We start from the raw sequence: 54,705 nt of genomic DNA, 5'->3' as shown, positions 1-54,705 counted from the left end.
GTAGCCACGCCGCTGCCGGGACGGAGCGACCCGCATCCGGTGGAGTTCGGCCGCGCCGGGCACAGTCCGCTCGTCGGCGTGGCCGACCTCGTTCGGGAGGAACCCCCCCATCGCGGCGAGGCCGCCGTCGAACGTCTCCGGCAGTTCGTCGTCGACGGCGGGAACGACACCGACGAGAAACGCGCCGCCGGTGTCGAAATACCGCGTTTCGATGTGTCTCAGGTCTGACGTCCCGGGGATGTCGCTGGGGTCGTTGCCGGTCGCACGGATCGCCCGCTCGTGGAGACGCCAGACGGCGGCGGCGTCTCGGTCGTCGTAGGACCGAAACTGAATCTGGTCGGTCATCGAATACGCTCTGGACGACTCATTGTCGAAGTGAGGCTTTAATTCTACCTTATCAGCGTATGGTTCTATTATAGCCGCCTGAATTTATCCGGAACGTTCAGTATTCCGGCTCTGGTACAGGGGGTATGAGAAAATCCGGTGGCACGTGCTGGGTGCAACCCCCCGTTTGCGGACGCGATACGTCGATACCATTGCGATCAAGGGGGCATGTGAGTCGACAATGACGGCCCCAGCAACCAACAACGTGGTGTTGGTCACGATTGATTCGCTGCGGGCGGACGCACTGGGTGGCGCTGACAGCGTCTCCCCTGTCATGGACTCGCTCGCCGAATCTGGCGTCGTCTTCGAAAACGCCGCCGCACAGGGAAACTGGACGCCGTTCTCGTTTCCCAGCATCCACGGGTCACGGCCAGTGTTCGCGGAGAGCGAGGACATCGGTCTGGCGTCGACGCCGACGCTGGCCGAGCAGGTGTCCGATGCCGGCATCGAGACCGCAGGCTTCAACGCCGCAAACGGCTTTCTCACCGATCACTGGGGGTACGACCGCGGGTTCGACGAGTTCGAGCCGTTCGTCGACAGCGGCGGCTACAGCAAGTACCTGGCGGCCCACCCGACGATTCAGGCCTGGGTCCAGCTGGGAACCTCGCCGTTCCGACGCGCTGCGACCGTTCTCAGCGGCGGGTCCGACGAACGCCCCTTCGCTGACGTGTCCCGGATGGGAGACCTCGAAGACCACGCGACTGAGTTCCTGAAGACGACCGATGGGCCGTTCTTCCTGTGGGTCCATTACATGGACACGCACACGCCGTACGTGCCGGCACCGCGGCATATTCGCGAAGTGTCGGACAACCACTTCGGCGTTCTCCGGATGCTCACGTCCCACCTCCGAACCGGGCTGGGCTGGGAAGTCGACGACCGGACGCTGGAGACACTTCGGACCCTGTACGAGGCGACAGTCCGGCAGGTCGACGCCAGCGTCGGTCGGCTACTCGACACCCTCGAAACCGAGGGCCACCGCGACGATACGGCCATCATCGTCGCCGGCGACCACGGTGAGGAGTTCCTCGAACACGGCCATCTCGCCCACTACCCCAAGCTCTATCGAGAACTCATCGACGTTCCCTACATCGTCTCGACGCCGGACAGCGAGGACCAGTCGGTCGAGACGCCGGTCGGCCTCGATACAATCGCGCCGACAGTGTGTGACCTGCTGTCGCTCACGCCCGCGGCGGAGTGGGACGGGGAGTCTGTCGCTCCGGCGGTCCACGGCGCGGCTATCGAGGACCGCGGCCCCATCGTCTCCGCAGCGGTCCGGGGCGAGAGCGTGACCAGCCAACCGATTCCACGGAGCCGCGCGGACGGGGAACTCCTCCTCAGCGCACGTGACGAGCGCTACACGTACATCGAGTTCACAGAGTCGGGCCGTCAAGAACTGTACGACCGGACGAACGACCCCGAGGAGCAGGTCGACCTGTGTTCGGACTCGACGGACGCCGACCCGCCCGCGACCGTTCTCGACCGGCTTTCGGATGCTGTCGCTGAGCACCTCGCCACACTCGACAGCGACGGGAACGGAGCTGGAACCACTGAAGCGTCCGACGAAATAACAGCACGGTTAAAGGCGCTCGGTTATCAGTAAGGCTGTATGGCGTCTGCTGTCGTCACACCGGCCCGGCGACAGCAACTCGTCCGGTTTTTCCTCGTCGGCGTGGTCGCGGCATCCGCCCAGACGGTGTTGCTGTGGTCGTTCGTCGATGTCGGCGGTCTAAACTACATCCTCGGGGCGGCGCTCGCTATCGAACTCACGATACTGTTTCAGTACGTCCTCAACAACGCCTGGACGTTTCACCGCTCGCAACACTCGACGCTCAAAGAGTACATGCTGGGGATGGGGAAGACGAACCTCGTCCGGGGAACGGCAATTCCGCTCCAGCTGGGCCTCCTCTATGCGTTCGTCACCTGGGGCGGCGTGACGTACCTCATAGGGAACGGCGGCGCAATCGTCATTACTGGCGTGTACCGGTACGCGCTGGACGCCCACTGGACGTGGGGTTAGACCGTCGGAACGGGGACCTCGTCGAGCACGCTCTGGATGACCGTTCCCTTGTCCACCTGCTCGACGCGGGCATCAGGGGTTAACACCAGTCTGTGTGCCAGCACCGGCTGTGCGACCCGCTTGATGTCGTCCGGCGCAACGTACTCCCGGCCCGCGATTGTCGCCATCGCTCGCGTCGCCTCGAACAGCCGCTGGGTCCCACGTGGTGAGACTCCAACATCCACGCGGTAGTCGTCCCTGGTCGCCCGGACGAGGTCAGCCATGTACTGCAGCAGGTCGTCGTCGACGGTGACCGTCTCCGGGACACTCCGGAGTTCCGTGACCGATGCCGCGTCGAGTATCGGTTCCACGGTCGGGCTCTGTGTCGTCCGGCCGGCACGCCGCCGGAGGAGCTCGACCTCGCCTTCGTCGTCGGGGTAGCCGAGTGACGTCTTTGCCAGGAATCTGTCGACCTGTGCCTCCGGCAACTCGAAGGTCCCCTCCATATCGACCGGGTTCTGCGTGGCGATGACGAAGAACGGCTCGGGCAGGTCGTACGTGTCTCCGTCGACGGTGACCTGTCCTTCCTCCATCGCTTCGAGCAGCGCGGACTGTGTCTTGGGCGGTGCGCGGTTGATTTCGTCGGCCAGTACGACGTTGGCGAACACTGGCCCTTCAGTGAATTCGAAGCTCCGGGTCTCCTCGTTGAAGATGTGTGTTCCCGTGATATCGGCCGGCAGGAGGTCCGGCGTGAACTGGATGCGGGAGAAAGACAGTCCCAGCGCGGTCGCGACGCTGCGGGCGGTCAGCGTCTTCCCTGTGCCGGGCACGTCTTCGAGGAGGACGTGGCCCTTCGCGACAACACCCAGCAGCACCGTCTCGAAGAAACCGCGGTCAGCGATGACGGCACTCCCGATCTCGTCGAGGATCTGACTCGACACCTCGCTTGCCTCGGTAGCGTCCATAGTCTGTCATGTTACGGGTCCGATAAAGGGGTGTCGAGTCCGAAATCGAAACCCCTAAAGAGCAAACGGCGGTACTGATGGATGAGCCGAGGTAGCCTAGCCTGGCCAAGGCGGTTGCTTCGAGAGCAACTGTCCTCACGGACTCAGGAGTTCAAATCTCCTCCTCGGCGTTCTCTGTACCAGAACCGGTGAGCGTCGCGAGTCTGAATGCTGTAGCAGACAGTAGAAACCCGGATGAGGAGCCGCGGTACGATGCTGTGACCACCGCCCGTGGTTCGCCTCCGCTCCCCGGGCTCTCTGACTGAACACCGGGCGATAGCACTGGGGCCGAGCGGGCCGTTTCCGGTCGACTGCCAGTCAGGTCAGCAAGAAAATCAGCACGCTGATCGTCATGACGATGAGAATAAACGCCGCGGCAAGCGCACCGCCCATCGACACCATCGCGTTGGCGGTCGAAGCCAGCGTCTCGGTTCGGTCGTTGCCAAACACCGTCACGGTCACCTGTTCGCTCGCCATCCCGGCCTCGACGGGTTCAAGATCGGCGACGGCTCTGTCGACGAGGTCCCCGATGAGCGCAACGATTTCCTTCTCGGGGATGGCCTGCCCGACCTGATTCTCGGCCTCGACAGTATTGACGATGTGGGTGTCGCTGGTCATCACCTCCATCATATCCACGCCTTCGGCGGCGTCGATGATGCGCTGACGGAGGCCCGGCTCCATGTTGTTGCCGTCGATGAGTACGTACGCCGTCCGCTGGTCGTTGACCTCGAAGACACAGACCCGGATACCGAGCGGGCCGATGCCCTCCGCAGGCTCCCAGGGCGTTGCGTCCCAGGCGACCCCACAGCGGAGTTGGCCAGTTTCGGCGTCTGTGAGCAGGCTCCCGAGCTGGCCAGCTCCGTGGAGCATATCGAAGGACCGCTGACTGCCGGGCACGACGTGGCCGAGGTCGTCGCCTTCGAGTCCGTCGTTGCAGTTGTGCGCGTCGACCAGCAGCACGTCTTCCAGCCCGTCGGCCCGTGCTTCCGACATCGCTGAGAGTCCGACGGCGTACTCCACGTCGTCGGCACAGCCTGGCGCATACGTGTTCACGACGAGCGCGTCGGAGCCAAATGCCTGTCCCGTCAGCGTGGCCTCGCCCTCGGTGACTCGGTGGCCTGCCGTCGCATGGCTGTCGTATTCGATGTGCTGGTACGCTGTCTCGGCCGTCGACAGAATCTTGTCGACTTCCCGCTCTGTGACGAGGTTGAAGTCGTGGCCGGCAGTCGCGTGGGGCGGGAATGCGAGGCCGTCAGCCGACTCGGCGACGCGTCTGGGGAGGTTCCCCCCGCCGATCTCACCCATCGGACCGGGGTGAATCATCGGCAGGACGAACCGGGCTTTCTCCTCACCGTCCGGCCGACGGACCGACAGCAAGGTGACCGGAACGACGGCCTCTTCGCCGATATCCTCGAAGAACTCCTCCAGTTCACGCGTGCCCTCGGCGATGTGGCCGATGAAGCCCCGGAGGAAATCTAGCGCGGAAACACCCAGCGAGGAGCGCCACGGTTGGTCGATGACGACGAGGAACAGCCAGACCGCCAGCGCGTAGATGACACAGATAACCGCGAGAATGATGAAGTCTTCCGGGATGAACCCCTGGACCTGTGGCGGGACCTCTTCGGGGCGAGAAAGGTACTCCCGGAGCATCGGGTCTTCGAGGATGAACGCGGTCGCCCCGCTGTATATCGCCAGCAACACGGCGGCAGTGACTGTCTGGACGCTCGCCGGAATCGTCGCTTTCAGCAGTGAGTGCCGCGAGACGGCCATCAGTATCAGCAGCCGGAAGGCGAATATCGACGCCAGCGCGACTAGCAACACGTCGAAGACGAAGTTCTGCCCGAGGCGGACAGTAAAGATGGCGATGAGGCCGGCAACGGTCAGCATCGCGATGGTGATGAGCTCACAGATGACTGCAAGCAAAGTGGCCCGGTTTGGGGTGAGTTGCCCGCCCAACTGGCGGTCGACCCACGGCGTCACGGCACTGGCGATTGAAGTCGGCAGGCCGATGAGAAACACGCCCTGCCAGGCGTCGTCAAGGATGAACCGTGAGTCGAACGCAACGATGCCAGTCATCGCGGCGATGATCAGCGCGAAGGCGAGGCTCGTATACCAGGTCGGAGCCCTGAAAATAAATCGAGAAAGGCTAGCAAGATTTCCCTGTGTCGCCGTCATTTTTGTATCACACCCTACGAGCGAATATAAAACCAGTTACATTCTTCCCCGGCGGTTACTGGCGGGCGACAGACTGCTGATCACACACCGACAGGAAGTTCTCGAACACTTCTTCGCCCTCTTCGGTGTGAGCGACCTCCGGATGCCACTGGACGCCGTATATCGCCTCGTCCGTGTTGCTCATGGCCTCGACGCCACAGACATCGGAAGTCGCGGTTCGCTCGAATCCGGGTGGGACCTCCTTCACTTCGTCAGCGTGGCTGGCCCACACACGCGTGTCGGGATACAGCGAACCGAGGAGCGGGTCGTCCTCGTCGAGAATGTCGACCGTCACGTCCGCGTAGCCACCGTACTCGCCGCTGCCGACCCGGCCGCCGAGTTCGTCGGCGATGAGTTGCATGCCCAGGCAGATGCCGAGCACGGGAACGTCGAGGTCGAGGTACTCGGGACAGTTCCCGATATCGTCCATATCCGGGCCGCCCGAGAGGACGATGCCGTCGGCGTCAATCTCTTCGGGTGGGGTCGTGTTGTCCCTGAGCGAAACGTCGACGCCCATGTCACGGAGCGCGCGTTGCTCCAGATGTGTGAACTGTCCGTGATTGTCGATAACGTCGATTCGGGTCATTACTGACGCGAAGGCCGCGAAGGCGTATATATCTCCTGATGCGGTCGACGGGTCCCCTCGCGTCCGGTTTCAGGGCCACTCTCGAAGGGTCTGGCGAATCTCGTCGAGGACCGTCGGGCCGCACAGTTCCAGCGTCACGACATTGCCGTCGTCCGAGGTTGTGAGGTGTACGGCCCCGCCGTAACTTTCGACGATCCACGTCGTCAGCCACAGTCCGACTCCTTTCGAGTGGTGCAGTTGCGTCTCCTCTCCGCTGTCGAGGACCTCCCGTTCGTGCTGTGGAATCGACGGACAGTTATCGCCGATGTGGACGAACACGGTTCGGCCGTGTTCTTCGACCGAAATATACAGTGTCGGGGTCTCCTCGCAGTGGACGACTGCGTTCTCGACAACATTCCGGAACACGATGTCGAGCATCCAGTCGGCGTACACCTGCGACTGTTCAGGGAGGTCGAGTTCGACGGTGGCCTCCGGGTGTGACTGCGTGATCTGTTTCGCCTGTTCTCTGATACACGGTACGAGGTCAATCGGCTCCTGTGCGCGGCGGTCCGCATCGAACGCGAACTCTATCTGTCTCGCCTTCTCTGTGGTGTCGATGATGCCATCGATGGTCCCGCTCAGCTGCTCGACGTGTGCACGCGACTTCGGGCTGCCGCGTTCTGCCGTCTCCCGCTGCAGTTCGCCGAGGTGTCCGAGTGCCACGTTGAGATTGTTCCGGAGGTCGTGCCTGAGCACTCGAAACAACACTTCGTTGCTCTGTGCGAGTCGGCGTCTGGACCGCCGGAGTTCGAGCAGCCATCCGAACAAAATCCCGCCGAACCCGCCGACTGCGACCCCGCTTGCGAGTATCGACGGGATCATCGAGGACTGCGGCATCGGGGCGAGCAGTACGACGATTTTGATGAGCGTAAACAGCGCGATGCCCAGCCCGCACCACTCCGCAGCAGTCCATATCTGGTCGCCGGACAGTCCGCTCACCGGAAGCCAGTAGTTCGCCGCTACTAGAGCTAGCGCCGGTGTCAGCCCCACGCTGAGGATGACCATGTCAATCAGGGACGGGCGGACGGTAGAGATGCCGTGGGCGAGCAGTGCGCCGGTAATCACAACACCGGTTGCGACGACATATCCCGTCCCCAGCGACTGCTTCGTGAGCGCCGGAGAGGTCACTATACTACTCAGTTACTGTGATCCTACTTATCGGTCTGCCACCAGATATCAAATTTGATATTAAGATGGAGTTACGAGTCGTCGTAGCGGTCGGCTGCCGATTCAAACCCCAGTTCGGATTGCTCCTTAGAGCGGCGCTGTTCCCGTTGTGCGATGGCTTCGGGGTCTGGATTCACGTCGTCGTCGAGCCGCGCCCAGGACTGGTGGATTTTGGCGTGACACCACCGGCAGAGAAACACCGTTATTTCGTGCGATAGCTCGTCGCCGTCGCCGCGGTACGAGAGGTGGTGTTCCTCCAGTAGCGGCCGCTCGTCGGAGTGGGCCATACGCCGCTCTTCGAGTCCGCAGCGAACACACTCCCGGTCGTGATTCCGGGAGCGGAAATGCGGGCAGTCGGCCCAGTCCCATTCCGGCTCTGTGTCTGCATCTGCGTCGTCGGGCGCGATTGCTGCCGGACAGCGAAAGTCGTCAGCGCTCCGTGTGTTGGCGAATTCGGGGTCGTGGCGGCCGTGTTCGCGCGCCCAGCGGCACTTCCCCTCGCTGGTAACGAAGTCACACCGCGTCACGTGGTCATACGGGTCGTCAACGCCGACGGATGTCCCCCCGGGAGCCTTCTCCATGTCATATAGTCCGTGGCCATGCCCCCTCAAACCCTCCGTTCCGACAGAAGACTTTTTGACTGCGTACGACTTCCGCGGTGGTATGCGGCTCGTCCACGACCCCGACGGCGCGGCTCGCCCTCTCGCGACGGAAGTGGAATACGCCGAATCGATACTCGAACAGAGCCGGGGGCTGATGTTCCGGTCATCGATTCCCGACGACTACGCGCTTGTCTTCCCCTTCAACCGCGCCAGCCGACAGTTTATCCACATGCTGTTCGTCCGGTTCCCGCTGGACGTACTCTGGCTCGTCGACGAGGAGGTCCAAGCCGTCGAAACCATGCAACCTTGGCGCTCGGTCGGCTACGCGAACGCGGACACTGTCATCGAACTACCCGGTGGCGCGGCATCAGACGTCTCTGTGGGTGACATGGTCCGCTTAGAATCCTGAACACGACCGGTATGAAGTGTGGTCGTCGGTTCCGTCACCTTTTAGACCGTGAGGATTAGAGTAGTCACCACTATGTCGGAACACCCGACGGAGGATAGAGGAAGTCGCCGCGAGGCGGCTGGCCGCGAAATTCGTGGCGCGTGATGGAGCATCTTCTGTGAGTCAGAACACACTGTTCGAGGGGCACCCAGCGATGCGTGCGCTCTCAGATGTCGGTGAGGTACAGTTTCTCGACACGACACTGCGCGACGGTGAGCAGGCCCCCGGCGTCTCGCTGACGCCGGACGACAAGGCCGACATCGCCCGCTCGCTCGATGCGGCGCGTATCGATGTCATCGAAGCCGGGAGCGCCTGTACTGGCCCCGGCGAACGCGAGACGATTTCCCGCGTCGCGGGACTTGACCTCGACAGTACTGTCACCAGCTTCTGTCGTGGGATCCAGAACGATATCGACCTCGCGCTCGACTGTGGTGTCGACGGCATCAACCTCGTCGTTCCGGCCAGCGACAAGCACGTAGAACAGAAGGTCGGCACCTCGAAGACCGAGAACGTCGACAACACCGTCGAACTGGTGGAGTACGCTGTCGATCACGGGCTCTGGGTTGAGGTCATCGGCGAGGACGGCTCGCGGGCCGACCTAGACTACCTCGAAGAACTGCTCGGAGCGGCCACCGAGGCCGGTGCGGACCGCATCTGCTGGGCCGACACCGTCGGCCACGCGACGCCGGACCGCGCGCTTGAATGCGTCTCTCGGCTCTCGGATCTGGGTCCGGTCAGCACCCACACCCACGATGACCTGGGGCTGGCGGTGACCAACGCCTTGGTGTCTATCGCGGCGGGCGCGGACCTCGTCCATGGGACGATAAACGGCATTGGCGAGCGTGCCGGCAACGTCGCCCTCGAAGAGGTCGCCATCGCGCTCGACCACGGCTACGGCGTCGAGTCGATGGACCTCACCGAGGTGTACGACCTCGCCCAGCTCATCGCCAACCGGACCGGCATCCCGCTGGCTCCGAACAAGGCGGTCGTCGGCGAGAACGCCTTCACCCACGAGTCCGGCATCCACACCGACGGCACGCTCAAGGACGACTCGATGTACGAGCCGTACCCACCCGAGAAGGTGGGGCGCGAGCGCCGCCTCGCGCTCGGCAAGCACGCGGGCCGGGCCGGTGTCGAGGCGGCCCTCGACGAACACGATGTCGAGGTCACCGAAGACCAGCTCTCGGAGATCGTCAGTCGCGTCAAGGAAATCGGCGACCGCGGCAAGCGAGTCACCGACGCCGACCTGCTGACCATCGCCGACGAGGTGACCGGCGACGCACGCGACCGCCGGGTCGAACTGCTCGGCCTGACCGCCGTCTCCGGCTCCGATACGCCGACCGCAAGCGTCCGACTGTCGGTCGACGGCGAGGAACGCAAGGAGGCAGCGGTCGGCTCTGGACCGGTCGACGCCGCGATGAACGCCGCCGAAGTGGCGTTGTCCCACACTGCCGACGCGACACTCGAAGACTATCACGTCGACGCTATCACGGGCGGGACAGACGCACTCGTCACTGTCGAAATCGAGATGTCACGCGGTGACGATCACGTTGTCGTCTCTGCCAGCGACTCGGACATCACCCGGGCGTCCGTGCGCGCGATGGTGGACGCGATGGACCGCCTCGTCGCCGACGACGAAGAAACGCTCGTCGCCGACGACTGAGTAACTGATTTACGCAGAACGGGTCCCCTCCCGGGACCACGACACGAACGGTCGTTACTTGTGTCCGCGGCTGGCCTCGTGGTACTGGAACACTGTTTCCATGCCCCGAACCAGCGCATCGAGGTCCACGCTCTCGGTGTCGAACTCGCGGTCGCGAACGGACTGGTAGATGTCGGCCCACCGGTCCCGGAACCGGGCCTCGAACTGTTCGGCTTTGATTTTGTCGATGAGTTCGGCTTTCCCGTCAGGGTTTTCGAGTTCCTCGGGCGTGACGAATCCCTCCTGAAGGGCCAACACGACGATTCCCGCAGTGTAGTCCCCTTCTTTGACCTCTCGTTCCCATGTCGTGAGCCAGTTGCCGATTCGGGCCATCTCCTGTAGGTCCCAGATGAGGTCCCGAACGGTGCCGTAGTCAGCGAGTTCGAAATCCGGCGAATACATGAGGTCAACAGCCGCGTAGGGGAACATTACCATGTTATGTGCCCCATAAGTTTCTGCCCCGCTGAGGTTCGCAATCCGGGGGTTCTCGTTGACGACTGCGCTGTAGTCCATCGCGTTCAGCGTCTGTCGCATATCGTACGTGAACACGTCGTAGAACTCGTTGACGCGCGGCGCGTCGGTCAGTCCCCCCTCGAACTCCCGCCAGACGCGCTCGATAAAGGAGAAATAGTCTTCACTTACTGCCGCACGGCTCGGGTCAACGGCTGACGGGTCCTGAACAAGCCGTCGGGCCTCTTCGAAGGTGTCTCGGTCTCCGTCGTTCTCGACGATATCGTCCAGAATCGTGACGTACATCGTGAGAATCGTCTTCTGTGTCCGGACGTGGTCTGCGTGGGCCGGATGGACAGAGGAGAGGGTAAACTCGGGGAACAGCGAGTAGATCCACTGCCAGAGGAACCGATCACGCTCGCCACAGACCCGCTCGTACTCGTCTGCCAGTTCTGCAACCCGGTCCGGGAGGCTGGTCGTCCGAACCTCTTCGAGAAGGCTCTGTGCATCAACCGACGGAGACTCAACGCTCATCGTGACTGCCCTCCAACGCTTGCAGCCTCTATTCCGGCACAGTCGGTGGAATAATGTCTGATTAACTGAGGTTTTGCTGTCTCTACTGCCTCGGATTGAACGGTCACTGCCTTGGCGTTCTTACCCGACTGCGAGCCGGTTTCGATCAGTTGGTGTCCGACGTCCATACATCCGAAAGGCGAAGTTGAGCCTATAGTGGTACTGACGCCTAGCCTGCTGGTAGTATACTATTAACAAAGTATTTGACCGATTTTACTCCAGGTTACGTACCAGTTTTTCAATTGCTACCGGAAAAGAAATATCTACTTACTGAAACGTAGCGGCGATATACAACTCAGAGAGGAAAATAAGGTAATAATAACCCACCTGTCGGCGGGACCACTCACGATAGAGAGTGTCAGGAGAACAGCCGTGGGGTCAAGTTACGCTTCGAGTCCGGTTGCGGCCGAAACGTCACGGGACGGTGTCACCAGCACTGAGCGGTTCCCCTCAACTTCGATGCGGCAGTTGGCCATACTGAACACGACCAGGCCGTCAGGACTCGGTGCCCCATCCGTGTCTGGGCGGAACAGCCGGTCCAGCGCATCTGGATCGATACAGTCACTGATTCGATCATCGAGGTCGACGGGGTCGACACCCAGCGTGTCAGCCACGGCGTGGACGATGGTTTCGCTCAGCGGTTCGTTGGGTGTCGGTCTGTAGACCAGTTTTGCCTGGGACATTGTTCGTCGCTGTTTGTGGTTTGATGAGTGATTGAAAAGGTGATTGTGGCTATACAGATACAGCTCGGTTGACTGACCACTAATAGTATAGCGACGGCGTCAGCTATCGCCGAACACGAGTTCGAGCAGCTTTCGCTCGCTGACGCGGAGGTGCCGGTTGACCGTCGGCTGTGACACGTCCAGACTGGCCGCGATTTCCTGCCCGGTCGTCTCTCGGGGCCAGTCGAAAAAGCCACTCAGGTACGCCGTCTGGAGGACTTCAAACTGTCTGTCTGTGAGTTGCTCTTCCAGCGCCGACCGGACTGTCCCGTCCTGTTGACTGTCAGACTCTGCGCCGTCACGGCGCGCAATCAGCGCGACGTTGGCGTAGCGCTCGTCGAACTGTTCGACAAACTGCCGGATGTCAGTCTCACCCGAAACGACAACTGTCACCGTGAGTCCGCCCGTCGACGTTCGGATCGATTTCAACCGCCCGCCCTGCTCCAGTAGCGTCCCTGCGACGGTCTGGCCAGTCACGACAACCTCGTAAAGCCCGTCCAGCTGGTCGGTAGAGATCGCTCGCGCGGTGTCGACACGAGCCATCGATAGCAGCTGTTCCTCGACAACAACCGGGTCACAGTCCGAGACAGCGAGGAAGAGACGGAGTGCACCGTCGCCTCGCTGTACGGCGCCTTCGCAGACGACAGAGACGCCGAGCCGGTCCGCGAGCTGGGTCAGGAACGACTGCGGAGCAGACAGCGATAGTTCGAGTTCGACAGTGCCGTCGCCGGCCCGTCGCTGCCGGGATTCGATCTCCCGTATCGCATTCGCGATTGTCTCACCGAGTTCGGCGAACACCTCTTGGAGCATCTCATCGAACCCGTCTTCCTGGTCGGCGTACACCGTCAGGACGCCGTAGACGAAGTCGTCGTACTCAAGCGGGATACTGAGCGCCGACTGGAATTCGCGAGAGAGCGCCTCAGTCCGCCAGTGGTCGCCCCGGAGGTTGTCGGCCACTGACGGGACAACAGTCATCGTTTCGGACTGTGCGGTCTGAACGGCCGGCGGTCCGCCGCCGCGTTCGAGTGACAGCGAGATGGCGTCCAGATAGCTCGCGGTGTCGCCCGCCCACGCCCGGGGGACGAGTTCCGTCGCATCCTGCCGGCCGAGCCAGGCGAAAGAGAACCACTGTGAGTCGGCCAACTGGTCACACACGGCTTGTTCGATCTCCTCGGTGGTCTCCGCTTCGACGAGTACCTGATCGATCCGTCGAATGATCGCGTTGACCTGCTTGAGCCGCCGCAGTTCGCGGTTCTGTTCGCGGCGTTCAGCCTCGCGTTCTCGGAGCGTCGTCTCGCGGTCGACGCGTGCGAGTGCGGCTTCCGCGCTGGCGGCGAGCAGGTCTACCATCTCGCGCGTTCTGGCGTCGCTGTGTTGCTCACCCAGTTCGATGTAAAACACGCCGTGGTCTTCGAGCGGGAGACAGAGTCGCTTCGCGTCCGCCGTTACTGGTCCCGCCCCGAGGTCGATGGAGTCGCCGGGGGCGACTTCGACTGGGCTGTCTTGTACGAACACGTCCCACACCGTGCTCTCGCCCGGTCCGACAGACGCGCTTCGATCCGTCTCGACGTCGCCGACGCTTCGGAGGGTGTTGTCACTCCGGTCGAACAGGTAGATCTCTACGTCGGGCAACTCCAACACGTCGACGGCGGTGTCGAGTATCTGTTCGGCCACAGCCGTCTTCGTTTCCGTGTGTAGCAACTTCCGGGTCGACTCATGTAGCGCTGCGAGCGTCTCCTCGAACCGCTTCCGGTCCGATATGTCGCGGACGACACCGACCTGCCGGTAGCTCCCGTCCTTGCGGTCGTATGTGGTGAACTTGGTCTCTATCGGGAGCGTCTCGCCGTCGGCGGTCCGGAGGTCCGTCGTCAGCGTCCCCACGTCGCGTTCGCCCTCGATGAACTGTCGCGACATCTCCGCGGCCTCCTCGATGACGGATTCGTCCGCCAGCAGCGTCGCGTTTGACCCGACCAGCGTGTCCTTGTCGTAGCCAGTCATCGATTCGACGGCGCTGTTGACCGTCTGCATCGTGAACCCCTCGTCGAGCGTGTAGATGCCGTCCTCGATGGTCTCGACGATGCGCTCGTACTGCTCGAGCATCTCCGTCCGCTCGTGGCGCTCGGTGACATCGTGAACAATACCCAGATACAGTTCCTCGCCGTCCCACTGCTGGGGCTCGAAGGCGATTTCGACCCACCGTTCCGTGTCGCCGGCAGTACACGACGACGTCAGCGGTGTTCCCGGTGACTCACTGCAGTGGGTCCCGAGGTCAGCGTCACGCAGAGCTGGGAAGAACGCAGCTATCTGGCTTCCAAACACGTCCGACGGGTCGGAGTCAAGGAGCGCACAGAGGTGATCGTTCCCGGTCCGTATCTCCCCGTCCGCGGCGACGACGACCACTGGCTCGGGCATTCGCGCGGCGAGCGTCTCCAACAGCACAGGGGGGGACTGCTGTGCCGGTGTGTCAGGTGCCGCTTGTTCGTCTTCATCCGTTCCACCGACCGGCTTCTCCATACCGTTTCACGGCACTTGCCATGGGAAAGGTTGCTTTCAGTATACGTACCAGAATGCGGCGACTGTGTATCTGTTGGGTCCGGATACGGCTCAGTCGCTCCCGCTACGTCGACCGGCGATTCGAACTACGTCTTCGAGGCCGGACACATCGTAGTCTGGGGTCACGTCGAATTGCGTGTCGACCCTATGGGGTCGACGGATGAACGCCGAGTCGATGCCGGCCCGGTGTGCCGCCTCGATGTCGGATGCGTTGTCGCCGACGAACAGGGCGTCACTGACATCGAGGTCCGCCATCGCCCGCTCGATGTAGTACGGCCGGGGTTTCTTCCGCCGAAGGCTCTCGACTGTCGGCTCGCGCGCCCAGACGGTGTCGAAATAGTGGCCGATATCGAAATGCTCGAAGGCGAAGGCGACGGTCTCGCGCTGGTTCGAGGAAACCACACCCAGCGGGCAGTCAAGTCGGTCAAGCTCGGCTACGTCGGCGTAGGGCTGTTTCTCGCCGGCCCGGATAAGCGCCTGCTGCACCGCGGTCAGGGCCTCGTCACGAGCCCGGAAGAACCGCTCGGGGTCGATATCGTACTCCGTACAGATGTCAGTGAGTTCAGAAACTGTCACGCCGATGCTCATCGCTTCGACGTGGGCTGTCGACGGCGAGACCACCCCCAGTTCCTCGAAGGCCTGCCGCGCGCCGACGTAGTGTGCATCCATGTCCGTCAGCGTCAGCAACACGCCGTCGTTGTCGAAGATGACCGATTCGTACCCCATCACGCATTTTTAGGACGGACAGGCGCAGAAAGGTTTCGCGTCCTCACAGGCCGAGATCCTCACTGTCGCTTCCGCCCTGATCGAACTGCTCCGGCGGTCGCCCGGCCTCGTCGATAACGTCATCGGTTACTACGACTGGGCAATCTACTCGCAGGGAAATTGCGATAGCGTCCGATGGGCGGGCGTCGAACACCATGTCCTTCCGCCGGTCGTCGGTGTATTGCTCCGCGTCGATTTTCCCGTAGAACGTCCCGTCGGCCAAGTCGTCGATACGGACGCGGTCGATGGCAGCCCCGAATTCCGTCACCATCTCGACCAGCAGATCGTGGGTGAGCGGGCGCTCGAAGGGCTCGCCGGCCATCGCCAGCTGCATCGACTGGGCCTGGTCCTTGCTGACGAAGATTGGGACGATCTCCTCACGCGCCCGGAGCAGCACGACCGGCGTGCCGCCCCCCTCCTCGCTGACGCCGACGCCGACCCCTTCGACCGTGGCATCGTGTTCCATGGACCAGTGTTGGGCTCGCGGGTATGAAAAGCTACCCCGCCGGTGGTTTCAGGAGCTGTTCCGTGTACGATTCGCTCGCCGTCTGGACCGGCAGCACGGCGCGCATGCCAGCCATCTCATCCGGCAGTCCGGCTACAGTGTGACTGAGCTGTGAACGGGCGTCGAATCGGAATTAAACCGAATTAAAACGGACGTTAGAGAACCCAATTCGGATAAATTCGGCTTAATCCGCGTTTTCCGCTTCCCTCCTTCATATGCTACTGGGCCAGAGAGCCAAGCGGAGGCAACGACCACAATGAAACTCACTACGATTGCCGGCGGCCTACTCGCCGTGCTCGTTATCACGGGCTCGGCGGCGGCACTGCCCGGCGCAGCAGGTGCACAGGCCGATGCCCACGCGGACAACGCAGAGGCGAACACCGCGACGGAGCAGGCAGCGAACGAAACAACGACCGCAAACGAGAACGAATCGGGCGGCGCTGCCGAGGCGGCTGACCGACGCGGCCCGCCCGCTGACGCCGGCCAGGCAGCCGACCAGCGCGGCCCGCCATCGGCTCTTCCCGAACAGGTCCCTGACTTCGTCAGCGAGATTCACACGCTCATCGACCAGAAGCAGGCCGGTGAACTCACAGGGAATCTGGGCGAACAGATCAGCGACTTGACTCCCAGTGAGGAGAGCGATGCGACTGCGAACGAAAGCGGTGACGTGGACGACGCTGATGAGGAGCCGACTGGCGAGACGGATTCGGACGGCGACCAGTGAACTGACGACGACAGTGACGCGTACCTCCCCCTGACTCGCCGGCTCTCCACCGACGACTGACCAAGCGCGGTTTTTTTGCTTGCTGACCTCTGAGTGGTGTGTATGGATGACACCGCCGAGTCCAGCGTCCACGCCGACGACGGAACTGGTGACCGCACGACAGCGGACCTCCTTGCGGGTGACGAGGACTCGTCGGCGTCAGAATCGTCGAGCGAGATGAACCGGAAGCGGGCCCTTCTGTTTGTCTCGCCGTTTCTCGCTATCGGGCTGTTCGACCTGGCCCTGTTGCTCGGCTGGGGGCTGGACCCGCTGTGGGGGTTCATGATTCTCCCGCCGATACTGTTCGTCTCAGTGCTCGGCTGGATCGCGTTTCGGACCGGATTCGCGAGCGACCGGACCGGAGACCCAGCCCTCGATGGCCACGACTGACGGTTCTCGGCGTCGGTAGAACACCGAGTGACTGCCCGCGCCGGTGCGGGTGCCTATTCTTCGAACAGGTCGTCGACGGCAGCCCGGGCGGCGAGGGCGGCGTCGTCCGCGACCCGTGCCTCGTCCTGACGACTGTCGGGCGCGTTGACGTACACGTCGACGTCCAGCACGCTGTCTTCGAAGGTGACAGTCACGTCGAGGTCCTCGACTGCGCCGACGTCGTACCGAGAGAAGACAACGTCTTCGGCGGCGGCCGAGGCCGTCTCGACGACCTCATCGTCTGTCGGCATCGCCTTATGCGCCGCCAGCGCCGGGGCCGCCGGCCGGACCCGCGCCGCCCGCGCCGCCGAGCATCTGCTGGAGCTCGCTCTGGAGGTCTTCGAACTGCTCTTGCACACGCTCTTCCTGCTTTTCGAGCGTTTCCACGCGGACTTCGAGGCTGTTAACCTTCTCTTCGAGGTCGTCCTGTGCCTCGTCGAACTCGGTCTTCACGAGGAGTTCGCCGACCTCGCGGTACATGGTCGCGTCCTCGTCGATGTCGTCGAGCTCGTCGAGCGCCGTCTGGGACTCCTGGAGCTCTGTCTCGGCCTGCTGTTTCTGTGCAGCGACCTGCTGTGCTGTCTGCTGAAGGTCCTGCAGTTCCTCGAGCTTCTCCTGTGCTTCAGGCGGAAGATTACCCTGCATACCTTCAGAGTTGGGAGCCGGAGTGTTAAACCCATGCATCTAGCTCCGAACATAGGTGTCGAAACCGCGGCAGGCTCAGGGTCCGAATCGTCCGATATCGGCGTAAAACGTCCGAACTGGGGGCAGAGTCAGCCCAACGCACCGACAGTAGAACGACACGGGACCACAGGGATAGACGAAGTCCTGAGAGCATGGCATCATGACGGTGTCTGAACAAAGCACCGAGAGGGTCAGCGTAACACGTTTGCGTCTCACAGCCCTGACTACGGTATGTCCCACCCGTCACCGGAGACAGCCGCTGACCCGGATGAACTGGTCGCTGCACTGCCGGACCCGCTGGAACCGTGGCAGCGGACTGATGCCAACGGTGGTATCGTCGAGTATCGGATTCCGGACGACGACGGCGTCTGTGCCGCGGCCAAACTCGTCGTTCGACCCGAGCTTTTCGACGCCAGCGCGGTCCGGGTCGATAGAAAACAGGGGTGCAAAGACGTCGGAACGGGTCGATATCCAGATATCGAGAGCGCTGTCGATGCCGTTACCACGGAACTGGCCGCCGCGGCCGGCGAGTAGTTGTCGCGGCTAGCTACGCTGGCCCGTCGGCTAGGCCGGCGACTGTGACGTACAGTCCGAACGTCGAGATGACCGTTCCGGCGAGCTGTGTTCCCGCAGTGGCGAGAAAGCCGACATCCGTGTACAACAGCGGGGCGAGCATGAACCAGCCGCCAAAAATCGTCGTCAGGACAGCCGGTGGTAAACTCGGCTCGCCGGTCACGCGGAGCAGTTGGAGGTTTCGGACGGTGAAAACGAGTCCGAGAAGCCCGCTCGAAGTCACGCTGCCGGTAAACGCGGCTGATGACCCGACAACAACCGGGAGCAGTGCTCCGACGAGACAGCCCAGCACGCAGACGGCGGCCGAGGCCACGAGAAACTGAGGCGCGGGTTGTTCTGACACGGCAAGGAGTACGGACCGTGTTTATTAGTCCCTTACCCCAGCACAGATGGGCTAACGCCGGCGCGTGTTCAATTGGCGCTATGCGACCTCGCCGACGGCCCGTTCCCGCAACTCCCCAGTCAAATGCATCCCGTGCTGGTCGATTCGCCTGACGATTCGCTTTGCCTGGGACGGTTTGAGGTACTTGTCCTCGATAGCGGCCCGGACTACGACGCCGAAACTGCTCGTTACTTCCGCGCCGAGGCCCTGCGCCATCCGGCGGACGGTGCGATCCTCAGAGACGACAGCCACGGCGGAGCGGTCGTCGCTGGTACGGTGAGCTAACACGCCAGCGAGCACTGTCACAGCGGCTCCGAGTTCGGAATCGCCGAGCAGAGACCTGGCTTGGTCGATGTGGTCCTCGTCGACGCCGGTGTCGATATCGTTCTCGCGGTATTCGGTCAGGTTCGTCGCGGTCGGTTCGACCTGTACCTCGCCGATGACTGGCTCTGGGATGACGATGTCGCCGTCAAAGGCGTCAAGCAGCGACAGCTCCCCAACCTGCCCCAGCGAGTACAGCGACGTCGGCCCGACGTAGATGCGAGTCATAGCTCCGCGGCTGTGTCGGCATCGAGTTCCAGATCGGAGAGTTCGAGCTGTGTCGTCAGGTTCCGCTCGCGGGCCACGTCGAGCCACTCCGCGATGGAGAGGTCCGCAAGCTGTGCGGCTTCGGCCGCCGACACGTCGCCGGACTGGTACTGCTCGACAGCGACGCGGAGTCGGAGCGTCTCCAGTCCCTCCCGGAGGGCCTTTCGAATCGTGGTCGACCGGTCCTCGGAGAGCAACTCGGCGACATCGTCCAGTTCGGCTTTCTCTTCGCTCGGGAGTCGCGCGCTTATCGTCGGCATGTTTGCACAGTCATCCGCCGTAAACGCACATCAAACTACGGGTCGGAGAACTGCCTGTCGGCTGGCCTGAACGTCCGGACGGGGCAGACGAGGCGACCACCAACCCTTAACGCCGCCGGAACCCACGGGGAGGCAATGAGCGACGAAGCACACGCGTTCGTGCCCGGCCACATCACGGGCTTTTTTACCGTCGACCGGGGCGACGATCCGATCGAGACCGGCTCTCGCGGCGGGGGGCTAACCCTGTCTGATGGCGTTTCTGTTACTGTCAGCCGCGAGGCTGAAACCGAGATAACGCTGAACGGCGAGCCGATTGCGGTGGAGGCTGTCGAGCGAGTGCTTGACGCCCTGCGAACAACGGCGACTGTCACCGCCGAAACGCCGCTTCCGCTCGGGTCCGGCTTCGGCGTCTCTGGCGGACTGGCGCTCGGCACTGCGCTAGCGGCCAACGCTGCCTTCGGCCACGGCCTGTCGTACAACGAACTGGTGACCATCGCCCACGGCGCGGAAGTCCAGTCCGGCTCGGGCCTCGGCGACGTTGTCGCGCAGGCCCGGGGCGGCGTGCCGCTTCGCCTCGAACCCGGCGGGCCGCAGTTCAACTACCTCGACGCCATCCCGGCCCGCAGCCGCGTCGAATATCTCACGCTCGGCGAGCTATCGACGGCGGACGTGGTCGGTGGTGACACGGAGCCGCTGACGGCTGCCGGCGAGCGCGCGCTCTCTACCGTCGTCAAAGAGCCGAAACTATCGGCGTTCATGCAGGCCGCTCGGCAGTTTTCCCGCGAGGCGGACCTGTTGACGCCGGAGGTCAAGTCGGTCATCGACGACGTGGCCGAAGCCGGCGGTGACGCCGCCATGGCGATGCTCGGCGAGACGGTGTTCGCGCTCGGTACCGGGCTCTCCGACGCCGGCTACGACGCGACCGTTACGACGGTCTACCCGCCCGGGGCGACCATCGAAGACGAGGGCTGACGCAGCGCCTCGGGAAACTGCCGAACCGTCCCCCTTATCAGCGCGGACCCGTAGCCACAGCTATGGACTGTCGGCAGTGTGCCACGCCGCTCGACCGACCGGGCGATTACTGCCTGGTCTGTCACACTGCCAACACGGACGCCGTCGTCCTCGAACTCGACCGCGAGCGGGCGACGGTGACAGCGCTGCTTGACGGGGCTGTCGTCGGCCAGCGGACGGTGACGACGACGCCGGAGGGCGAGGGCAGCGACGAGGCCGTCGTCGTCGAACTGCGGAACTTCGCCGGCCTCGTCGCGGACGAAGTCCGGCGCAAGCGGCCCGAGGAGGTGTACGTCACGGGCGACCGCGACGTCATCGCCGCCGTCCGCCCGCAGTTGCACTACGAGTTCTTCCGCGTCGAGGGTGAGGACCCGGTCCAGCGGGTCATCGACCGCCAGGGCGAACCCGCGCTGGAGGTGGTCGACGCCGCGCCGGCGGAGAAACTCGGCGGGAGCCACTCGACGCTCATCGGCGGCCGGTCGGGCCAGCGGGTCATCCAGACCGTCGCCGGCCACCCCCACGTCAAGAAGGTCATCCCCGGTCCCATCGACGCCGGCGGCGCGAGTTCGCCGACGGGCGTCCGGGCGAAGGCGACCCGCGCCGACGACAACGGCAACGTCCGGGTGCTCATCCGCGACGGCTCTAGCGTTCAGGAGAACCGTGTCGTCACGACGGCCGGCGACCGTGAACTCGGCGAACACGTCCGGGCCGACCTGAACGAAGCACTCAGAGAAGCCGAATTGCAGGAGTAGTACCCGCAGCACCTGTGGTCACGCCACCACGACGCCCGCAACAAGCACTGCGGCCACCGCGACACCGACGACACTAGTCCGGTGAGCAGCCGGTAACGCCGTTCGGACGTCGAGAAGCATCGGGAGCGCATGGAGCGCGGCGAGCGCCAGGTAGCCGGCCGAGGAGACAAGCGGGAACGCGACCGCCCCGATGGCCAACAGACCGAGTCCGACAACGCCGGCACCGAGGTACCCGCGGCCGCGCACGGGCTGTCCGGCTCCTTCGAGGACGCCGCCGGTCCAGCAGTAGCCAACGGCTGTCGCACCGACCCACGCGTGCCAGAACGCCAGTTGTCCGGGGACGACACTGAAGAGGCCAGCGACGGTCAGCGCCATCGCAGTGCTGTTGACTGCTCCCCAGGCGAACATCGCGTCGGAGAAGCGGATGGAGTCCGGTGCGTGAAGCACGGTCAGGCCGACGAAGCCGCCGATCAGGACGGCCCACAGCACCGTGACGAGCAGCGCGCCGGTAGCGTGGTCCGACCACGCAACCGCCTGCGTACCACCCCAGCCGACCAGCCCGGCCGCTGCACCCGAGAGCAAGAACTCCGATGCTGTAAGCCGCCCGCTCGTGGCTGGCGCGACCCGCTGGATGCGACTGCGGAGTTCGTTGGCTGCCATCGACCGATGGTTTGCTCGCCTCCCTCTTGAGTGCTCTAGGCTAGCTCCGCGGCCAGCAGGAGGACGCTGGGGGCAATGAGGAGGACCAGACCGACGAGTAGCAGCACTGCTGGCACGACGAGCAGTCCCATGTCGGTGAACAGCCACAGACCGAGGCCGCCCAGCAGCGCGACGAGCCCGACGATTCGCACGAGCCACGTGACGATACCCTCGAATCCGGAGTCCGCGACGAGGTCGACGACGTCGAGTATCTCGTCCATGTCGGTCGGGCGTTGCTGGCCGAGCGTGTTAATCCCTGTGGCCGTCGGCCGACTGGACCGCATCTCGAAGGCCTTATGTGGCCGCTCGGCGGACAACAGACCACTATGGCTAGCAAGAGCGGAAAGACCGGTAGCTCGGGCCGTTTCGGCGCTCGCTACGGTCGCGTGTCTCGACGCCGCGTCGCGGAGATTGAATCGGAGATGAACGAGGACCACGCCTGTCCGAACTGCGGCGAGGACCGCGTCGACCGTCAGGGGACGGGCATCTGGCAGTGCGGGTACTGTGATTACAAATTCACCGGCGGCAGCTACAAGCCGGAGACGCCCGGCGGCAAGACCGTTCGACGCTCCATTCGGGCTGCACTGTCCGAAGACGAGGAGTAAAGGACCTCCGCTCCTATCTCTCAACTATGAGCTACAAGTGTTCACGCTGTAAGCGCGACGTGACGCTGGACGAGTACGGCGGCGTTCGCTGCCCGTACTGCGGACACCGCGTCCTGCTGAAGGAGCGGTCGCCAGACGTCAAAGAGATCAACGTCAACTGAGGCGGTCGGTTCGCGGCCGACAGCCGACGGTCGACTGCGCCACGTTACATGCGGCTTTTCTGGGGCAGTCCTGCGACCGATTCGATACCCACCAACAGTATGACTGCACCACATCAGACCCACCTCACCGTCGAGTACGACAGCGCTGCCAGGGCTCGCGCTATCGAGCGGAGCATTCGTCCCGAAATCGACGATATCGAGGGCGACCGGACGACAGCGCGGCTCGGCCGGGATGGACAGCGAGTCGAACTCACGGTCGAGGCGACTGACCTCGTCGCACTGCGGGCGGGTATCAACACGTGGTTGACGCTACGCGGCGTTGCCGAAGACGCTCTCGTGGGACGGCAGAGAGAAGCAGCGCCGAAATAACGGAGGCATCACGGAAATCAGGAAGCGGCGCGGCAGGCGAGCGCTATTGCCGGTAGCGGTCCGGGACGTGGGCCGCAATCGATTCGGGAACGTTGCCGAACACAACCGGTGCCAGGGCTGCCAGTCGACGGCGCAGGAGGCCATAGGTCACGCCGGTGAGGAGGGCCACGGCGACGACCCAGCGGAACGGTCCGTCTAGAACGACGAACAGCGGCGCGCCAACGAGTACCATCAGCCCCACGTCTGCAGGTGCCCCGTCGTACAGTATCCATCGCTTCGGCGACCGCCATCGGCCGCGGACGTGGTCGTACACGGCGCGCTCGGACGTAGCTTCCCACGGACGGAGTTCGAGGCCGCCGCCGTACCGGTCCATCCGGCAGTGGAGGGCAGCGGCCAGCAGGACGAAAGTGACCGCGACGAGGAGTGGCGTCTGGAGAATAGCGGCGAAACCGGCACTCGGGAGCGCCGCGAGCGTGTACCCGCTGGGGTAATGCAGCGTCCGCCGATGGCCCGAGTACAGGTCGAGATCGGGCAGAACGCCACCGACGAGACCGCCTGCGAGCGCGACCGCGGCGTGGTCCGGCGCAAGGACGAGCAGCGGTGTCGCAATGGCGAGCCCCGCTATCGCGTGCGTCGGCAGCATCATATACCTGTATAAGCGTCTGTCGGCGGTATAAACACGTCGCTGGGTTTATTCGCTGTCGTACCCCACGTGGACGCAATGACGGATGGGTCCGAGCGTCCCGACGGTACCCTCGGGAACATCGACCTCGACGACACGCTCGAGATGCTCTTCCGCGATGGGCGAACAAACGCACTCATCGCGTGGCTGCTCGTCGCTATTCTCACGGCTGTGTTCATCGAAAGCGCCCTTGATGTCGACTACCAGTGGATACTACTCGTCGGTTTCGTCGGCTTCGTCGTCCTCGTGCCGCCGGTGGCGTTCCGCGAGTGGCGCGTCATGCTGCCGTGGGAACTACTCTTTCTCGCCTGTCTGCCGATCCTGGTCCGGGGCCTCGTCGGCGGCACGGTCGGAACCTTTGCGACGTATCTCTCGCTGGCAGCGCTGTCGTTGCTCGTTATCGCGGAACTGCACATGTTCACTGAGATGGAGGTCACACACTGGTTCGCTGTCTGTCTCGTCGTCCTGACAACACTCGCCGCCGTGGCGGCCTGGACGGTGTTCCGGTGGAACGCCGACCGGTTTCTCGGAACGACGTATCTCACGACCAACGAAGCGCTGATGACCGAGTGGCTGTACGTCACCCTCGCTGGCCTCGTCGCGGGTGTGTTGTTCGATGGCTACTTCAGACGGCGGGACCGCCGCCTCTGGCGCGTCATCCGACGGATGGTGCGACGATGAGGCTGCCCCGACCGTCGATTCGGAATCAGCGGCGGATCACCCATGCAATGCAACTCGTCTTGCTTGCGCTGGTCGCCTACGGCATCGTCGCCGGTCGGCCAAAGCCGATTACGAACGGTAGTGTCGGTCTGCTGGTGACGTTTCTCCCTGCAGTGATGCGGCGGAACTACAACCTCGCGCTTGACCCGTGGCTCGCCCTCTGGATCACGACCGCGGTGTTTCTGCATACGCTCGGCTCGGCCGGACTCTACGGTCAGATCGGCTGGTGGGACCACCTCACCCACGCGATGTCGGCCTCGCTCATCGCCGCATTCGGGTACACGACGGCCCGGACCATCGACCTCCACAGCGATTCGATACACATCCCAAAGCGCGTCTTTTTCGTGTACATCTTCGTCGTCGTCCTTTCGTTCGGAGTTATCTGGGAACTGTTCGAGTTCGCGCTCGATATCGTCGCCACCGAAACAGGTGTCACGATGCCGCTGGCGCAACACGGTCTCGACGACACGGTCCGGGATACGATGTTCAATTCGCTCGGGGCGCTGCTGGTCGCGGCGTTCGGACAGGCCCACCTCACCGATGTCGCCGAAACCATTCGAGAACGACTGTTCGGTGTCAACTGATACTGTGTCGCCGGATTTGGTAGCCGAAATGCTAGCTACGGTGGCTGTGGTGGCCGAACACAGTACACCATTGACCCGAACGATGTCTGTTCGATAGGCCACAACGGAAGCCGCGTGCGATCCCCAGCCGTTCAATTACCGTGGCCACCATCCAGTTGGGTAGCTGTCATGTGAAACCTGTCGCCGCCGAACAGTTATTATCCCTCAGTAAAGTGGTTGAACAGCATACCAGGGTGATGATTGGAAACGACCTCGACGACGTCGCGGTTGCGGGAGCGAGACAGGCCGACGCTGCCAGTCGAGACATCGAAGTTGTGTATCTCGACTCCGACGCAACGGCACGAGAGCAGATACGCGAGGGACTGGCGGACCACCACGCTGATATAACGGTGACGAGCGTGGCAACGACAGATGCCGCGTTAGAAGCCGCCGTGTCGACGGATGTCTCCTGTCTCGTCTTGGACCCGACTGGACTGGGCGATATCCCGGCCGCACTGGTGTCGAATGACCGCTACCCGGTCGTCCTCTACACCGACGCCACTGCGACGAATAGCGCCGCGGCTGTCGTCGACGATGCGGCGACAGTCGTCTCGAAACAGGGGGACGGACAGCCGCTGCTGCTGGCGGAGAAGATTATCAGCGTCGTGTCGGCGTCAGCCGACCGGACCGAGTCCGCGTTCCGAGATGCGCTGTCCGAAATCGAATCGCGTGCTGAAGCGAACGAAATCGCTGTCCTGCTGGCAGATGACGGAACGGTACACTGGTCGAGCGAATCGGTGTCGGTGTTCGTTGACTCTCTCGACGACACTCGCCAGGTCGAACGCTTCTACGACGCCATGCAGACAGCACTCCCCGATACGTCCAGTGGCCGTCGGCAGTTACAGCGGCTCCAGAGCACCTCGACTGAACCGGTTGCCATCCGGGTTTCGGGTAGCGACCGCGATCAGTACCTCCTCCGACGCGGGCACGAACTACCGGCCGCTGCGGGCGGACTTACGCTCGTCCTGCTGCGAGATATCACTGACACTGCCCGGCGTGATGCCCGCACAGCGCTGCTGGATCTCATGGTCGAGCGGGCACAGGACGGGCTCTACACGCTCGACGAACGCGGTGTCATCGACTTCTGTAACGAGTCGTTTGCGTCGAACCTCGGGTACGAGCCGACCGAACTGTGCGGTGAACACGCCACGACAGTGCTTGCCCCCGGTGAACTCTCGACGGGGCAGGCGACTGTCGAAACACTGCTTGAAGCGCCTGAACGGGAGAGCGCAACTGCTGATCTGACGTTTCGTCGGAAAGACGGTACTGAACGGAAGGTATCAATCAACCACACGCTGATTCACGACGAAAACGGCAACTACAGTGGGCTGCTCGGCGTCGCTCGGGACATCACGGAACGCTGTGACCGCGAGCGCGAGTATCAGGAGATGACGGAGCGATTGAACTTCGCGCTCGAGGGCGCGGAACTCGGCGTCTGGGACTGGAACCCCAAAACCAACGCTGTCACCTTCGACGAACGATGGACCGGAATGCTCGGTTACACGACAGACGAACTGGAGCCACACTACGAGACGTGGGCCGACCTCGTCCATCCAGACGACCTCGACCGAGCGGAACAGGCGCTTGAGGAGCTGAAGGCCGGGGAGACCGATCTGTATCAGTGCGAGTTCCGAATGCAGACCAAAGACGGGGACTGGCGGTGGATCCGGGACATCGGCAAGGTGTTCCAGTGGAACGACGACGGCGAGGCGATCAGAGCAGTCGGAATCCATCAGGACATCACCGACGAACGGAAACGTCAGAACGCAATCGAACGCCAGCGCGACGAACTGGCGACACTCAACGGGGTCAACATGGTCATACAGGACCTCATTCACGCGCTAGGTGGTGCCGCGACCCGCCGCGAAACCGCGAAGACGGTGTGTGAGCGCGTCGTTGAATCCGACCTCTGTGAGCTAGCGTGGATCGCCGAGCGAGCGGGCGCGAACGACAGTCTCGTCCCGAAAACGGTAGCCGGCGACGATGGCGTTTGTGTCGACGACCTCATCGGTGGTAACGGGACCAACCGAGCGCTGTGTGAAACGGCCCTCGTGACAGGCGCCGTCCAGACGATACAGGACTGTGGTGACCCGACCGAATTCAAGCGGTGTGGGGCCGCCGCTCGTGAACAGGGATTCAAATCTGCCGCAGCGATTCCACTGGTTCAGGGGAACACCGTCCACGGCGTTCTTTGCGTGTACGCCGACCAGCCGGCGGCATTCAGTGGCCGTATAGCCGAGAGTTTCGCTGTCCTCGGTGAGATGGTTGGGTACACGCTTGCCGCGGTCCATAATAGGCAACTCCTGTCTGACGACACCGCGCTTGAGCTGACATTCGAATCAGAACGCCCTGACATACCGCTTGTCTCGGCAGCGAACGCGTACGGATGCCGGCTTGAAGTCATTGAGTCTGTCGAGACCAAGCCGACACATCTGCTCTATCTCTCCGTACACGGGGGGCCGCCCGATGCAGTCGCTGCGCATCTCTGTTCGCATACGGAGGTCCTCGGTTCGCGGGTCGTTCGTTCAGACGAGGCCAGCGCCGTTGTCGAACTTCAGGTGACAGAAACCGTCCAATCACTGCTGCTGGATGTCGGTGCCCGCTGTCGGACGATAGTTGCCGATGACGGGACGCTCTCTATTACTGTCGAGGCCCCGCAGGATGCCGATTCTCGGGCGATACAGGACGCAGTCTCTGACCGGATGCCAGGCATCGCGCTGACGGCAAAACAGGAGTGTGAGCAGCCAAGCGACATCCCTGACGCCGAGACAGACCCTCGGAATCACCTGACTGAGCGCCAGGAAGAAGTCCTCAGAACGGCCTTCCTGACGGGCTACTACGGCTGGCCCCGGGACACCAACGCCGAGCAACTGGCAGAGCGGCTCGGTATCGCGTCACCGACGCTTCATCAGCACCTCCGGCGGGCGCAGCGGAATCTCATCGATGCCGTGTTTGAAATAGACTCCTGAGCCGCGGTGAGGCCGTCAGCGAGCGAGGGCGGCGCATTCGACGGGTGCCTAGCCGTCTAGGTACAGAGTTAATATGGGGTAGGGCTATTAATTTTACGTGGGTAATGAGTAACCAAAGGAATGGAGGGTCTCAGAGCGACCAGTGGTGTGGGATGACGCCGTCGGAGCGAACGCTGTCTACGGCGGATGTAGATGACGTGTTCGAGGTGTTGGCTGATTGGCGGCGCCGCGCCGTCTGTCGCTACTTTGCGAGCAGTGACCGGACGGCCGCTGACGTTGGGGCGCTCGCATCGGCGATCTCGGAGCTGGGGGGCACGAGCACGGTCGATGCAGCAGACACGTCACCCGCGACTATCCGGGCCCAACTCGAAGAGCAGCACCTACCGATGCTCCATCAGATCGGACTCATCGACTACGACGAGCGAAGCGGCGCAGTAAAGTACTGGGGTTCGCCCACCGTTGAAAAGTGGGCTGACCACGCGGCGGCCGTCACGCAGCAGACCGATTTCTAACCGACCGAGGGGCGCATCTGGGGGGATGTCCCCTGTCGGAGCCGCTACTGGTTTTTAACGGGGGTCCCAACGCTGGAGCATGGACCTCCCACCAGTCGGGCTCGGCACGATGGGTATCGAGGACGAGGCGGTCGTTCGGACAGCCGTCGACTGTGGCTACCGTCATCTCGATACTGCTCAGATATATGACAACGAGAGCACTGTCGGCGCGGGCATCGCCGCCGCCGAAACCGACCGTGCCGACCTGACTGTCGCGACGAAGCTCTGGATCGACGCACTCGGGGCAACTGCCGTCCGCCCGGCGACAGAAGCGAGCCTCGACCGACTCGGCCTCGACGCCGTCGACTTACTGTACGTCCACCGGCCACGTGGCGACTATGACCCGGGAACAACGCTGCCCGCCGTCGAGGCCGTGCGCGAGGCGGGACTGACCGAGCACGTCGGACTCTCGAACTTCGACCCGGACCAGCTGGCTATCGCGCGCGATCACCTCGATGCGATTGCTGCACATCAGGTCGAGTTCCATCCGCTGTTCTGGCAGGAATCACTCCTCGCTGACGCCCAGAAACACGGCTATCCGCTGGTCGCGTACGCACCGCTGGCCGGCGGTCGCGTATTCGAGGAACCGACCATCGTCGACATCGCGGACCAGCACGACGCGTCGCCGGCCGCCGTCAGCATCGCCTGGGTGACCAGCTACGAAGCTGTCGTCACGATTCCGAAGGCGTCCTCCCGGTCCCATCTCGAAGCCAACCTCGCCGCTGCCGACTTGGAACTGACCGACGCCGAGATTGCGCGTATCGAAGCCATCGAGCGTGAAGAAGAACTGTTCCCGGAGTGACTCCCAGCGTCCACCACGAGCGGCCAGGCGCGGTCCGAGACGGTCTGGCTCGGCGGTCCTCTCCCCGTGTCCGTGCGTGGCCTATCCCTTCCGAAACCCGAATCCGATGGGCCATACCGATACCGTTTGGCTACGCGTCTTTAAGTGTACTCTTCGTAGTTAGCATACATGACAGCTGCCAGTACCACTGCAACGACAGTGCTTCAGGCGACACAGTCAGACGTGCTTCAGGAGATACAGTCGAATTTCCTCCTGAACTCCTCGCTCTGGGTGAACATCGCGCTGGCGGGCGTCGCCATCCTCCTGTTCGTCGCAATGGGTCGAGACATAGAGTCGCCCCGCGCAAAACTCATCTGGGTTGCGACGATGCTGGTGCCGCTGGTCTCGATTTCCAGCTACGCCGGCCTGGCGTCCGGGCTAACGGTCGGGTTTCTGCAGATGCCGCCGGGCCACGCCCTCGCCGGTCAGGACGTCCTGTCGCCGTGGGGTCGGTACCTGACCTGGACGTTCTCGACACCGATGATTCTCCTGGCGCTGGGCCTGTTGGCTGACACCGATATCGCGTCGCTGTTCACCGCGATCACGATGGACATCGGAATGTGCGTGACCGGCCTCGCCGCCGCGCTCATTACCTCCTCGCACCTGCTGCGCTGGGTGTTTTACGGCATCAGTTGCGCGTTCTTCCTCGCCGTACTGTACGTCCTGCTCGTCCAGTGGCCAGCCGACGCGGAAGCCGCCGGCACAAGCGAGATATTCGGGACGCTCAAGCTTCTCACTGTGGTGCTGTGGCTCGGCTACCCGATTCTCTGGGCGCTGGGTTCCGAGGGGGTTGCCCTTCTGAGCGTCGGCGTCACCTCGTGGGGCTACTCCGGGCTAGACATCCTCGCAAAGTACGTGTTCGCGTTCCTGCTCCTGCGCTGGGTCGCCGCCAACGAAGGCACCGTCTCAGGGTCCGGAATGGGCATCGGCTCCGGCGGGGCTGCGCCTGCAGACGACTGAGTAGGGTATTGAGACAGAGGCGGTGCTCTGCCGCCTCTCCGCCCCTGCCCGCACAATAGCAGATGCAGAAAAAATAAGCTATATCGCCCAAGTGGCTAGTCTGTATGCCCTCCCCATTCGAGAATCCGATTGTTCGATACGGTCTCCCACTGGTCAGCGCCACGATCGTTGCGGCTGTCGCGCTCTTCTTGCTCGAAGGAACGATACGCTATGTCGCACTCGGAATCGCCGCACTCGAAGTTGTGGTTGTGCCACAGATTCTGAAACAGGCGGCAACAAACGCGTAGTCGGGGACAGGTCGGATCGCCGCCCTCGTGTCGGTTCGGAGCGGAGCCCTGCGGCTATCCATCGCTGCCATTCCAAACTCGAGAACGTGAACCACTACGAGACAGTGTGACTCTACGAAGAGAGTCGCTGTCTCAGGGAGACAAGCGCTGCCGGTCTCGCGGGAACAGCACCGCTTCTCGGATGTTCTCCAGTCCGAGCATCGTCATGATGAGGCGCTCGCCGCCGAGGCCCCAGCCGGCGTGTGGCGGCATGCCGTACTTGAACATCTTGGTGTAGTACTCGAAGGCCTCAGGGTCCAGCCCCTGCTGTTCGAACCCTTCGACGAGGTGGTCGAAGCGGTGTTCACGCTGGCCCCCCGAGACCAGTTCCATCGACGGGTGCATCATGTCGAAGCCGGTCGAGACCTCCTCGTCGTCGTCGTGGTCCTTGATGTAGAACGGCTTGATTTCGCTGGGCCAGTCAGTGATGAAGTAGTGCTCGCCGACTTCCTGCCCGAGGACGTGCTCGGCCTCCGTCGAGAGGTCGTCGCCCCACACCAGCGGTTCGTCGAGTTCGCCGGTCGCATTGATCTTGTCGAGCGCTTCCTCGTAGGTGAGCCGCGGGAAGTCACCTTCTGGGGCCTCGAACTCCTCTTCGAGACCGAGGGCGTCCAGTTCGTCCTGACAGTTCTCGGCGACGCCCTCGTAGGCGGACTTGACGACGTGTTCGCAGGCGTCCATTGCCTCGGTGTGGTCGTAGAAGGCCGATTCGAAGTCGATGGAGGTCGCCTCGTTGAGGTGCCGCGGCGTGTTGTGCTCCTCTGCGCGGAAGATTGGACCGATTTCGAAGACGCGTTCGAGGCCGGAGCCGACCATCAGCTGCTTGAACAGCTGTGGGCTCTGGTTCATGAACGCTTCCTGTCCGAAGTAGGTGATCGGGAACAGCTCGGTGCCGCCCTCGGTCCCCGTAGCGACGATTTTCGGCGTGTTGATCTCCGTGCAGTTGAGTTCGCGGAACGCCTCGCGGACCGACCGGAGGACCTCCGCGCGGATCTCGAAGATGGCCTTCACTTCGTCCTTGCGGAGGTCGAGCGTGCGGTTGTCGAGGCGGGTCGGCAGTTCGGCGTCGACCTTACCCGACGGGTCAAGGGGCAGTTCGGGGTCGGCTTCCGAAATCACGTCGACGGACTCCGGCGTGACTTCGACACCGGTGGGCGCGCGTGGCTCTTCCTCGACAGCGCCGGTCACCGAGATGACCGATTCACGCTGGACGTTCAACCCCGTTTCCACGAGGTCGTCGTCCATCTCGTCTTTCTCGAACTTGACCTGTATCTTGCCGGTGGTGTCTCGAAGGATAAGGAAGGCGATACCACCGAGATCTCGGATTTCGTGGACCCAGCCGGCGACGGTGACCGTGTCGCCCGGCGTCGCGTCCGCCGTGTAGGTTCGGTTTTCCATGGGCGTTGGTTCTTGTGGCCGGAACTTAAGAACAGCCTTTCGAGGTGAGGACGCAAGTCGTTCCTGGCGGGGGTGGTATTAAAAATGTCTCCAGTACCGTTCCGGCCCGACCGAAGCGGTAGCTCGGTGCCGCTTGAACGTATAAACAGTTGATAGTGTGTTTTATGTGATACACTTTCAAATCCGACCACATGGCCCTCCCTCGATGGTTTCCCGTTGCGCGGAAAGAAGCAGTCGCGCTACTCAAATCAAAAGGAACCTGGCTACTTGCTCCCCTGCTCGCCGTCTGGGGCTACGGTCCCACCTACATCAGTTGGGACCTCCTTGGCCCGGATGTTACGGTCGGGTTCGTTCAGGCGGCCGGGTCCACGCTGCTCCCACTTGGCGTCCTGTTACTCACGTATCGATCGATTATCAAGGAGCGCACGTCGGGGAGTTTGAAATTCTTGCTTGGACTGCCTCTCACGCGAACTGATATTCTCATCGGCAAGGTCTTTGGTCGGAGCGTCGGCACCGTGCTTCCATTTGCCCTCGCAACGGTCATTCTCGGCGTGGTTGGCGGTGTCAAGTTCGGGCTGTTCTCCCCGCTGCGTTTTATTGGCGTGTTTCTGGTGACGGTGCTGTACATCGCTGTGCTCGTGTCGATTGCAACAGCGGCATCGGCAGTGACGACAAGCACAGTCCGTGTAACCGCCGTGCTCTTCGGCGGTTTCTTTCTGCTGCTGACACTGGGATGGAAAATCGTTGGTGTCCGGCTCTACTCAGCTGTGACCGGGAACGCAGTGAATCCGCTCGAACCGCCCGCTGACGGCCTGCTGTTCGCTATCCTTCGGATTTCACCGGGGCGAGCGTACCGAACGGTAACGAACTGGATACTCGGACTGGCAAACTCCGGCGGCCAGTACACGTCAGTCGCCACGGTACTGTATCCCGGGCATTCGATCAACGAGTACGTCGTTGACGCAGCCTTCAGTGGACAGCCAGTCCCTGCCTACCTGCACGAGTCGGTTGCTCTCGTCGTATTGCTTCTCTGGGGCGTCATCCCGCTCGCACTGGCCAGCTATCGATTCAATCGAGGTGACCTCGCGTGACGCCGCCGGCAATCGAGACCGAGGGGCTTTCGAAACAGTACGGCGAGGTTGATGCGCTCGATGCACTGACCATGACCGTAGCGCAGGGCGAGGTGTACGGTTTCCTCGGCCCGAACGGCGCCGGTAAGTCGACCACGATCAATCTGCTGATGGACTACATCAAACCAACGTCGGGGACAGCGCGCGTTCTCGGCCACGACCCGTGGACCGATGTCGTCGCCTGCCATCAGCGCGTTGGGATCTGCCCCGACCGCTTCGAGACATACGAGTCGCTGTCCGCGCGGCGGCATCTCGAACTGGTGATTGACACGAAGCGTGCCGACGACGACCCGCGGGCACTGCTTGAGCGCGTCGGACTGGTCAATGCTATCGAAAGACCCGCCGGCGAGTTCTCACAGGGAATGGAACAGCGGTTAGCACTCGCGATGAGTCTCGTCGGGGAACCGGACCTCCTGATCCTTGATGAGCCGTTCACTGGGCTTGACCCCCACGGCGTCGCGCTGGTACGGGATGTCGTCGAAGCCGAATCCGAACGTGGGGCAACCGTCTTCTTCTCCAGTCACGTCCTCGGGCAGGTCGATCTGGTCTGTGACCGCGTCGGGATTCTGTACGAAGGGGCCCTCATTGCAGAAGGCACGCTGCCGACGCTCCGAGACACCTGTGACCTTTCGTCCGATGCGACAGTGGAAGACATCTTCATGACACTGACTGATGGCTCCGCCCACGTTACCGAGGTGGACCTATGAACCGCCGCCGGTATCTGGCTGTGTCGACGGCGGTGCTGTCCGGACTCGCCGGCTGTTTGGGCGATCCTGAGTACACGATCTCCAGCGTGGAAACCGAAGCTGATTCGCACCCGCTGGCACTGGATGTGACAGTGATTGATCGGGACATCGCAATCGAAAGCCCCGGTCGGCTGGACATAACGCTCCGAAACACCGGGACACAGGACGTTACAATAAAGAACACCGGTGTCTGGCCACTCGGGATGTTAGGGTTGACGCCAGTGGGCGGGTCAGTGTCCGCTGACATTCTCCTGTTGACCGCTGCGTATGAGCAGTCAACTGCTGTCGAGGTACGGCCAAACGGGGCGCATAAAGACGGCGACCCACTCACCGGAACGCTAGCGACTGCTGAATCTATTCAGCGGCAGTACCAACTCATCGGGCGGCGGGTGTCGACCGCCGGCACGTACACGCTGCAGGGCTACTTTGACGACGTTCTGCTATCCTACCGCACCGGCGAGGATACCGACTGGGTCGCGTATCACCCGACAGTAACCGTGACACTCACCGAACAGTCGGTGCTTTCCTGAGACATAGCGGCGTCTGTGCCCCGAGCCCGCAGAGCGGGGCGTCGTGCTGCTGGTGAGTCACAGAGGAGTGTGGAAAACAGCCTGACAATACCGCAGCGTCCGGGCCAATATCCTGAACTTTTGTACTGGTAGCCGTCGAAACAGTTGACATGGCCGACGCGGAGTACCCTATCGACGACCTGGACCGGAACATCATTTATGCGCTGCAGCAGGATGCGAGACATACGTCGGCGAGTGAGATTGCCGAGTCGCTCGATGTCTCCGCACGAACGGTCCGGAACCGTATCACGAAGCTCGAAGAAGCTGGCGTCATCGCCGGCTACGATGTCGATGTCGATTACGAGGCCGCGGGGTACCAACTCCATACGCTCATCGTCTGCACGGCACCAATCCACGAGCGCGAGGAGGTCGCGCAGCGGGCACTCGACGTCTCCGGCGTCGTCGCCATCCGAGAGGTCATGACGGGGGCCGACAACGTCCACGTTGAGGTGGTCGGAACCGACGGAAACGACCTGAGCCGCATCGGCAGAGACCTCAACGATATCGGACTGGAGGTCGTCGACGAGGACCTCATTCGGAACGAGTACACCCGGCCGTTTCACCAGTTCGGGCACGACGATTCCGAAGGTGAGTCTACATAGTGTAATCTTCCGAAAATAGATTATATATCCACAATAGTCCGGAATCGGAACTATTCCCTAGATATTTATCGGTTTCCGGAATCAATGCTGGTGTACTGGCCGGGTAGCTCTGGCCTCTACGAACCCAATGATATCTCTTACTGGACTCCGCGAACGAGTGGACGACGACATCGACCCCCCGTCGGTACTGATCATCAGCGACCGGTACGTCGGGTCTGAGGTAGTAACGACGTTAGATCGGGGCACCGATGCCTGTCTCGTCACCGACCACGATGGCGTTGCCGGGCAAACGCCCGACGACACACGCGTGGTAGTCGGTGACGGCCGGGAGCGTACTGTTCTTCAGGACGCCGGGGCCCAAACGACCGATGTCGCTCTGGTATCGATGCAGACCGACCACGGGGCGTTCCTCGTGACACAGCTGCTTCGGACGCAGTTCGATGTCGAAACCGTGGTTGTCGTGCTTAACGACCCGCAGCATCGATCGGCGTTCGAGTCGGTCGGCTCCGAGGTGGTCTGTGGTTCGCAGGTCCTGGCGACCGAACTGGAACGCACTGTCGAAACAACGCTCCAGATGTCCGAAACCGCGAAATAATGGCCAAGGGTCTGGAACGCGACCTCGGACTGCTGTCAGTGGTAGCGATATCAATCGGCGCGATGGTCGGCAGCGGGATCTTCATCTTGCCGGCGCTGGCGGTGAAAGACGCCGGGGCCGGCATCATCGCTGCCTACCTTCTCGCGGGCGTGCTCGTGCTGCCCGCCGCACTCAGCAAGGCCGAAATGGCGACCGCCATGCCCGAAGCCGGCGGCACCTACGTCTACATCGAGCGGTCGATGGGGCCGCTACTGGGCACAGTTTCGGGACTCGGAACGTGGTTCTCCCTCTCGTTCAAGGGCGCGCTCGCGCTCGTCGGCGGCGTGCCGTACCTCGTTCTTCTCTTCGACCTGCCGATCCGTCCGGTTGCGATCACGCTCGCCGTCGTTCTCATCCTCGTCAACATCCTCGGCGCGGAACAGACCGGCCGACTCCAGATCGGCATCGTCGCGGTGATGCTCGTGGCAATCGGCTGGTTCGTCGCTGGCGGCGGGCCGGCAGTCAACACCGCGACGTACGGCGGGATGTGGGACTACGGCGTCGAAGGGATCTTCGCCGCGACCGGCCTCGTGTTCGTCTCCTTCGCCGGCGTGACGAAGATCGCTTCTATCGCCGAGGAGGTCGAGGACCCGGACCGCGTCATCCCGCTCGGAATGCTTGGATCGCTCGCCTTCACCACGCTGCTGTACGTGCTCGTCGTCGCCGTCGTCGTCGGCGTCGTCCCGCTCGACCAGCTTGCCGGGAGCACGACGCCCATTGCGGACGCGGCCGAGATGACCCTCGGAACCACTGGTGTCGCGGCTGTCGTTCTGGCGGCGATTCTGGCGCTGGTCAGTACAGCTAACGCCGGCATCCTTTCGTCCTCACGCTACCCGTTCGCCATGAGCCGCGACGGACTCGCGCCCGACCTGCTCAGTACGGTCAGCGACCGCTTTGGCACGCCGGTGACCGCCATCACGCTGACCGGCGGCGTGATGTTGCTGCTTATCCTCTTCGTTCCGATTCTGGAGATCGCGAAGCTCGCGAGCGCGTTCAAAATCCTCGTGTTCGCGCTCATCAACGTCGCGCTCATCGGCTTCCGTGAGAGCGACGCCCCAGACTACGACCCCTCCTTCGAGGTCCCGCTCTACCCGTGGACGCCGATATTCGGCACCCTGACCGGCTTTGCCCTGCTGACGCAGATGGGCCTGATCGCGATAGTCGGAGCCGCCGGTATCGTCGTTGGCAGCGTCATCTGGTATCTGGGCTACGTCAGACCGCGAGTCACCAGAGAAGGCGCGATCAAGGAGTCCGTTCGCCGGAGTATCGGCGACCGCGCGCTCGACCGGACTGAGGCGACGCTCGACGAGACGGCGGATACATCCGTGCTTGTTGCCCTTCCCGAGGGGTCCTCGCGGGAGAGCGAAGCGACACTGCTGGAGGTCGGGGCCGCGCTCTCACCCACCGGCAGCAGCCTCTCTGTCGTCCAGTTCGACGAAGTGCCCGACCAGCAGCCCCTCGATTACGCCTCCGGCGTGCAATCTCCGGACGACCGCGAATTCGAGTGTCGGACTGATACGCTGGCGGCTGCCCTTGATGTCCCGGTCGAATACGGCGAACTTGTCAGCCACCACCCCGAACGGGCCGTCGCCAACGCCGTCGACGAGCAAGGCGTCGATGTGTTGCTGGTGGAACGTGGCGCGTCGTTCGGGGATTCGCTGCTGGGCGACAGTATCGACCGCATCCGGAAACAGACTGACTGTGATACCATTGCCGTCGACGCACAGCCGCTCGACGCGCTGGAGACGATCACACTGGTCACGACCCGCGGCCCGTATGACCCGCTGAAAGTCCGCGTTGGGAACGCTGTCGCGACAGCGACCGAGGCCGACCTCCAGTTCCTCTACCCGCTTGATGAGCGCCAGTCGGCCGAACAACGCCAGCAACTCGAAGCATACCACGATGACCTGCTGGACCTCTGTGACGTGCCGACGGAGCGGAGCTTCGTCGACCGGCAGGACCTTTCAGCGACAATAGACGCGGCTGACAGCGACAGGACGCTCCTGATACACGCACACAACGGTGGGCTTTCGGCCCGCCGGTCAAACGGCGACAGCACTACGCAGTCGGCAATTCAAGACAGCGACCACGCGTCGATGGAAGTAGACACAAAACGTCATCCCGACGGTGTCGTCGGCCGTCTGCTCGAACGGCTCGCGTTCTAACTACCGAACGGTCGCCGTGGCGTCCTTCGCGCCTTGCACCGTCTCTCGCACTGCCTCGGCGCCTTCGTCGTGGACGAGGTCGCCGACGACGATGGTATCGGCGTGCTGTGCCATGGTGCGGGCGGACTCGTAATCGTGGATGCCGCCGCCATAGAACAGCGTCGCGTCGTCGAGCGCGTCTGCGGCGGCGGCGACGATGTCGGTGTCGCCGAGCATCCCCGAGTACTCGACGTAGACGATTTCCTGCCCGAGGAGATGCTCGGCGGCTTCGGCGTAAGCGGCCACGTCGGCCGCGTCGAGGTCGCAGTTGGCCTGCGTGTAGGACGCCACCGACGCCTCCGGGTTCATGACGATGTAGGCCTCCGTGAAGGTCCGCGACCAGTCGATCTCGTCGTCGATGCGTATCCACTCCTTGTGCGCGCCAGTGATCCAGGCCACGTCGCCAGCATTCATCACGACCGGGATGAGATAGCCGTCGTGACGGTCGCTGTGGACGACCGACGCGGGATTAGACGGCTCGATGTACACGGGGATGTCGTGTTTCCCGCAGGCGTCGACGACCCGCTTCATCTTCTCCTCTGTCATTCCGGTGGTCCCGCCGACTTCGATGGCGTCGGTCCCCGTCGCCGCGACGTCTTCGAAGGTCTCTCCGTCGACCAGCGTCTTGTCGGGGTCTATCTTCACGATGTGGTCCCAGTCCGCCCAGTCGCTCATACCTGCCAGACTTGCGCGTGGCCGTATAACCGCTTCGGATACACGTATCACAGTGGGTCACGCTGACAGCCCGATCGGACAGTCCGACTGGCGTCGGCTCCGGATATATATGTCTCCGAAGATTTATGACGGTTATGTTACAATCGTCAGACAATGACAGCGGACAAGCGCCGGTACATCGTCACTGCCATCCGAGGTGTGCTCGTTCTCACGGGCGCTGCCGTGACGGTGGCAGTGTTGTACTCCCTCTCGACGATGCCGACAGCGTCGTCGTCCGGTGACAGCTTCGTCCGCGGACTCTCGTATCTGTTCGGCAGCGTCTTCTTCGTCCTCGCGCTTGGCGGTGCCGGGCTCGGTATCGCCTTGCCATCGCTTCTGGGGGCCGAGGACACGCTGGCGTTCGACCGCTGGCAGCGCCGCTGTCTCAAGGGTGCCGGCGTCCTCTTCGTCGGCGGGTTCGTCGTCGGACTGGTCGTGGGGCTGCTCACCCAACTGCAGTTCGGCCTCCTCCTCTGGCTGGTCGCCATCGTCCTCGGCGTGCTCGTGGTCAGTTGCGTGCTGGTCTGGCGACTGTTCGCGGTGTTCGTTACTGCACTGGTCCGTCTCATCGCCGCGGAGACCGGTGAGTGACGCAGACAGCGGGAGGCGTGCGACGGGAACGCTGATACCGGCGGCAACCTAACGCGCCAGTCGTGCAGCGACTTACGACAGTCGAGACGGTCCACGAAGACGGGTCATGGCTGTTCACCGCGGAAGACCCTTACGGCGACCTCGAAGAGGTCGTTCTCGTCCCCTGTGACGACGGCGTCGAGGCGTGGGTGAACCGATGTACGCACGAAGCACAGCGGTTCGACACCGGACGAGGTGTCCCGATGCGGGACGACCAGCTCATCTGCCCCCGACACGGTTCGCTGTTCGATGCCTGCGACGGCGGCTGTGACAACGGCGACGCCGCTGGGACGACGCTCCCCGGGGTCGAGATATCGGAGACCCACGGCGACGTGTTCCTCACCGACGACGACTACGCGTTCGCCCACGAGGGTGGCATCGACGACGACGGCCCGAGTTCCACGTCCCACCTCCAGTTGTGACCGGCGGCCACAGCATCGACCGGGACCGACTCCGGGCCGGCGTCGTCGAGTGCCCGCTCTGTGAGCGCCAGATTCCGGAGCCGATGAGACACGCAGTCGTCTACGGCGCTGTCGACGAGATAACTGTCGAGACTGCCGAAGCGGTCGAGTGCCCGGTGTGTGGCGGCGTAACCTTCGTCTCGTAGCCACACTCACTGTTACTGTCCTGTTCTACGCCGGAAAATAAACATCAGTTTCCATTCACCCTTGGGAGTATTTCGGCAGACTGAGCGACTGCCGGCAGCTGTCCATCCGGCTTTGCAGGTTGTACCCTGTACCGAAGAATAAGGACGCTTCACCGCGTAGACGTAGTTATGTCAGAGTCCTCGACGGGTGACCCAGACACCCCGGACTCGTCGCCAGCTGACAGGCGTCGACAGCTCCAGACCCAATTTGCGACGACTGAGTTGCCTCGCCACCTCGCTCTGTTTTACCGGACACATGCAGAACAGATACGCGTCGTCACGACATTTGTCGCCCGCGGCATCCAACAGGATGAACAGGTGATTTACATCGCCGATGAAAACGAGACGGCAACAATCGCGACGGCGCTCTCCGACGCCGGACTCGACGTTGATTCGCTGCAAGCCGACGGCCAACTGGTGTTAGTTGACTCCGCCAAGATTTATTCAAACGGGGTATTTGACCCGAAGGAAAGCGTCGACGAGTTCCGTGACTTAGCTGCCGATGCTGTCGCAGACGGATATAGCGGACTCCGTGCGGCTGGTGAGAATAGTTGGTCGCTTGACCTCGACTGCAGCTTTGAGGATGTCATCGAGTTCGAACACCGGTTTGACGAAGCCCACCCGGACCTGCCAGTCACGGCGCTCTGTCAGTACAGCCTGGAACAGTTTACCGGCGAGGATATCGGCAAAGCGTTACAGACGCACGAGGCCATTATTTACCGCGAGACACTCTGTACAAACCCATACTACACCCCGCCGAAGGAGGCCATTGAGTACGGCGCACCACTCTCAAACGCAGCGCTCCTCCTGGAGCAAACGCGCGATATCCACCGATTCCGCGACGACGTCGAGCGCCGAGAGGAACGCCTCTCAGTTGTGAACCGAGTGCTCCGGCACAATCTTCGGAACGAACTGAACGTCATCAGCGGTCGGCTGGAATGGCTCGAAGCGCAAGGCCTGTTCGACGCAGCGGCTGTAGACCATCTCGACACCATCGCTACGGCGGCGGAGCGCCTGTCTTCGCTTTCGGAGAACGCACGGCACGTCGACCGGACCCTCGATGCCCGAGAGCAGGAGCCGGCAAACCTAAACGCTACCGTTGAGGCTGGCGTCACCGATGCCCGGCACGAGTATGCCGACCTCTCGGTCACTATCGACACTGGACCGCCGGACGCCACTGCCGCTGACGCGACTGTCCAGACGAGCGTCCGGGAAGTGATTGCGTGCGCTGCGACCAATCTCTCTGCCCCCACAGTCGAAGTCCGGGTCGAGGCTGACGAACAGTACAAGACGGGAACGGTCGAAGTCGTCGCCGACGAGGGGTTCGTCTCAGAGGCGACGATGACTGCGTTCGACAACGACATCGAGCGCTCGCTTGCACACGCGCGGACCCTCCGGCTGTGGGTTGCGCAGTGGACTATTCAAAGCATGAACGGGCGACTCGAACTGGGCGGGTCGCCGCCAGCGAACCGTGTTCGCCTCTCGTTCCCGACTATCGAAACGCGACCGTAGTATCTCAGGCTTCCAGTTCGTCCTGCCACTCCCGGACCTGCGTGGCGCTGACGCCCTGAACTTCGGTAGCGATGGTGTCGGGGTCGGCCTCCCGGAGCGCCGCCAGCGAGTCGACCCCGGCGTCGCCGAGCTTCTCCGCGGTCGCCGAGCCGATGCCGTTCAGGTCCTCTAGGTCTTCGACGGCCGTGCGGGCCTGGTACTCCTCGTAGTTGCAGATGGGGCAGCCAAGCTCCCAGGGGTCGTCGCTGTCGGCGTCGATGACCAGCTCCGGCAGGTCGTGCTCCTCGCAGAAGGCGTCGGTCACCGAGATGTCGCCGTTGCGGGGCAGCGGCAGCGAGTAGTCACACTCGGGGTAGCGCGTACAGCCGACGAGCCGGGAGCCCGAGCGGAGGTGTTTGATGGCCAACTCTCCGTCGTGCTCGTCGCCACAATCAGGACACGGCCCAATCACTTCGTCCTCGCTCTCGTCGGCCTTCTCGGCCTCACAGCGGGGACAGCCGTGGACGAAGGTGTCCCGGCCGGCGAGCATCTTGACGTGGTGCATGTCGTGCTCCTCGCAGTGGTCTTCGAGCACTTGCGGCTCGCCCGAGGAGGGCAGCGGGAGCGTGTTGCGACACTCGGGGAAGCCGTCACAGCCGACGAAGTACGATCCTTGGCGTGACCGCCGGACCAGCATGTCCTCGCCGCACTTGGGACAGGGACCGAGCGTCTTGTCGGCTTTCAGCGACTCCTGGAGGTGCTCGCCGATTTCCTCGCGGGACTCGCGCAGTTCCTCGAACACCCGTTTGAGCATCTCACGGGACTCGTCGGCCACGTCGTCGAGCGTCGCCTCGCCGTTGGCGATGGCGGTCATGTCCGCCTCCAGTTGGGCGGTCATCTCGTCGCTGACGACGTGGTCGGCGAACTCCTCGGCGGCCTCGACGACGGCCATCGCCAGCGTCGTCGGCCGCGGCGGGTCGCCCTCGATGTAGCCGCGGTCGTACAGTTTCTCGATGGAGTTGTGGCGCGTGCTCTTCGTCCCCAGCCCCTTGTCCTCCATCGTCTGGATGAGCCGCGACTGGCCGTAGCGGCGGGGCGGCTGGGTCTGTTTCTCCTCCATCCGGACCTCCGAGATGGCCAGTTCCTCGCCCTCTTCGACGTCGGGGACGTGGTTCTCGCTGGCGCTGGAGTAGGGATACACCTCGTGGTAGCCCGGTTCGACCAGGCGCTTGCCGTTGGCCTTCAGCGAGCGGCCGCCGGCCTCGGCGACGACGCGGAGGTGCTCCCACGTCGCGGCCTCGGCGACCGTCGCGAAGAACCGCCGGACGACCAGTTCGTAAATCTCCCACTCGTCGTCGGAGAGGTCGACCTTCGGCGGAATCTCGCCCGTCGGGTGGATGGGCGGGTGGTCGGTGGTCTCCTCGTCGCCCTCGGTGGCGGTGATGTCCTCCTGCTCCAGCAGGGCCTCGGCGTCCTCGCCGAAGTGGCCGGCTCCGACGAACTCATCGAGCAGGGCGTCCTCTTCGAGGTCGTCCGGGTAGACCGTGTTGTCCGTTCGCGGGTAGGTGATGTAGCCGGTGGTGTACAGCTCCTCGGCGATTGACATCGCCTGCTGGGCGGAGTAGCCCAGTGAACTCGCAGCGGAGATGAAGGCGGTGGTGTTGAACGGCGTCGGCGGGCTGTCGGTGCGGGTCCGGCGGCGGACGCTCGTCACCGTCGCCGCGTCGACGCTCGTCAGGTCGGCGTAGGCGTTGTCGGCGTCCTCTTCGACCCAGACGCGCTCGGCCTCGGTGCCGTCGTCGTCGTAGAAGTACTGAGCCTCGAAGGCCGAGCCGTTCTTCTGGAGGTCGGCGAATATCTCCCAGTAGTCCTCGGGGTCGAACGCCTGTATCTCGCGCTCGCGGTCGACGATGAGCTTCAGCGTCGGCGACTGGACCCGGCCGACGGAGATGAAGTCGTCGCCCAGTTGCCGGGCCGACAGCGAGAGGAAGCGCGTCAGCGCCGCGCCCCACACGAGGTCGATAATCTGGCGGGCCTCGCCCGCGGCCGCGAGATCGAAGTCGATGTCGTCGGGGTTGGCGAAGGCCTCGCGGACCTCCCGCTCGGTAATCGAGGAAAAGCGGACGCGGTCGACGGGCACGTCAGTCTCCTCGCGGATGAGTTCGTAGGCCTCCTTGCCGATGAGTTCCCCCTCCCGGTCGTAGTCTGTCGCGATGGTGGCCTCGTCGGCCTCCCGCGCCAGTTGCTGCAGCGTCGTGACGATGTTCTCCTGCGTCGGTTCCTTCGTCACGTCGGCGTCGATGAGTTCGACCGGCTCCACGTCGCGCCAGTCGTTGTACTCCTCGGGGAAGTCGACGCCGACGACGTGTCCGGAGAGGCCGACCACGCGGGTGTCACCCCACCGATAGACGTTGACGCCGTTGCGCCGATTCGCGGACGCACCTCCTTCTGAGAGGATCTCCGCAATGCGGCGAGCGGCGTTGTCTTTCTCGGTGATAATCAGCCGCATCGGACACCACCTGTCTCTGTCATTACCCGTCGCTACGGAGTCAGTTGTTCTAAAGGCTTTCGGGAAAATCAGGCGACAGCGCGGGTGTGCGGGCGCTTGCGGGGCCGCTCGCGCTCGCGCGGAGGTAGCCATTACAACGTCGGCCCCGTCCCACGAAGGTGGCGGTCCTCGGCACGACTCATCACTTCGACGCACTCTTGCCACTGCCACTCCGACTGTCAGTATGGATCGCCGGACGACCAAACTCCTCCGCGGAACCGCCGCCACGCTCGTCTTTGCGACGGCGGCGTTTCACCTCTGGTGGGGACTCCCGCGAAGCATCATCTACGCGCAGGCGATAGAGGGACTGTTCGGACGGGGACTCCCGCCGGACCCTCGCCCGTTTCTGTTTGTCGCCTTCGCCGCGGTATTGCTCGCTGGCCCGTATCTCATTACCCGGGGCATCATCGGTCTGCGGAACGCCTATATCGTCGGGACTGTCCTCATGATTGCGTCCATCGCCGGGTGGGTGTTCTGGCACGCCACCGGGCACGGGGCCTTCCTCGTCGACGGGTTCTCTGCACCGTCGTCCGGCGGCGGTGGCCACCACCACGGCGGGAGCACTGCCCTGCTGATACTGGACCATTTCACCACGGAACCGGTCGAATCAGCTATCAAGACCATCGAAGCGCTCGCCGCGACGGTCTTCGTGACACTGCTGTGGAAGGACCCCGCGATTATCCCGGGCGAGCGGCGTGAGAACGTCGAGTCGAACGCATCGAGCGAATCGTAGCATACGACGCACCATAGCGGCTCTTTGGACAGCCTCTGACAGTAACTACGCCTGTAGCATTCAGGACCGATTCGGCAAGAGAACGGCGGTATCGTGACATTTATTATCAGTAGTGTGTCTCTTGTTACAGGATGGGAACTTCTATCCCGGACGTGGTATGGGACACAGGGATGGACCGGGTGTTTGAAGCGCTGTTTACCCGCCGCCGTCGAATGATTCTGTTCATGTTGAAACAGCGGAGTCCACGGCCGATTGTCGATTTTCTGCCCAGAAGTGCTGGAGCCAGAACTACCGAAGCCGAACTCCGACACGACGACCTGCCCCGACTGGCCAGTTTAGCGTACATCGACTGGGACCGAGCGGCCGACGAGGTCTCACGGGGCCAGCGCTTCGACGAAATCGAACCGATGCTCGAACTGCTCGAAAATCACGCTGATGAACTGCCGGACGACTGGCCACGGCGGTGACAGGGCGACAGAGATACAGATTCGCCCTCCCCGGGACGGTCGAGTAGAACGCCCGCCTAGCTCTCCAGTTCCTCGCGCAGCAGCCCGTTCACGTCGCCGGGGTCGGCGCTCCCGCCGGTCTTTTGCATGACCTGCCCGACGAGGAAGTTGATTGCGCCGTCCTCGCCGCTGTGGTAGTCCTCGACGGCGTCGGGGTTCTCGTCGATGGCTTCCACGACAGCCTGCTGGACCTCGTCGCCGGTGGTCTTGCCCAGTCCCTCGCGGTCAACGACGGTATCGGGGTCGTCGCCGGTGTCGAGCATCTCCCGCAGGACCGTCTCGTGGGCGTTTTTGGCGGTGATTTCGTCCTCCGCGACGAGTTCGACCAGGCGCGTCACCTCGTCGAACCGGTCGTCGATGTCGGTGATAGCCATGTCCCGGTAGTTCAGTTCGCCAAGCAGATTGTCGGCGACCCACGTTGCGGCGAGGTTGGCATCGAAGCGCTCGGCCACGTCCTCGAAGAAGTCCGCGACCTGTTTCGTGCTCGTGAGCTTCGAGGCAGCCTCCTCGCTGAGACCGTACTCGGCGACGAACCGCTCGCGGCGGGCGTCGGGGAGTTCCGGAATCGGGACCTCGTCCTTCCAGTGGCTGACTCGCAGGGGCGGCAGGTCGGCCTCCCGGAAGTAGCGGTAGTCCTTCTCTTCCTCCTTCGAGCGCATCGACACTGTGTTGCCGTGTGTCTCGTTGAAGTGGCGGGTCTCCTGTTCGACGGCGCGGCCGGACTGGATAAGCTTCCGCTGGCGGGAGGCCTCGAAGGACAGCGCCTGCTCCGCGCCCTTGTGACTGGAGATGTTCTTGACTTCGGTGCGGTTGGCGTCTTCGAGGACGGCCTCGTCGATGTCGCCGTCGTCGTCCACCTCGCCCGCCTCGACCATCGAGAGGTTCGCGTCGATGCGGAGGCTGCCGTCCCGCGTTGCGTCGAACACGCCTAGATACTCCAGCACCTCTTCGAGCTTTTCGAGGAACGACCGGACCTCGCCCGGCGCGCGGAAGTCCGGTTCCGTGACAATCTCCATCAGCGGCGTCCCGGCGCGGTTGTAGTCGACGAGCGTGTAATCCGCGCGCTCGATGGAGCAGGTCCGGGATTCGAGCGGGCCGGACCCCTCGCGGACGTGCTTGATAGAACCGGGGTCCTCTTCCAGATGCGCACGGCGGATGTCGACGCTACGACGGTCGCCCTCGACGGTGAACTCCAGTTCCCCGTCCTGGCAGATGGGCGAATCGTATTGCGTTATCTGGAAGTTCTTCGGGAGGTCGGGGTAGTAGTAGTTCTTCCGGTGGAAGGCGGTCTCTTCCGGGATATCGGCGTCGATAGCCTTGCCGACCTTCACCGCCGCCTCGACGGCCCCCTCGTTGACCACGGGGAGCGCGCCGGGGAGGCCGAGACACACCGGGCACGTGTGGGTGTTGGGCTCGGCGTCGGCCACGTCGGTCGAGCAGCCACAGAAGATCTTCGTCGCCGTCTCAAGCTGGACGTGGACCTCCAGCCCGATGACGGCCGCGAGTTCGCGGGACTCGGACGCTTGTGCGGTCATTATCCGGGGTTCGGTGGCGCGTGGCTAAAGGCTAACGACCCTGTACAGGCGCGGACGTATCAACCGAACTGGTAATGTCTGACGTAGGTATAAGTGTCCAGAATGGCTGGGTATCGGGTATGTGCGGCAACCGAGTCGAGGAACTCGAAACGCGCGTCAGAGAACTGGAAGCGTCGGTCGAGGGACTGACCGACGAACTCGTCGAATGCAAGGTCCGCATCCGAGAACTCGAAGCCAGCGTCGACGAGGACAACGGATTCAGCGCCGACGCGTCCGACTCGGAAGAATCGGCCGCCACCCCAACCGAGGCCGACACACCTAACACTGCGGATACCGACGAGGGTGATAACAGGGAGGAAGCCGAAGCCGCGTCGGAGACCGAGGGCGAAGAGGACTCGGAGTCCGACATCATCGTCGCGTAGGGCTGTCGGCCACACCACCGTATGCATATCAAAGAGCTCGTCCTCGACAATTTCAAGAGCTTCGGGCGGAAGACCCGAATCCCGTTCTACGAAGATTTTACCACTATTAGCGGTCCGAACGGCTCGGGCAAGTCCAACATCATCGACGCCATCTTGTTCGCGCTCGGACTGGCTCGCACCTCGGGCATCCGCGCCGAGAAGCTCACCGACCTCATCTACAACCCCGGCCACGCCGACGAGGACGCCGAGTACGACGGCGAGCGCCAGGCCAGCGTCGAGGTCATTTTAGCGAACGACGACCGCACGCTCTCCCGCTCGCAGGTCGTCAACGCCGCCGGCACCGAAGACGTGGGCGACGTGGACGAGATCGCAATCAAACGCCGCGTCAAGGAGACCGAGGACAACTACTACTCCTACTACTACATCAACGGCCGCTCGGTCAACCTCTCGGACATTCAGGACCTGCTCGCGCAGGCGGGCGTGACGCCGGAGGGATACAACGTCGTCATGCAGGGCGACGTGACCGAGATCATCAACATGACGGCCGGCTCCCGTCGGGAAATTATCGACGAGATCGCCGGCGTCGCTCAGTTCGACGCAAAAAAGGCCGACGCCTTCGACGAACTGGAGGTCGTGCAAGACCGCATCGACGAGGCCGAACTCCGCATCGAAGAGAAACAGGAGCGCCTCGACCAGCTCGAAGACGAACGGGAAACGGCGCTCAAGTATCAGGATCTCCGCGACGAAAAGGAGGAGTACGAGGGCTACCGCAAGGCCGCGGAACTCGAAGACAAGCGTGAGGAACTGGCCGCCGTCGAGGAAACTATCGACGAGCTGGAAGCGGAACTCCAAGAACTGCAGACCGAACTCGACGAGCGTCAGGGTGCGGTCATCCGGCTGGAGGACGAACTCCACGAGCTCAATCAGGAAATCGAACGCAAGGGCGAGGACGAACAGCTCGCCATCAAGCGGGACATCGAGGAGATAAAGGGCGACATCTCGCGGCTGGAGGACAAAATCGAATCCGCCGAGGAAACCGTCGAGGCCGCCGAAAACGAGCGCCGACAGGCGTTCGTCCAGATCGACCGCAAGCAGGAGACCATCGACGATCTTGAAAGCGACATCCGCGAGGCGAAAGTCGCCAAGTCAAACGTCAAGGCCGACATCGCCGAGAAGGAGTCCGAACTCGCCGAGGTTCAACAGCGCATCGACGAGGTCGGCGAGGAGTTCCAGGAGGTCAAGGACGAACTGGAGACAAAGCGCTCGCGACTGGAGACGCTCAAAAGCGAGAAAAACGACCTCCAGCGTGAGCAGGACCGCCTGCTCGATGAGGCCCGGCGGCGCTCGAACGCCGAGGACGAGAAGCGCGCGGCCATCGAGGAAGCGGAGGCCGAGATTCCCGACCTCGAAGCCGACATCGAGGACTTGCAGACGGAACTGGAGAAGGCAAAGCAGAACAAGGCGACCATCGGCGAAGTCGTCGATGACCTTCGGGCCGAGAAGCGGGAACTCCAGTCGGACTTGGACGCGCTGGAAGACGAAATCAGCGCGAAACAGCAGGAGTACGCCCAGCTAGAGGCGAAGGCCGGCGAAGACGGCGACTCCTCCTACGGCCGCGCGGTCACGGCGATTCTCAACGCCAGCCAGGACGGCGTCCACGGCACCGTCGGCCAACTCGGCGGGGTCGACCCCGAGTACGCCACGGCCTGTGAAACGGCGGCCGGCGGGCGGCTCGCTCACGTCGTCGTTGACGACGACAGCGTGGGCCAGCGCTGTATCGAGTACCTCAAGTCACGTAGCGCCGGCCGGGCGACGTTCCTCCCGATTACGCAGATGCAGAACCGCTCGCTGGGGTCGCGGCCCAGCGCCGACGGCGTCGTCGACTTCGCGTACAACCTCGTGGACTTTGACCCCGAGTACGCGGGCATCTTCTCGTACGTGCTCGGCGACACCGTCGTCGTCGACAGCATGGACACCGCCCGCGACCTGATGGGCGAGTACCGGATGGTCACGCTGGACGGCGACCTCGTCGAGAAGTCCGGCGCGATGACCGGCGGCTCCTCGTCGGGCACGCGCTACTCCTTCTCGGGCGGGGCGGGCAAGCTCGAACGCGTCGCCACGCGCATCAACGAACTCGAAGACGAGCGGGCCGACGTGCGCGAGGACCTCCGGGACGTGGAGGAGCGCCTCGACGACGCCCGCGACCGCGAGTCCGACGCGACCGAGCAGGTCCGGGACATCGAGACGAGCATCGAGCGCAAGGAGAGCGCCCTCGAAGACACCCGCGACCGCATCGAGCAACTGGAAGCCGACCTCGAAGAAATCGCCGCGGAGCGTGAGGATGTCGCCGACCAGATGGACGAACTGGAGGCCGACATCGAAGCAAAGACCGAGGAAATCGACGCGCTCCAGGCCGACATCGACGACCTAGAGGCCGAGGTCGAGGACTCGGAACTGCCAGACCTGACCGACCGCCGCGAATCCATCGAGGCCGACATCGACGCGCTCGAAGACCGCCAGAGCGACCTCGACGCCGAACTCAACGAGTACCAACTGGAGAAACAGTACGCCGAGGAGGCCATCGAGGACCTCCACGACGACATCGAGGCCGCACAGAACCGGAAGGCCGAACACGAGGAGCGCATCGACGACCTCGAAGCGAAGGTCGCCGAGAAAGAGGAACTGAAAGCCGAGAAGGAGCAGGCCGTCGCCGATTTGGAGGAGGAACTGTCGGAACTCAAGTCCGAACGCGAGGACCTGAAAGCCGACCTGCAGGAGGCCAAAGAGGCCCGCGACGAGCAACAGGCCGCGGTCTCGGAGATCGAGCGTGACCTCGAATCAGAGCAGGAAACGCAGGAGCGTCTGGAGTGGGAAATCGATGAACTCGAAGCGCAGGTCGGCGACTACGACCCCGAGGACGTGCCAGACCACGAGACCGTCGAGCGGGAAATCGACCGACTCGAAACGGAGATGGAGAAACTGGAGCCGGTCAACATGCGGGCTATCGAGGAGTACGACCGGGTCAACGACGACCTGCAGGAACTCGAAGACAAGAAGGCGACGCTGGTCGAGGAGGCCGACGGCATCCGCGACCGCATCGACACCTACGAGGCGCGCAAGAAGGAGACGTTCATGGAGTCGTTCACGGAGATCAACGACCAGTTCCAGAACATCTTCGAGCGGCTCTCGAACGGTACCGGCCACCTCCACCTCGAAGACGAGGACGACCCCTTCGAGGGCGGGCTGACGATGAAGGCCCAGCCGGGCGACAAGCCCATCCAGCGGCTGAACGCGATGTCCGGCGGCGAGAAGTCCCTGACCGCGCTGGCCTTTATTTTCGCCATCCAGCGGCACAACCCCGCGCCGTTCTACGCGCTTGACGAGGTCGACGCCTTCCTCGATGCGGCCAACGCCGACCTCGTGGGCGAACTGGTGGACGAACTCGCCGGGGACGCTCAGTTCGTCGTCGTCTCGCACCGCTCGGCCATGCTGGAGCGGTCCGAGCGGGCCATCGGCGTGATGATGCAGGGCGACAACGTGAGCGCCGTAACTGGCATCGACCTCTCTGGCGAGGGCGACGGCGACGAGGAGGTGCCCGCTGATGACTAGCGAGGGGAGCGAGCCGTCACGCGGCTCGGACTCGCGAGCGGGGAGCGACGCGACCCGCGAGACTGAGGAGCAGCGCGACGGAGACTCCTCGGGACAGTCGAGCGGGGAACGAAGTGACCCACGAGACGATGCCGATGACATCCCGCTCAACATCACCGGGCACGAGGACCGCGAGCCGCCAGGTGGCTCGGACGACGCGGCGGCGCTGCTGGGCGACTCCCCCGACCCAGACGACGAGACAACTGCACAGGACAGCCCCGAAAGCGACCGGACGACCGACGAGGACGAGGACGAAGACGTCGAACCCGTCGAGGTGCTGGTCCAGCTCGCCGACGACGGCGAAATCGACCCGTGGGACATTGACGTGGTGCGGGTCACCGACAAATTCCTCGACCGCATCGACGACGCGGACTTGCGCACGTCGGGGCGGGCGCTGTTCTACGCGAGCGTCCTGATTCGGATGAAAAGCGACGCGATGCTCGGCGAGGGACAGACTGAGGAGGAGCCGGCCGAGCCCTGGGAGCAGGCGATGCACGAGGACGCTCCAATCGAACAGCCCGACCCCTTCGCCGCCCTGGAGTCGGAGATGGACCGCCGGCTCGAACGCCGCCGCGCCCGCGGGATGCCACAGACGCTCGACGAACTGGTCCGGGACCTCCGGGACGCCGAACGGGACTCCTGGTGGAAAGAATCTCGGGAGTACGACACCAGCGACTCCCCGAGCGGCTTCGACCGCGGGACCCAGGAACTGGACTACCGCGGGGCCGACGACATGCGGCTGGACGAGGAGCCGTCGGCCGCCGACGTGACCGGGACGGCCCACGCCGAGAACATCGACGACATCATCGCCGACGTCCACGACGCCGTCCGCGAGCAGTACGACAAGGGCCGCGAGGAAGTGCTGTACCGCGAGGTCGACACCGCTGGCGGGACTCGCGTCGAGACGTTCCTCGGATTACTCTTTTTGGCTCACCGCGGACAGGTCCGACTCCAGCAAGACGACCTGTTCGGCGACCTCTGGATTCGGGACCCAAACGCCGCGACTGGGTCGGACGAGGCCATCGCGGACTGACGAGGCCGGGGCCAGCAAACAGGTTCAAACGGGTCGAACCCTAAACGGGAGTAATGGCGACCCAGTCCTCGCCGCCGGAGTTGCCGGACCCGGAAACGCTCGCAGACACCTTCCACGTCTACGAGGTCGACAGGACCGCAGAGGACGGTGTCCGGTACTACGGCGAGCCGATGACCGAGTCAGAGCAGGTCATCCACCGCATCGCGCCGGCGTTCCGCCAGCGCGGGTATCGCGTCGCACTCAAGCGAGAGATGGGCGAGTGGGTATTGATCGCACAGGAGCGGTCGCTCGGCGTCGACGGTATCCCGTGGTTGAACGTCGGACTCGCCGTCCTGACGCTGCTATCGACGCTGTACGCCGGGACTCGCTGGTACGGGCTGTCAGTTCTTGAAGACCCGACAGCGATGCTCGCGGCGTGGCCCTTCGCCGCGGCAGCGCTCGGTATCCTCGCGGTCCACGAGTTCGGGCACTACGTCATGAGCCGCTACCACGAGGTGGAGGCGAGCCTGCCGTACTTCCTGCCGTTCCCGAACGTCCTCGGGACGCTGGGGGCGGTCATCAGCATGAACGACCACATCCCCGACCGCAAGGCGCTGTTCGACATCGGCGTCGCCGGTCCGCTGGCGGGCTTGGCCGCCACAGTCGTCGTGACTGCTATCGGCGTGACACTCCCGCCGGTGGAGGTGACACGCGGCATCGTCACGAACATCGAACTCGGCTACCCGCTCTTACTCCAGGGCATCGCCGCGGCGATGGGCGAGCCGCTGGAGTACGCGAACCCGCAGCTCCTCCCGAACCCGGTCGTCATCGGCGGCTGGGTCGGCGCGTTCGTGACCTTCCTGAACCTCCTGCCGGTCGGACAGCTCGACGGCGCACACGTCGCCCGGTCGCTGTTCGGCGACCGCCTGTCGCTGGTCCAGCTGGCCGTCCCCGCCGCCCTGTTCGGGCTCGCGGCATACCTCGTCGTCTTCGAAGGAGGGCGGGCGGCCGGGCTGTGGGCGTTCTGGGGAATTCTGGCGCTGGTGTTCGGGCGGCTGGGCTCCGCGACGCCGCTGGACGAGACGCCGCTGGGACTGGGCCGCTGGGCTGTGGGCCTGCTTACGTTCGTCCTGGGGATGCTCTGCTTCGTCCCGGTGCCGCTCGTCATCACGATGTAGCGCCCGACCGGGACTCACAGCCCGTACGGGTCGTACTCGGGCCTGTTGTCGGCGTCGGCGGGAAGGTCGTACCGCTCCCGGAACTCGGCGAGTAGCTCGTCGGCCTCGGCGGTGAACAGCACGGCGACGCCGTAGGGGCGGGAGTACGAGTCGGCATCGGGCGGGTCGGGGTCAATGAAGATAGCGTCTGTCGGCGGCTCGCCGATACCGGGGAGTTCGGTCAGCAGCGACTCCATCGGAACAAGACCGGTGAGCACACTCGGGACGAACGCGCCGCCGGGCAGCGGCGCGCGCGGCTGGACGAAACACTCCGCGACCTGCTCGCCGTTCTCTTCGAGCACGGTGCTCGCCGGGCGTTCGAGCCCGGGTTCCCAGAGCGCAGCCGCCACTGCCGGGATTTCGGCGTCGACGGCGAAATCCATCGCAACGCGGTCAAGCCGCTCGAACGAAAGCAGCGACCAGGCCTCATCCGAATCATCGGGGTCGCCGCCCAGTGTCGCCTCGACGAGATCGCCCGTCCGGAGGTCGTCGACCGCCGGTTGTCGCTCGCCGTAGCCGGACTGGTACACGGTGTAGAGTCGCGTTGCATCAGTGTCGAACAGATTGATATGTGGGACCGCGTTGACGACCCGGTAGACCCTGAACACGCCCGTGCGCTCGTCCATATTCCCCCGACGCGCTCCACCGTCAAGACTCCGCGGACTCGCCGCCGGTCAGTCGGTCGCCATCAGCCGGAGCCACTCGGTCAGGCAGTCGTCGCTACAGTGGTGGTGGCGCTGTCGGCCGCCGGTCGTGTCCACCACGCCAGTGACGAGGTGCCAGTCGTCGGCGTACACGTGGCCGCCACAGACCACGCAATCGCGCACTGTCTCGTCGTCCGTCTCTTTCCCGGCTGACACCGTCTCGACGTAGTAGGTCCCGCCGAGAGCGTAAGGCGTTGGCAACTTCATCGATGCAGTCTGGGGACCACACCCCCCTAAATGACGGGGCAAAACCGTCCGGTCCGTCACAACACGGAGGTAGCTTCGGCTCTAAGCGACAGACATGAGTCACTCCACAGATCTTCCAGATCCGGACCCAGAACAGCTCCGCCTGGCCATCGAGCGGCTGCTCGACGAGACGGTTGACCGCAACGAGCCACTTCACCTCTCGGCCGACGAGCTGTCTGTCTCTATTCCGATGCAGTTCGGCTCGGATGCCCCGCAGGCGACGTGGCGGTTCGACGGCGACGTGACAGTCTCAGTCGATGGTGTTCGGGGGCCGCTGAGAGAATGGGTCGATCTCGTCGACAGTCGGTCCGCGGACACAAAGTGAGAGCCAGCACAACGCGAAGAGCGCCCCCCAGAACATTGCATGCGGTGTGGGAGTGTCGCCTGTTCTTGTGAAATAGGCCACAGTTCTTACGGTCCCATCTCATTTCGGTGTAGTCCAATCGCCGAGTGGACACGGCGGGACGCCACCAACTGTGTCTGTCAACGGAATCTCCTGGTCCTTGCCGCCGTGTCCGCCCGCCCATCCCATCGTCTACCTGCTGTTGACCGTCCGCACCCCGTAGGTCGCTAGACACGCCACAAACGCGATGGTGCCGAGTTTCCCGCCGAACCCTGCGAGGTACGGCATCGTTCCGACGTAGAGGCCGCCGGCGAGCAGTCCGGCTCCGAAGGTTGCTCGCTCGCTCGGCAGCCGGTTGGGGCTCACCAT

The 54,705-nt window shown here is 63.3% G+C and carries 62 protein-coding genes and 1 tRNA gene (2 of these 63 running past the window's edge); 37 read left to right on the top strand and 26 right to left on the bottom strand.

Annotation, left to right across the window (positions count from 1 at the left end; all coding sequences use genetic code 11):
• Positions 1-345 carry the 5' portion of a GNAT family N-acetyltransferase gene (locus DVK00_RS01765; protein ID WP_121535205.1) on the bottom strand. Its footprint begins 183 nt before the window's first position, so only the first 345 of its 528 coding nucleotides appear in the window; its start codon is at positions 343-345; the stop codon falls past the left edge of the window.
• Between the two features lie 220 nt (positions 346-565).
• On the opposite strand from DVK00_RS01765, the gene DVK00_RS01760 reads away from it, so the two are divergent.
• Entirely contained in the window at positions 566-1,984 is a 1,419-nt protein-coding gene (locus DVK00_RS01760) for a sulfatase-like hydrolase/transferase (RefSeq protein ID WP_121535204.1), read from the top strand.
• Positions 1,985-1,990: 6 nt separating this feature from the next.
• Positions 1,991-2,401: a GtrA family protein gene (locus DVK00_RS01755; RefSeq protein WP_101350656.1), complete on the top strand. Its 411-nt coding sequence runs from the start codon at positions 1,991-1,993 to the stop codon at positions 2,399-2,401.
• On the opposite strand, the gene DVK00_RS01750 is transcribed toward DVK00_RS01755, so the two are convergent.
• Positions 2,398-3,345, bottom strand: a complete 948-nt coding sequence (locus tag DVK00_RS01750; RefSeq protein ID WP_101350655.1) for a MoxR family ATPase — start codon at positions 3,343-3,345, stop codon at positions 2,398-2,400. The two genes, DVK00_RS01755 and DVK00_RS01750, sit on opposite strands and share 4 nt — an antisense overlap.
• An 85-nt stretch (positions 3,346-3,430) precedes the next feature.
• Between DVK00_RS01750 and DVK00_RS01745 the strand changes: the two genes are divergently transcribed.
• Positions 3,431-3,515, top strand: a tRNA-Ser gene (locus DVK00_RS01745).
• Positions 3,516-3,702: 187 nt separating this feature from the next.
• Here DVK00_RS01745 and DVK00_RS01740 read toward each other — a convergent pair.
• The 4 genes from DVK00_RS01740 to DVK00_RS01725 form a co-directional block, all read right to left on the bottom strand.
• Positions 3,703-5,559, bottom strand: coding sequence for a DUF2070 family protein (locus DVK00_RS01740; RefSeq protein WP_101350654.1), 1,857 nt, complete (start codon positions 5,557-5,559; stop codon positions 3,703-3,705).
• Positions 5,560-5,614: 55 nt separating this feature from the next.
• Entirely contained in the window at positions 5,615-6,184 is a 570-nt protein-coding gene (locus tag DVK00_RS01735; protein ID WP_121577137.1) for a GMP synthase subunit A, read from the bottom strand.
• Between the two features lie 69 nt (positions 6,185-6,253).
• On the bottom strand, positions 6,254-7,351 hold the full coding sequence (locus DVK00_RS01730; RefSeq protein WP_121535202.1) for an ATP-binding protein: 1,098 nt from the start codon (positions 7,349-7,351) through the stop codon (positions 6,254-6,256).
• A gap of 71 nt (positions 7,352-7,422) precedes the next feature.
• On the bottom strand, positions 7,423-7,971 hold the full coding sequence (locus DVK00_RS01725; RefSeq protein ID WP_121535201.1) for a hypothetical protein: 549 nt from the start codon (positions 7,969-7,971) through the stop codon (positions 7,423-7,425).
• A gap of 82 nt (positions 7,972-8,053) precedes the next feature.
• Between DVK00_RS01725 and DVK00_RS01720 the strand changes: the two genes are divergently transcribed.
• Both DVK00_RS01720 and DVK00_RS01715 read left to right on the top strand, forming a co-directional pair.
• A complete protein-coding gene (locus DVK00_RS01720; protein ID WP_101350650.1) occupies positions 8,054-8,401 on the top strand; it encodes a DUF192 domain-containing protein in 348 nt (115 codons plus the stop codon).
• A 193-nt stretch (positions 8,402-8,594) separates the two neighbouring features.
• Entirely contained in the window at positions 8,595-10,103 is a 1,509-nt protein-coding gene (locus tag DVK00_RS01715) for a (R)-citramalate synthase (RefSeq protein WP_101351464.1), read from the top strand.
• Between the two features lie 54 nt (positions 10,104-10,157).
• Here the strand turns inward: DVK00_RS01715 and DVK00_RS01710 are convergent, their stop codons facing one another.
• From DVK00_RS01710 to DVK00_RS01690, 5 genes are all read right to left on the bottom strand, one after another.
• Positions 10,158-11,126 carry a terpene synthase family protein gene (locus DVK00_RS01710; RefSeq protein ID WP_121511660.1) on the bottom strand — a complete coding sequence of 323 codons (969 nt, stop codon included), beginning with the start codon at positions 11,124-11,126 and terminating at the stop codon, positions 10,158-10,160.
• A gap of 422 nt (positions 11,127-11,548) precedes the next feature.
• Positions 11,549-11,848, bottom strand: a complete 300-nt coding sequence (locus DVK00_RS01705; RefSeq protein WP_101350648.1) for a HalOD1 output domain-containing protein — start codon at positions 11,846-11,848, stop codon at positions 11,549-11,551.
• A 99-nt stretch (positions 11,849-11,947) separates the two neighbouring features.
• Positions 11,948-14,401, bottom strand: a complete 2,454-nt coding sequence (locus DVK00_RS01700; protein ID WP_121577136.1) for a bacterio-opsin activator domain-containing protein — start codon at positions 14,399-14,401, stop codon at positions 11,948-11,950.
• Between the two features lie 90 nt (positions 14,402-14,491).
• Positions 14,492-15,166, bottom strand: a complete 675-nt coding sequence (locus tag DVK00_RS01695; protein ID WP_101350646.1) for an HAD family hydrolase — start codon at positions 15,164-15,166, stop codon at positions 14,492-14,494.
• Positions 15,167-15,209: 43 nt separating this feature from the next.
• On the bottom strand, positions 15,210-15,671 hold the full coding sequence (locus DVK00_RS01690) for a bifunctional nuclease family protein (protein WP_101350645.1): 462 nt from the start codon (positions 15,669-15,671) through the stop codon (positions 15,210-15,212).
• A gap of 295 nt (positions 15,672-15,966) precedes the next feature.
• Between DVK00_RS01690 and DVK00_RS01685 the strand changes: the two genes are divergently transcribed.
• The gene (locus DVK00_RS01685) at positions 15,967-16,434 is read left to right on the top strand and encodes a hypothetical protein (RefSeq protein WP_121577135.1); all 468 of its coding nucleotides are present in this window, start codon (positions 15,967-15,969) and stop codon (positions 16,432-16,434) included.
• Positions 16,435-16,536: 102 nt separating this feature from the next.
• Positions 16,537-16,863, top strand: a complete 327-nt coding sequence (locus DVK00_RS01680) for a hypothetical protein (RefSeq protein WP_121511662.1) — start codon at positions 16,537-16,539, stop codon at positions 16,861-16,863.
• A gap of 53 nt (positions 16,864-16,916) precedes the next feature.
• Here DVK00_RS01680 and DVK00_RS01675 read toward each other — a convergent pair whose 3' ends face one another.
• Complete coding sequence (locus DVK00_RS01675) at positions 16,917-17,153, bottom strand: DUF3194 domain-containing protein (RefSeq protein ID WP_121577134.1); 237 nt, start codon at positions 17,151-17,153, stop codon at positions 16,917-16,919.
• 4 nt (positions 17,154-17,157) lie between these two features.
• Positions 17,158-17,547 carry a prefoldin subunit beta gene (locus DVK00_RS01670; RefSeq protein ID WP_053967593.1) on the bottom strand — a complete coding sequence of 130 codons (390 nt, stop codon included), beginning with the start codon at positions 17,545-17,547 and terminating at the stop codon, positions 17,158-17,160.
• Positions 17,548-17,817: 270 nt separating this feature from the next.
• Between DVK00_RS01670 and DVK00_RS01665 the strand changes: the two genes are divergently transcribed.
• A complete protein-coding gene (locus DVK00_RS01665; protein WP_101350641.1) occupies positions 17,818-18,120 on the top strand; it encodes a hypothetical protein in 303 nt (100 codons plus the stop codon).
• Between the two features lie 13 nt (positions 18,121-18,133).
• On the opposite strand, the gene DVK00_RS01660 is transcribed toward DVK00_RS01665, so the two are convergent.
• The 3 genes from DVK00_RS01660 to DVK00_RS01650 form a co-directional block, all read right to left on the bottom strand.
• Complete coding sequence (locus DVK00_RS01660) at positions 18,134-18,451, bottom strand: hypothetical protein (protein WP_101351463.1); 318 nt, start codon at positions 18,449-18,451, stop codon at positions 18,134-18,136.
• Positions 18,452-18,580: 129 nt separating this feature from the next.
• Positions 18,581-19,090 carry a hypothetical protein gene (locus DVK00_RS01655; protein WP_121535199.1) on the bottom strand — a complete coding sequence of 170 codons (510 nt, stop codon included), beginning with the start codon at positions 19,088-19,090 and terminating at the stop codon, positions 18,581-18,583.
• Positions 19,087-19,389, bottom strand: a complete 303-nt coding sequence (locus DVK00_RS01650; protein WP_004957605.1) for a UPF0175 family protein — start codon at positions 19,387-19,389, stop codon at positions 19,087-19,089. Before DVK00_RS01650 ends, DVK00_RS01655 begins: the two co-directional genes overlap by 4 nt.
• Before the next feature lie 135 nt (positions 19,390-19,524).
• Between DVK00_RS01650 and DVK00_RS01645 the strand changes: the two genes are divergently transcribed.
• Together DVK00_RS01645 and DVK00_RS01640 are read left to right on the top strand one after the other, a co-directional pair.
• A complete protein-coding gene (locus DVK00_RS01645) occupies positions 19,525-20,361 on the top strand; it encodes a pantoate kinase (RefSeq protein ID WP_101350639.1) in 837 nt (278 codons plus the stop codon).
• Positions 20,362-20,423: 62 nt separating this feature from the next.
• Positions 20,424-21,152: a DUF2103 domain-containing protein gene (locus DVK00_RS01640; protein WP_121535197.1), complete on the top strand. Its 729-nt coding sequence runs from the start codon at positions 20,424-20,426 to the stop codon at positions 21,150-21,152.
• A gap of 18 nt (positions 21,153-21,170) precedes the next feature.
• Here the strand turns inward: DVK00_RS01640 and DVK00_RS01635 are convergent, their stop codons facing one another.
• Positions 21,171-21,812 (bottom strand): hypothetical protein, encoded by a 642-nt coding sequence (locus tag DVK00_RS01635; RefSeq protein WP_101350637.1) that lies wholly within the window; start codon positions 21,810-21,812, stop codon positions 21,171-21,173.
• A gap of 35 nt (positions 21,813-21,847) precedes the next feature.
• Complete coding sequence (locus DVK00_RS01630) at positions 21,848-22,168, bottom strand: hypothetical protein (RefSeq protein ID WP_232794557.1); 321 nt, start codon at positions 22,166-22,168, stop codon at positions 21,848-21,850.
• Here DVK00_RS01630 and DVK00_RS01625 point away from each other — a divergent pair.
• The 3 genes from DVK00_RS01625 to DVK00_RS01615 all read left to right on the top strand — a co-directional run bounded on the left by DVK00_RS01625 (position 22,148) and on the right by DVK00_RS01615 (position 22,986).
• Entirely contained in the window at positions 22,148-22,456 is a 309-nt protein-coding gene (locus DVK00_RS01625) for a 50S ribosomal protein L37ae (protein ID WP_053967600.1), read from the top strand. The genes DVK00_RS01630 and DVK00_RS01625 overlap by 21 nt on opposite strands.
• A 26-nt stretch (positions 22,457-22,482) precedes the next feature.
• Positions 22,483-22,617 carry a DNA-directed RNA polymerase subunit P gene (locus DVK00_RS01620; protein WP_004517024.1) on the top strand — a complete coding sequence of 45 codons (135 nt, stop codon included), beginning with the start codon at positions 22,483-22,485 and terminating at the stop codon, positions 22,615-22,617.
• A 99-nt stretch (positions 22,618-22,716) separates the two neighbouring features.
• Positions 22,717-22,986, top strand: coding sequence for a KEOPS complex subunit Pcc1 (locus DVK00_RS01615; RefSeq protein WP_121577133.1), 270 nt, complete (start codon positions 22,717-22,719; stop codon positions 22,984-22,986).
• Positions 22,987-23,029: 43 nt separating this feature from the next.
• Here DVK00_RS01615 and DVK00_RS01610 read toward each other — a convergent pair whose 3' ends face one another.
• Positions 23,030-23,632 (bottom strand): metal-dependent hydrolase, encoded by a 603-nt coding sequence (locus DVK00_RS01610; RefSeq protein ID WP_101350635.1) that lies wholly within the window; start codon positions 23,630-23,632, stop codon positions 23,030-23,032.
• A 75-nt stretch (positions 23,633-23,707) separates the two neighbouring features.
• Here DVK00_RS01610 and DVK00_RS01605 point away from each other — a divergent pair, with 75 nt between their 5' ends.
• The 7 genes from DVK00_RS01605 to DVK00_RS01575 all read left to right on the top strand — a co-directional run bounded on the left by DVK00_RS01605 (position 23,708) and on the right by DVK00_RS01575 (position 30,619).
• Positions 23,708-24,349 carry a hypothetical protein gene (locus DVK00_RS01605; RefSeq protein ID WP_121577132.1) on the top strand — a complete coding sequence of 214 codons (642 nt, stop codon included), beginning with the start codon at positions 23,708-23,710 and terminating at the stop codon, positions 24,347-24,349.
• Positions 24,350-24,366: 17 nt separating this feature from the next.
• Positions 24,367-24,972 carry a hypothetical protein gene (locus tag DVK00_RS01600; protein WP_121511736.1) on the top strand — a complete coding sequence of 202 codons (606 nt, stop codon included), beginning with the start codon at positions 24,367-24,369 and terminating at the stop codon, positions 24,970-24,972.
• A 236-nt stretch (positions 24,973-25,208) separates the two neighbouring features.
• On the top strand, positions 25,209-27,980 hold the full coding sequence (locus DVK00_RS01595; protein WP_121577131.1) for a PAS domain S-box protein: 2,772 nt from the start codon (positions 25,209-25,211) through the stop codon (positions 27,978-27,980).
• Positions 27,981-28,084: 104 nt separating this feature from the next.
• Positions 28,085-28,492, top strand: coding sequence for an ArsR family transcriptional regulator (locus DVK00_RS01590; RefSeq protein WP_232794472.1), 408 nt, complete (start codon positions 28,085-28,087; stop codon positions 28,490-28,492).
• 79 nt (positions 28,493-28,571) lie between these two features.
• On the top strand, positions 28,572-29,333 hold the full coding sequence (locus tag DVK00_RS01585) for an aldo/keto reductase (protein ID WP_101350631.1): 762 nt from the start codon (positions 28,572-28,574) through the stop codon (positions 29,331-29,333).
• 168 nt (positions 29,334-29,501) lie between these two features.
• Positions 29,502-30,332 (top strand): halorhodopsin, encoded by an 831-nt coding sequence (gene hop, locus DVK00_RS01580; protein ID WP_101350630.1) that lies wholly within the window; start codon positions 29,502-29,504, stop codon positions 30,330-30,332.
• A 104-nt stretch (positions 30,333-30,436) separates the two neighbouring features.
• Positions 30,437-30,619 carry a hypothetical protein gene (locus tag DVK00_RS01575; RefSeq protein WP_101350629.1) on the top strand — a complete coding sequence of 61 codons (183 nt, stop codon included), beginning with the start codon at positions 30,437-30,439 and terminating at the stop codon, positions 30,617-30,619.
• Positions 30,620-30,751: 132 nt separating this feature from the next.
• On the opposite strand, the gene aspS is transcribed toward DVK00_RS01575, so the two are convergent.
• On the bottom strand, positions 30,752-32,056 hold the full coding sequence (gene aspS / locus DVK00_RS01570) for an aspartate--tRNA(Asn) ligase (protein WP_101350628.1): 1,305 nt from the start codon (positions 32,054-32,056) through the stop codon (positions 30,752-30,754).
• A gap of 191 nt (positions 32,057-32,247) precedes the next feature.
• Between aspS and DVK00_RS01565 the strand changes: the two genes are divergently transcribed.
• The 6 genes from DVK00_RS01565 to DVK00_RS01540 all read left to right on the top strand — a co-directional run bounded on the left by DVK00_RS01565 (position 32,248) and on the right by DVK00_RS01540 (position 37,902).
• The gene (locus tag DVK00_RS01565) at positions 32,248-33,147 is read left to right on the top strand and encodes an ABC transporter permease (protein WP_121511670.1); all 900 of its coding nucleotides are present in this window, start codon (positions 32,248-32,250) and stop codon (positions 33,145-33,147) included.
• On the top strand, positions 33,144-33,893 hold the full coding sequence (locus DVK00_RS01560) for an ABC transporter ATP-binding protein (RefSeq protein ID WP_121577130.1): 750 nt from the start codon (positions 33,144-33,146) through the stop codon (positions 33,891-33,893). The genes DVK00_RS01565 and DVK00_RS01560 overlap by 4 nt, the downstream gene beginning before the upstream one ends.
• Positions 33,890-34,462 (top strand): hypothetical protein, encoded by a 573-nt coding sequence (locus DVK00_RS01555; RefSeq protein ID WP_101350625.1) that lies wholly within the window; start codon positions 33,890-33,892, stop codon positions 34,460-34,462. Before DVK00_RS01560 ends, DVK00_RS01555 begins: the two co-directional genes overlap by 4 nt.
• 149 nt (positions 34,463-34,611) lie before the next feature.
• Complete coding sequence (locus tag DVK00_RS01550; RefSeq protein WP_121577129.1) at positions 34,612-35,103, top strand: Lrp/AsnC family transcriptional regulator; 492 nt, start codon at positions 34,612-34,614, stop codon at positions 35,101-35,103.
• Positions 35,104-35,260: 157 nt separating this feature from the next.
• Complete coding sequence (locus tag DVK00_RS01545; protein ID WP_233560745.1) at positions 35,261-35,698, top strand: NAD-binding protein; 438 nt, start codon at positions 35,261-35,263, stop codon at positions 35,696-35,698.
• Complete coding sequence (locus DVK00_RS01540) at positions 35,698-37,902, top strand: APC family permease (protein ID WP_121535195.1); 2,205 nt, start codon at positions 35,698-35,700, stop codon at positions 37,900-37,902. Before DVK00_RS01545 ends, DVK00_RS01540 begins: the two co-directional genes overlap by 1 nt.
• Here DVK00_RS01540 and DVK00_RS01535 read toward each other — a convergent pair whose 3' ends face one another.
• Entirely contained in the window at positions 37,903-38,616 is a 714-nt protein-coding gene (locus DVK00_RS01535; RefSeq protein WP_121577128.1) for a phosphoglycerol geranylgeranyltransferase, read from the bottom strand. It lies immediately after the preceding gene.
• Positions 38,617-38,769: 153 nt separating this feature from the next.
• Between DVK00_RS01535 and DVK00_RS01530 the strand changes: the two genes are divergently transcribed.
• The 4 genes from DVK00_RS01530 (at position 38,770) to DVK00_RS01515 (ending at position 41,443) form a co-directional block, all read left to right on the top strand.
• Positions 38,770-39,246, top strand: a complete 477-nt coding sequence (locus tag DVK00_RS01530) for a hypothetical protein (protein WP_101350620.1) — start codon at positions 38,770-38,772, stop codon at positions 39,244-39,246.
• A 62-nt stretch (positions 39,247-39,308) separates the two neighbouring features.
• Positions 39,309-39,707, top strand: a complete 399-nt coding sequence (locus DVK00_RS01525; protein ID WP_064287728.1) for a Rieske 2Fe-2S domain-containing protein — start codon at positions 39,309-39,311, stop codon at positions 39,705-39,707.
• Positions 39,704-39,892, top strand: coding sequence for a hypothetical protein (locus DVK00_RS01520; RefSeq protein WP_064287727.1), 189 nt, complete (start codon positions 39,704-39,706; stop codon positions 39,890-39,892). Before DVK00_RS01525 ends, DVK00_RS01520 begins: the two co-directional genes overlap by 4 nt.
• A gap of 168 nt (positions 39,893-40,060) precedes the next feature.
• Entirely contained in the window at positions 40,061-41,443 is a 1,383-nt protein-coding gene (locus DVK00_RS01515) for an MEDS domain-containing protein (RefSeq protein ID WP_121577127.1), read from the top strand.
• Positions 41,444-41,447: 4 nt separating this feature from the next.
• Here DVK00_RS01515 and DVK00_RS01510 read toward each other — a convergent pair whose 3' ends face one another.
• Complete coding sequence (locus DVK00_RS01510; protein ID WP_101350618.1) at positions 41,448-43,931, bottom strand: DNA topoisomerase I; 2,484 nt, start codon at positions 43,929-43,931, stop codon at positions 41,448-41,450.
• Positions 43,932-44,154: 223 nt separating this feature from the next.
• On the opposite strand from DVK00_RS01510, the gene DVK00_RS01505 reads away from it, so the two are divergent.
• Entirely contained in the window at positions 44,155-44,703 is a 549-nt protein-coding gene (locus tag DVK00_RS01505) for a hypothetical protein (RefSeq protein WP_121511680.1), read from the top strand.
• 170 nt (positions 44,704-44,873) lie between these two features.
• Positions 44,874-45,170: a hypothetical protein gene (locus tag DVK00_RS01500; protein ID WP_101350616.1), complete on the top strand. Its 297-nt coding sequence runs from the start codon at positions 44,874-44,876 to the stop codon at positions 45,168-45,170.
• A 56-nt stretch (positions 45,171-45,226) separates the two neighbouring features.
• Here DVK00_RS01500 and gatB read toward each other — a convergent pair whose 3' ends face one another.
• Positions 45,227-46,744 (bottom strand): Asp-tRNA(Asn)/Glu-tRNA(Gln) amidotransferase subunit GatB, encoded by a 1,518-nt coding sequence (gatB, locus tag DVK00_RS01495; RefSeq protein WP_121535191.1) that lies wholly within the window; start codon positions 46,742-46,744, stop codon positions 45,227-45,229.
• 119 nt (positions 46,745-46,863) lie between these two features.
• On the opposite strand from gatB, the gene DVK00_RS01490 reads away from it, so the two are divergent.
• From DVK00_RS01490 to DVK00_RS01475, 4 genes are read left to right on the top strand one after another with little or no spacing between them, the layout of a single operon-like run.
• Positions 46,864-47,166, top strand: coding sequence for a hypothetical protein (locus DVK00_RS01490; protein ID WP_101350614.1), 303 nt, complete (start codon positions 46,864-46,866; stop codon positions 47,164-47,166).
• A 21-nt stretch (positions 47,167-47,187) separates the two neighbouring features.
• Entirely contained in the window at positions 47,188-50,775 is a 3,588-nt protein-coding gene (gene smc, locus DVK00_RS01485) for a chromosome segregation protein SMC (RefSeq protein WP_121577126.1), read from the top strand.
• Complete coding sequence (locus tag DVK00_RS01480; RefSeq protein ID WP_101350612.1) at positions 50,768-51,847, top strand: ScpA family protein; 1,080 nt, start codon at positions 50,768-50,770, stop codon at positions 51,845-51,847. The genes smc and DVK00_RS01480 overlap by 8 nt, the downstream gene beginning before the upstream one ends.
• Positions 51,848-51,900: 53 nt before the next feature.
• Positions 51,901-53,004, top strand: coding sequence for a site-2 protease family protein (locus DVK00_RS01475; protein ID WP_121577125.1), 1,104 nt, complete (start codon positions 51,901-51,903; stop codon positions 53,002-53,004).
• Positions 53,005-53,018: 14 nt separating this feature from the next.
• Here the strand turns inward: DVK00_RS01475 and DVK00_RS01470 are convergent, their stop codons facing one another.
• Both DVK00_RS01470 and DVK00_RS01465 read right to left on the bottom strand, forming a co-directional pair.
• Positions 53,019-53,669 carry a hypothetical protein gene (locus tag DVK00_RS01470; protein WP_121535187.1) on the bottom strand — a complete coding sequence of 217 codons (651 nt, stop codon included), beginning with the start codon at positions 53,667-53,669 and terminating at the stop codon, positions 53,019-53,021.
• Between the two features lie 48 nt (positions 53,670-53,717).
• Positions 53,718-53,954, bottom strand: coding sequence for a hypothetical protein (locus tag DVK00_RS01465; protein ID WP_101350609.1), 237 nt, complete (start codon positions 53,952-53,954; stop codon positions 53,718-53,720).
• 94 nt (positions 53,955-54,048) lie between these two features.
• On the opposite strand from DVK00_RS01465, the gene DVK00_RS01460 reads away from it, so the two are divergent.
• On the top strand, positions 54,049-54,318 hold the full coding sequence (locus DVK00_RS01460) for a hypothetical protein (protein WP_101350608.1): 270 nt from the start codon (positions 54,049-54,051) through the stop codon (positions 54,316-54,318).
• 210 nt (positions 54,319-54,528) lie between these two features.
• On the opposite strand, the gene DVK00_RS01455 is transcribed toward DVK00_RS01460, so the two are convergent.
• Positions 54,529-54,705: the 3' end of a hypothetical protein gene (locus tag DVK00_RS01455; RefSeq protein ID WP_121535185.1), read on the bottom strand. It continues 774 nt past the right edge of the window; 177 of the gene's 951 nt are visible here — the last part of the coding sequence; its start codon lies beyond the right edge, outside the window; its stop codon occupies positions 54,529-54,531.

It is taken from the genome of Haloarcula sp. Atlit-47R, assembly GCF_003665985.1.
GTDB classification, from domain to species: Archaea; Halobacteriota; Halobacteria; order Halobacteriales; family Haloarculaceae; genus Haloarcula; species Haloarcula taiwanensis.
Note: the sequence above shows the minus strand (reverse complement) of the source record. Positions and strands in the feature narration are given on the sequence as shown.

Bases quoted from the DNA above. Each gene is read 5' to 3' on its own strand.
- DVK00_RS01615 (WP_121577133.1), top strand. From the start codon at position 22,717: ATGACTGCACCACATCAGACCCACCTCACCGTCGAGTACGACAGCGCT.
- DVK00_RS01675 (WP_121577134.1), bottom strand. From the start codon at position 17,153: ATGCCGACAGACGATGAGGTCGTCGAGACGGCCTCGGCCGCCGCCGAA.
- DVK00_RS01625 (WP_053967600.1), top strand. From the start codon at position 22,148: ATGTGGCCGCTCGGCGGACAACAGACCACTATGGCTAGCAAGAGCGGA.
- DVK00_RS01665 (WP_101350641.1), top strand. From the start codon at position 17,818: ATGTCCCACCCGTCACCGGAGACAGCCGCTGACCCGGATGAACTGGTC.
- DVK00_RS01480 (WP_101350612.1), top strand. From the start codon at position 50,768: ATGACTAGCGAGGGGAGCGAGCCGTCACGCGGCTCGGACTCGCGAGCG.
- DVK00_RS01515 (WP_121577127.1), top strand. From the start codon at position 40,061: ATGTCAGAGTCCTCGACGGGTGACCCAGACACCCCGGACTCGTCGCCA.
- DVK00_RS01705 (WP_101350648.1), bottom strand. From the start codon at position 11,848: ATGTCCCAGGCAAAACTGGTCTACAGACCGACACCCAACGAACCGCTG.
- DVK00_RS01575 (WP_101350629.1), top strand. From the start codon at position 30,437: ATGCCCTCCCCATTCGAGAATCCGATTGTTCGATACGGTCTCCCACTG.
- DVK00_RS01465 (WP_101350609.1), bottom strand. From the start codon at position 53,954: ATGAAGTTGCCAACGCCTTACGCTCTCGGCGGGACCTACTACGTCGAG.
- DVK00_RS01695 (WP_101350646.1), bottom strand. From the start codon at position 15,166: ATGGGGTACGAATCGGTCATCTTCGACAACGACGGCGTGTTGCTGACG.
- DVK00_RS01490 (WP_101350614.1), top strand. From the start codon at position 46,864: ATGTGCGGCAACCGAGTCGAGGAACTCGAAACGCGCGTCAGAGAACTG.
- DVK00_RS01750 (WP_101350655.1), bottom strand. From the start codon at position 3,345: ATGGACGCTACCGAGGCAAGCGAGGTGTCGAGTCAGATCCTCGACGAG.
- DVK00_RS01475 (WP_121577125.1), top strand. From the start codon at position 51,901: ATGGCGACCCAGTCCTCGCCGCCGGAGTTGCCGGACCCGGAAACGCTC.
- DVK00_RS01655 (WP_121535199.1), bottom strand. From the start codon at position 19,090: ATGACTCGCATCTACGTCGGGCCGACGTCGCTGTACTCGCTGGGGCAG.
- DVK00_RS01650 (WP_004957605.1), bottom strand. From the start codon at position 19,389: ATGCCGACGATAAGCGCGCGACTCCCGAGCGAAGAGAAAGCCGAACTG.
- DVK00_RS01725 (WP_121535201.1), bottom strand. From the start codon at position 7,971: ATGGAGAAGGCTCCCGGGGGGACATCCGTCGGCGTTGACGACCCGTAT.
- DVK00_RS01710 (WP_121511660.1), bottom strand. From the start codon at position 11,126: ATGAGCGTTGAGTCTCCGTCGGTTGATGCACAGAGCCTTCTCGAAGAG.
- DVK00_RS01620 (WP_004517024.1), top strand. From the start codon at position 22,483: ATGAGCTACAAGTGTTCACGCTGTAAGCGCGACGTGACGCTGGACGAG.
- DVK00_RS01755 (WP_101350656.1), top strand. From the start codon at position 1,991: ATGGCGTCTGCTGTCGTCACACCGGCCCGGCGACAGCAACTCGTCCGG.
- DVK00_RS01700 (WP_121577136.1), bottom strand. From the start codon at position 14,401: ATGGAGAAGCCGGTCGGTGGAACGGATGAAGACGAACAAGCGGCACCT.
- smc (WP_121577126.1), top strand. From the start codon at position 47,188: ATGCATATCAAAGAGCTCGTCCTCGACAATTTCAAGAGCTTCGGGCGG.
- DVK00_RS01555 (WP_101350625.1), top strand. From the start codon at position 33,890: ATGAACCGCCGCCGGTATCTGGCTGTGTCGACGGCGGTGCTGTCCGGA.
- DVK00_RS01550 (WP_121577129.1), top strand. From the start codon at position 34,612: ATGGCCGACGCGGAGTACCCTATCGACGACCTGGACCGGAACATCATT.
- DVK00_RS01585 (WP_101350631.1), top strand. From the start codon at position 28,572: ATGGACCTCCCACCAGTCGGGCTCGGCACGATGGGTATCGAGGACGAG.
- DVK00_RS01685 (WP_121577135.1), top strand. From the start codon at position 15,967: ATGAAACTCACTACGATTGCCGGCGGCCTACTCGCCGTGCTCGTTATC.
- DVK00_RS01470 (WP_121535187.1), bottom strand. From the start codon at position 53,669: ATGGACGAGCGCACGGGCGTGTTCAGGGTCTACCGGGTCGTCAACGCG.
- DVK00_RS01535 (WP_121577128.1), bottom strand. From the start codon at position 38,616: ATGAGCGACTGGGCGGACTGGGACCACATCGTGAAGATAGACCCCGAC.
- DVK00_RS01590 (WP_232794472.1), top strand. From the start codon at position 28,085: ATGAGTAACCAAAGGAATGGAGGGTCTCAGAGCGACCAGTGGTGTGGG.
- DVK00_RS01530 (WP_101350620.1), top strand. From the start codon at position 38,770: ATGACAGCGGACAAGCGCCGGTACATCGTCACTGCCATCCGAGGTGTG.
- DVK00_RS01500 (WP_101350616.1), top strand. From the start codon at position 44,874: ATGGACCGGGTGTTTGAAGCGCTGTTTACCCGCCGCCGTCGAATGATT.
- DVK00_RS01640 (WP_121535197.1), top strand. From the start codon at position 20,424: ATGGACTGTCGGCAGTGTGCCACGCCGCTCGACCGACCGGGCGATTAC.
- DVK00_RS01610 (WP_101350635.1), bottom strand. From the start codon at position 23,632: ATGATGCTGCCGACGCACGCGATAGCGGGGCTCGCCATTGCGACACCG.
- DVK00_RS01740 (WP_101350654.1), bottom strand. From the start codon at position 5,559: ATGACGGCGACACAGGGAAATCTTGCTAGCCTTTCTCGATTTATTTTC.
- DVK00_RS01715 (WP_101351464.1), top strand. From the start codon at position 8,595: ATGCGTGCGCTCTCAGATGTCGGTGAGGTACAGTTTCTCGACACGACA.
- gatB (WP_121535191.1), bottom strand. From the start codon at position 46,744: ATGACCGCACAAGCGTCCGAGTCCCGCGAACTCGCGGCCGTCATCGGG.
- aspS (WP_101350628.1), bottom strand. From the start codon at position 32,056: ATGGAAAACCGAACCTACACGGCGGACGCGACGCCGGGCGACACGGTC.
- DVK00_RS01510 (WP_101350618.1), bottom strand. From the start codon at position 43,931: ATGCGGCTGATTATCACCGAGAAAGACAACGCCGCTCGCCGCATTGCG.
- DVK00_RS01605 (WP_121577132.1), top strand. From the start codon at position 23,708: ATGACGGATGGGTCCGAGCGTCCCGACGGTACCCTCGGGAACATCGAC.
- hop (WP_101350630.1), top strand. From the start codon at position 29,502: ATGACAGCTGCCAGTACCACTGCAACGACAGTGCTTCAGGCGACACAG.
- DVK00_RS01635 (WP_101350637.1), bottom strand. From the start codon at position 21,812: ATGGCAGCCAACGAACTCCGCAGTCGCATCCAGCGGGTCGCGCCAGCC.
- DVK00_RS01690 (WP_101350645.1), bottom strand. From the start codon at position 15,671: ATGGAACACGATGCCACGGTCGAAGGGGTCGGCGTCGGCGTCAGCGAG.
- DVK00_RS01680 (WP_121511662.1), top strand. From the start codon at position 16,537: ATGGATGACACCGCCGAGTCCAGCGTCCACGCCGACGACGGAACTGGT.
- DVK00_RS01720 (WP_101350650.1), top strand. From the start codon at position 8,054: ATGCGGCTCGTCCACGACCCCGACGGCGCGGCTCGCCCTCTCGCGACG.
- DVK00_RS01565 (WP_121511670.1), top strand. From the start codon at position 32,248: ATGGCCCTCCCTCGATGGTTTCCCGTTGCGCGGAAAGAAGCAGTCGCG.
- DVK00_RS01460 (WP_101350608.1), top strand. From the start codon at position 54,049: ATGAGTCACTCCACAGATCTTCCAGATCCGGACCCAGAACAGCTCCGC.
- DVK00_RS01505 (WP_121511680.1), top strand. From the start codon at position 44,155: ATGGATCGCCGGACGACCAAACTCCTCCGCGGAACCGCCGCCACGCTC.
- DVK00_RS01760 (WP_121535204.1), top strand. From the start codon at position 566: ATGACGGCCCCAGCAACCAACAACGTGGTGTTGGTCACGATTGATTCG.
- DVK00_RS01595 (WP_121577131.1), top strand. From the start codon at position 25,209: ATGATTGGAAACGACCTCGACGACGTCGCGGTTGCGGGAGCGAGACAG.
- DVK00_RS01540 (WP_121535195.1), top strand. From the start codon at position 35,698: ATGGCCAAGGGTCTGGAACGCGACCTCGGACTGCTGTCAGTGGTAGCG.
- DVK00_RS01645 (WP_101350639.1), top strand. From the start codon at position 19,525: ATGAGCGACGAAGCACACGCGTTCGTGCCCGGCCACATCACGGGCTTT.
- DVK00_RS01670 (WP_053967593.1), bottom strand. From the start codon at position 17,547: ATGCAGGGTAATCTTCCGCCTGAAGCACAGGAGAAGCTCGAGGAACTG.
- DVK00_RS01735 (WP_121577137.1), bottom strand. From the start codon at position 6,184: ATGACCCGAATCGACGTTATCGACAATCACGGACAGTTCACACATCTG.